The 57,671-nt window shown below is 63.9% G+C and carries 50 protein-coding genes and 3 tRNA genes (2 of these 53 only partly in view); 43 read left to right on the top strand and 10 right to left on the bottom strand.

The features are described from left to right. On the bottom strand, positions 1-902 hold the start of the coding sequence (locus tag B7X65_RS01880) for a M14 family metallopeptidase (RefSeq protein WP_293592287.1). It extends 943 nt beyond the left edge of the window; the window shows 902 of its 1,845 coding nt (coding positions 1-902); it begins with the start codon at positions 900-902; its stop codon lies off the left edge, out of view. Between the two features lie 162 nt (positions 903-1,064). Between B7X65_RS01880 and dusA the strand changes: the two genes are divergently transcribed. Both dusA and B7X65_RS01870 read left to right on the top strand, forming a co-directional pair. Further along, on the top strand, positions 1,065-2,123 hold the full coding sequence (dusA, locus tag B7X65_RS01875) for a tRNA dihydrouridine(20/20a) synthase DusA (RefSeq protein ID WP_293592286.1): 1,059 nt from the start codon (positions 1,065-1,067) through the stop codon (positions 2,121-2,123). Beyond that, a complete protein-coding gene (locus tag B7X65_RS01870; RefSeq protein WP_293592285.1) occupies positions 2,116-3,048 on the top strand; it encodes a DMT family transporter in 933 nt (310 codons plus the stop codon). The genes dusA and B7X65_RS01870 overlap by 8 nt, the downstream gene beginning before the upstream one ends. Here the strand turns inward: B7X65_RS01870 and B7X65_RS01865 are convergent. Then, positions 3,020-3,655, bottom strand: coding sequence for a GntR family transcriptional regulator (locus B7X65_RS01865; RefSeq protein WP_293592284.1), 636 nt, complete (start codon positions 3,653-3,655; stop codon positions 3,020-3,022). The genes B7X65_RS01870 and B7X65_RS01865 overlap by 29 nt on opposite strands. A gap of 141 nt (positions 3,656-3,796) precedes the next feature. On the opposite strand from B7X65_RS01865, the gene scpA reads away from it, so the two are divergent. From scpA to B7X65_RS01815, 10 genes are all read left to right on the top strand, one after another. Next, positions 3,797-5,965: a methylmalonyl-CoA mutase gene (gene scpA / locus B7X65_RS01860; RefSeq protein WP_293592283.1), complete on the top strand. Its 2,169-nt coding sequence runs from the start codon at positions 3,797-3,799 to the stop codon at positions 5,963-5,965. Further along, entirely contained in the window at positions 5,962-6,999 is a 1,038-nt protein-coding gene (meaB, locus tag B7X65_RS01855; RefSeq protein ID WP_293592282.1) for a methylmalonyl Co-A mutase-associated GTPase MeaB, read from the top strand. Before scpA ends, meaB begins: the two co-directional genes overlap by 4 nt. Before the next feature lie 21 nt (positions 7,000-7,020). Beyond that, positions 7,021-8,553, top strand: coding sequence for an acyl-CoA carboxylase subunit beta (locus B7X65_RS01850; protein WP_293592281.1), 1,533 nt, complete (start codon positions 7,021-7,023; stop codon positions 8,551-8,553). A gap of 21 nt (positions 8,554-8,574) precedes the next feature. Beyond that, the gene (locus tag B7X65_RS01845; protein WP_293592280.1) at positions 8,575-10,623 is read left to right on the top strand and encodes an acetyl/propionyl/methylcrotonyl-CoA carboxylase subunit alpha; all 2,049 of its coding nucleotides are present in this window, start codon (positions 8,575-8,577) and stop codon (positions 10,621-10,623) included. 167 nt (positions 10,624-10,790) lie between these two features. Next, positions 10,791-11,264, top strand: a complete 474-nt coding sequence (locus B7X65_RS01840; protein WP_293592279.1) for a VOC family protein — start codon at positions 10,791-10,793, stop codon at positions 11,262-11,264. A gap of 254 nt (positions 11,265-11,518) precedes the next feature. Beyond that, positions 11,519-13,042 carry a methyl-accepting chemotaxis protein gene (locus tag B7X65_RS01835; RefSeq protein WP_293592278.1) on the top strand — a complete coding sequence of 508 codons (1,524 nt, stop codon included), beginning with the start codon at positions 11,519-11,521 and terminating at the stop codon, positions 13,040-13,042. 115 nt (positions 13,043-13,157) lie between these two features. Continuing rightward, a complete protein-coding gene (locus B7X65_RS01830) occupies positions 13,158-14,996 on the top strand; it encodes an FAD-dependent oxidoreductase (protein WP_293592277.1) in 1,839 nt (612 codons plus the stop codon). After that, positions 14,993-16,837: a 2-oxoacid:acceptor oxidoreductase subunit alpha gene (locus tag B7X65_RS01825; RefSeq protein WP_293592276.1), complete on the top strand. Its 1,845-nt coding sequence runs from the start codon at positions 14,993-14,995 to the stop codon at positions 16,835-16,837. The genes B7X65_RS01830 and B7X65_RS01825 overlap by 4 nt, the downstream gene beginning before the upstream one ends. Then, on the top strand, positions 16,834-17,889 hold the full coding sequence (locus B7X65_RS01820) for a 2-oxoacid:ferredoxin oxidoreductase subunit beta (protein WP_293592275.1): 1,056 nt from the start codon (positions 16,834-16,836) through the stop codon (positions 17,887-17,889). The genes B7X65_RS01825 and B7X65_RS01820 overlap by 4 nt, the downstream gene beginning before the upstream one ends. A gap of 27 nt (positions 17,890-17,916) precedes the next feature. After that, positions 17,917-18,357, top strand: a complete 441-nt coding sequence (locus B7X65_RS01815) for a CBS domain-containing protein (protein WP_293592274.1) — start codon at positions 17,917-17,919, stop codon at positions 18,355-18,357. 9 nt (positions 18,358-18,366) lie between these two features. Here the strand turns inward: B7X65_RS01815 and rsxB are convergent, their stop codons facing one another. Both rsxB and phaZ read right to left on the bottom strand, forming a co-directional pair. Then, on the bottom strand, positions 18,367-19,029 hold the full coding sequence (gene rsxB / locus B7X65_RS01810; RefSeq protein WP_293592273.1) for an electron transport complex subunit RsxB: 663 nt from the start codon (positions 19,027-19,029) through the stop codon (positions 18,367-18,369). A gap of 27 nt (positions 19,030-19,056) precedes the next feature. Further along, positions 19,057-20,451, bottom strand: coding sequence for a polyhydroxyalkanoate depolymerase (gene phaZ, locus B7X65_RS01805; protein ID WP_293592272.1), 1,395 nt, complete (start codon positions 20,449-20,451; stop codon positions 19,057-19,059). A 247-nt stretch (positions 20,452-20,698) separates the two neighbouring features. On the opposite strand from phaZ, the gene ygiD reads away from it, so the two are divergent. Both ygiD and B7X65_RS01795 read left to right on the top strand, forming a co-directional pair. Continuing rightward, positions 20,699-21,553, top strand: a complete 855-nt coding sequence (ygiD, locus tag B7X65_RS01800; RefSeq protein ID WP_293592271.1) for a 4,5-DOPA dioxygenase extradiol — start codon at positions 20,699-20,701, stop codon at positions 21,551-21,553. Positions 21,554-21,573: 20 nt separating this feature from the next. Then, positions 21,574-21,939 (top strand): nuclear transport factor 2 family protein, encoded by a 366-nt coding sequence (locus tag B7X65_RS01795; RefSeq protein ID WP_293592270.1) that lies wholly within the window; start codon positions 21,574-21,576, stop codon positions 21,937-21,939. Positions 21,940-22,024: 85 nt separating this feature from the next. Here the strand turns inward: B7X65_RS01795 and B7X65_RS01790 are convergent, their stop codons facing one another. Together B7X65_RS01790 and B7X65_RS01785 are read right to left on the bottom strand one after the other, a co-directional pair. Further along, complete coding sequence (locus tag B7X65_RS01790; RefSeq protein ID WP_293592269.1) at positions 22,025-22,600, bottom strand: nucleotidyltransferase family protein; 576 nt, start codon at positions 22,598-22,600, stop codon at positions 22,025-22,027. A 30-nt stretch (positions 22,601-22,630) separates the two neighbouring features. Further along, a complete protein-coding gene (locus B7X65_RS01785; protein ID WP_293592268.1) occupies positions 22,631-23,827 on the bottom strand; it encodes an amino acid aminotransferase in 1,197 nt (398 codons plus the stop codon). 173 nt (positions 23,828-24,000) lie between these two features. Here B7X65_RS01785 and uvrB point away from each other — a divergent pair, with 173 nt between their 5' ends. The 10 genes from uvrB to B7X65_RS01735 all read left to right on the top strand — a co-directional run bounded on the left by uvrB (position 24,001) and on the right by B7X65_RS01735 (position 32,771). After that, positions 24,001-26,103, top strand: coding sequence for an excinuclease ABC subunit UvrB (uvrB, locus tag B7X65_RS01780; RefSeq protein ID WP_293592267.1), 2,103 nt, complete (start codon positions 24,001-24,003; stop codon positions 26,101-26,103). Between the two features lie 265 nt (positions 26,104-26,368). Next, positions 26,369-26,905 carry a Fe-S cluster assembly transcriptional regulator IscR gene (gene iscR, locus B7X65_RS01775; protein WP_293592266.1) on the top strand — a complete coding sequence of 179 codons (537 nt, stop codon included), beginning with the start codon at positions 26,369-26,371 and terminating at the stop codon, positions 26,903-26,905. A gap of 98 nt (positions 26,906-27,003) precedes the next feature. Then, positions 27,004-28,221: an IscS subfamily cysteine desulfurase gene (locus tag B7X65_RS01770; RefSeq protein WP_293592265.1), complete on the top strand. Its 1,218-nt coding sequence runs from the start codon at positions 27,004-27,006 to the stop codon at positions 28,219-28,221. A 31-nt stretch (positions 28,222-28,252) separates the two neighbouring features. Next, positions 28,253-28,639, top strand: a complete 387-nt coding sequence (gene iscU, locus B7X65_RS01765; protein ID WP_293592264.1) for a Fe-S cluster assembly scaffold IscU — start codon at positions 28,253-28,255, stop codon at positions 28,637-28,639. A gap of 25 nt (positions 28,640-28,664) precedes the next feature. After that, entirely contained in the window at positions 28,665-28,988 is a 324-nt protein-coding gene (iscA, locus tag B7X65_RS01760; protein ID WP_096665502.1) for an iron-sulfur cluster assembly protein IscA, read from the top strand. 136 nt (positions 28,989-29,124) lie between these two features. Further along, on the top strand, positions 29,125-29,646 hold the full coding sequence (gene hscB, locus B7X65_RS01755; RefSeq protein ID WP_293592263.1) for a Fe-S protein assembly co-chaperone HscB: 522 nt from the start codon (positions 29,125-29,127) through the stop codon (positions 29,644-29,646). Positions 29,647-29,681: 35 nt separating this feature from the next. Next, positions 29,682-31,556, top strand: coding sequence for a Fe-S protein assembly chaperone HscA (gene hscA, locus B7X65_RS01750; RefSeq protein ID WP_293592262.1), 1,875 nt, complete (start codon positions 29,682-29,684; stop codon positions 31,554-31,556). A gap of 19 nt (positions 31,557-31,575) precedes the next feature. Beyond that, positions 31,576-31,914: an ISC system 2Fe-2S type ferredoxin gene (fdx, locus tag B7X65_RS01745; protein ID WP_293592261.1), complete on the top strand. Its 339-nt coding sequence runs from the start codon at positions 31,576-31,578 to the stop codon at positions 31,912-31,914. A gap of 40 nt (positions 31,915-31,954) precedes the next feature. Beyond that, positions 31,955-32,662 (top strand): DNA polymerase III subunit epsilon, encoded by a 708-nt coding sequence (gene dnaQ, locus B7X65_RS01740; RefSeq protein ID WP_293592260.1) that lies wholly within the window; start codon positions 31,955-31,957, stop codon positions 32,660-32,662. 34 nt (positions 32,663-32,696) lie between these two features. Then, a tRNA-Val gene (locus B7X65_RS01735) sits at positions 32,697-32,771 on the top strand. Between the two features lie 248 nt (positions 32,772-33,019). Here B7X65_RS01735 and B7X65_RS01730 read toward each other — a convergent pair. Further along, on the bottom strand, positions 33,020-33,802 hold the full coding sequence (locus tag B7X65_RS01730) for a 3-hydroxybutyrate dehydrogenase (protein ID WP_293592259.1): 783 nt from the start codon (positions 33,800-33,802) through the stop codon (positions 33,020-33,022). A 92-nt stretch (positions 33,803-33,894) separates the two neighbouring features. On the opposite strand from B7X65_RS01730, the gene B7X65_RS01725 reads away from it, so the two are divergent. From B7X65_RS01725 to rimO, 5 genes are all read left to right on the top strand, one after another. After that, on the top strand, positions 33,895-34,794 hold the full coding sequence (locus B7X65_RS01725; RefSeq protein WP_293592258.1) for an alpha/beta hydrolase: 900 nt from the start codon (positions 33,895-33,897) through the stop codon (positions 34,792-34,794). 98 nt (positions 34,795-34,892) lie between these two features. Continuing rightward, positions 34,893-37,127 (top strand): bifunctional (p)ppGpp synthetase/guanosine-3',5'-bis(diphosphate) 3'-pyrophosphohydrolase, encoded by a 2,235-nt coding sequence (locus B7X65_RS01720; RefSeq protein WP_293592448.1) that lies wholly within the window; start codon positions 34,893-34,895, stop codon positions 37,125-37,127. A 76-nt stretch (positions 37,128-37,203) separates the two neighbouring features. Beyond that, positions 37,204-37,280: transfer RNA gene (locus tag B7X65_RS01715), tRNA-Val, on the top strand. Positions 37,281-37,504: 224 nt separating this feature from the next. Next, positions 37,505-38,041 (top strand): polyhydroxyalkanoate synthesis repressor PhaR, encoded by a 537-nt coding sequence (gene phaR, locus B7X65_RS01710; protein ID WP_293592447.1) that lies wholly within the window; start codon positions 37,505-37,507, stop codon positions 38,039-38,041. Between the two features lie 63 nt (positions 38,042-38,104). Continuing rightward, on the top strand, positions 38,105-39,514 hold the full coding sequence (rimO, locus tag B7X65_RS01705) for a 30S ribosomal protein S12 methylthiotransferase RimO (protein WP_293592257.1): 1,410 nt from the start codon (positions 38,105-38,107) through the stop codon (positions 39,512-39,514). 112 nt (positions 39,515-39,626) lie between these two features. Here the strand turns inward: rimO and B7X65_RS01700 are convergent. Further along, positions 39,627-39,711: transfer RNA gene (locus B7X65_RS01700), tRNA-Leu, on the bottom strand. A gap of 275 nt (positions 39,712-39,986) precedes the next feature. On the opposite strand from B7X65_RS01700, the gene rnr reads away from it, so the two are divergent. Together rnr and B7X65_RS01690 are read left to right on the top strand one after the other, a co-directional pair. Continuing rightward, the gene (rnr, locus tag B7X65_RS01695; protein ID WP_293592446.1) at positions 39,987-42,287 is read left to right on the top strand and encodes a ribonuclease R; all 2,301 of its coding nucleotides are present in this window, start codon (positions 39,987-39,989) and stop codon (positions 42,285-42,287) included. Between the two features lie 51 nt (positions 42,288-42,338). Beyond that, a complete protein-coding gene (locus B7X65_RS01690) occupies positions 42,339-42,887 on the top strand; it encodes a YggT family protein (protein WP_293592256.1) in 549 nt (182 codons plus the stop codon). Here B7X65_RS01690 and B7X65_RS01685 read toward each other — a convergent pair. Beyond that, positions 42,858-44,405 (bottom strand): NAD(P)H-hydrate dehydratase, encoded by a 1,548-nt coding sequence (locus tag B7X65_RS01685; RefSeq protein WP_293592255.1) that lies wholly within the window; start codon positions 44,403-44,405, stop codon positions 42,858-42,860. The two genes, B7X65_RS01690 and B7X65_RS01685, sit on opposite strands and share 30 nt — an antisense overlap. An 18-nt stretch (positions 44,406-44,423) precedes the next feature. Continuing rightward, positions 44,424-45,695, bottom strand: a complete 1,272-nt coding sequence (locus B7X65_RS01680) for a D-amino acid dehydrogenase (RefSeq protein WP_293592254.1) — start codon at positions 45,693-45,695, stop codon at positions 44,424-44,426. 359 nt (positions 45,696-46,054) lie between these two features. On the opposite strand from B7X65_RS01680, the gene rpsB reads away from it, so the two are divergent. The 12 genes from rpsB to fabZ all read left to right on the top strand — a co-directional run. After that, positions 46,055-46,807 carry a 30S ribosomal protein S2 gene (gene rpsB / locus B7X65_RS01675; RefSeq protein WP_293592253.1) on the top strand — a complete coding sequence of 251 codons (753 nt, stop codon included), beginning with the start codon at positions 46,055-46,057 and terminating at the stop codon, positions 46,805-46,807. 116 nt (positions 46,808-46,923) lie between these two features. Next, positions 46,924-47,838, top strand: coding sequence for a translation elongation factor Ts (tsf, locus tag B7X65_RS01670; protein WP_293592252.1), 915 nt, complete (start codon positions 46,924-46,926; stop codon positions 47,836-47,838). Positions 47,839-47,901: 63 nt separating this feature from the next. Beyond that, positions 47,902-48,612, top strand: a complete 711-nt coding sequence (pyrH, locus tag B7X65_RS01665; protein WP_293592251.1) for a UMP kinase — start codon at positions 47,902-47,904, stop codon at positions 48,610-48,612. Positions 48,613-48,671: 59 nt separating this feature from the next. Beyond that, positions 48,672-49,232 carry a ribosome recycling factor gene (gene frr, locus B7X65_RS01660; RefSeq protein WP_293592250.1) on the top strand — a complete coding sequence of 187 codons (561 nt, stop codon included), beginning with the start codon at positions 48,672-48,674 and terminating at the stop codon, positions 49,230-49,232. Positions 49,233-49,383: 151 nt separating this feature from the next. Then, positions 49,384-50,127 (top strand): polyprenyl diphosphate synthase, encoded by a 744-nt coding sequence (gene uppS, locus B7X65_RS01655; protein ID WP_293592249.1) that lies wholly within the window; start codon positions 49,384-49,386, stop codon positions 50,125-50,127. Continuing rightward, entirely contained in the window at positions 50,127-50,963 is an 837-nt protein-coding gene (locus tag B7X65_RS01650; protein WP_293592248.1) for a CDP-archaeol synthase, read from the top strand. Before uppS ends, B7X65_RS01650 begins: the two co-directional genes overlap by 1 nt. A gap of 10 nt (positions 50,964-50,973) precedes the next feature. After that, positions 50,974-52,161 carry a 1-deoxy-D-xylulose-5-phosphate reductoisomerase gene (ispC, locus tag B7X65_RS01645; protein ID WP_293592247.1) on the top strand — a complete coding sequence of 396 codons (1,188 nt, stop codon included), beginning with the start codon at positions 50,974-50,976 and terminating at the stop codon, positions 52,159-52,161. A gap of 13 nt (positions 52,162-52,174) precedes the next feature. Next, on the top strand, positions 52,175-53,689 hold the full coding sequence (gene rseP / locus B7X65_RS01640; protein ID WP_293592246.1) for an RIP metalloprotease RseP: 1,515 nt from the start codon (positions 52,175-52,177) through the stop codon (positions 53,687-53,689). A 12-nt stretch (positions 53,690-53,701) separates the two neighbouring features. Next, positions 53,702-56,008 (top strand): outer membrane protein assembly factor BamA, encoded by a 2,307-nt coding sequence (gene bamA, locus B7X65_RS01635; RefSeq protein WP_293592245.1) that lies wholly within the window; start codon positions 53,702-53,704, stop codon positions 56,006-56,008. Next, positions 56,008-56,514: an OmpH family outer membrane protein gene (locus tag B7X65_RS01630; protein ID WP_293592244.1), complete on the top strand. Its 507-nt coding sequence runs from the start codon at positions 56,008-56,010 to the stop codon at positions 56,512-56,514. The genes bamA and B7X65_RS01630 overlap by 1 nt, the downstream gene beginning before the upstream one ends. Positions 56,515-56,539: 25 nt before the next feature. Next, positions 56,540-57,616 carry a UDP-3-O-(3-hydroxymyristoyl)glucosamine N-acyltransferase gene (gene lpxD, locus B7X65_RS01625; RefSeq protein ID WP_293592243.1) on the top strand — a complete coding sequence of 359 codons (1,077 nt, stop codon included), beginning with the start codon at positions 56,540-56,542 and terminating at the stop codon, positions 57,614-57,616. Continuing rightward, a protein-coding gene (fabZ, locus tag B7X65_RS01620; protein ID WP_096665436.1) for a 3-hydroxyacyl-ACP dehydratase FabZ crosses the window boundary here: on the top strand, positions 57,613-57,671 show its 5' end (the start). Its footprint extends 382 nt past the window's final position; only the first 59 of its 441 coding nucleotides appear in the window; it begins with the start codon at positions 57,613-57,615; its stop codon lies off the right edge, out of view. Before lpxD ends, fabZ begins: the two co-directional genes overlap by 4 nt.

Below are 57,671 nucleotides of genomic sequence, written 5' to 3'. Positions count from 1 at the left end.
ACCGTGCCGAATTTCTGCAGAAAACGGCCAACCACGGTGTATTCGTGGGCATCAACCACGACCGTCGGGTGGTAGTCGCGCGCGAGCCGGGCCAGGGCCTGTGCTTCCGGTGTGTTGAGCAGCAGGTGATCGCGGTTCATGTCCAGGCCGCCGGTGGTCACGCGTTTGTTGTCCATCGAGCCATCGGGGTTGGCGCGCGGCACGATGATGACGTTGACACGATCGAGCACCGGCCGCAGCAGGCCTTGCGTGAGCTCGCGGGCCACGACCAGCAAGGCTTCGGTGCCGGCGGGTTCGTCGCCATGCTGCTGGCCGATCAGCAGCACGGTGGGGCGGGCCGAGGCCGCGATGGCGGCGGCATCCGTGCCGGCGGCACGCGTCAGCACCAGGGCTTCCAGGGTCTCGCCGCGTTGTGACTGGCCAATGGGCAGCACGGCGGCTTTCAGGCCTGGCGAGCGCGAGGCCACGGTGCTGAGCTCACGCAGCCAGGTCTGGATTTCCGCATTCGAGGTGAAGCTGCCGCGTCCTTCCTGCAGGCCGGGCGTGTTGTAAATGACGGAAGGCACCGGGAAACGGGCGGCGACGGCGGCGCTGTAGGGGGCGGCGCTGGCAGGCGAGGGGCCCATCGCCGGTCGGTCGGGGACGGGCTGGACGACAACGCCGGGAATGGGGGCGGGCGCCGGCGCCACCACCACCCGCGGCGGGGCCGTGACCGTGCCGGTGGGCGAAGGCCAGGGCGGCAGCGGTACCGAGCTACAGGCCGCCAGCGCCAGCAGCAGCGGCAGCAGAACGACGGCGCGTGGGCCGGTCCCGCGAGGGCGCAGGACAAGGGGCGATGGGCGCGATGGTTCCGGGGGACTGAGGGAACGGGTCATCCGCAGGGGCAGGTCGGTCTTGGTCATGGCTTGGTGTTGGGAAGGCAGGCACAGGTGCGGCCCGGACTGCCATTATCCGGCTTGCGCGCCTCTGCCGGTGTTGGTGCCTACCCTCTGTGCGCTCTGGTTCGGCATTTTTGCCACCCGTTCGCGGCGTCGGGCGGGCCCGCATGAGAAACTACGGCTTCCATGCTCTCCGAATCCGCTCCTTCCACCATGAATCCCGGTTCTTTCCCCGCACATCGCCTCAGCGTGGCCCCGATGATGGACTGGACCGACCGGCATTGCCGCTATTTTCACCGCCTGCTGTCACGCCATGCCCTGCTCTACACCGAGATGGTGACCACCGGGGCGCTGGTGCATGGCGACGTGGCGCGGCATCTGCGCTTCAACGCCGAAGAACACCCGGTGGCGCTGCAGCTGGGCGGCAGCGAGCCGGCCGATCTGGCGCACTGCGCCCGGCTGGGCGAGTTATGGGGCTACGACGAAATCAACCTCAACTGCGGCTGCCCCAGCGAACGCGTGCAGCGCGGCGCCTTTGGCGCCTGCCTGATGGCCGAGCCGCAACTGGTGGCCGACTGCGTCAAGGCCATGGTCGATGTGGTGCACGTGCCCGTCACTGTCAAGCACCGCATCGGCATCGACAAGGGGGAGAGTTACGGCTTCGTGCGCGACTTTGTCGGTGCGGTCAGCGAAGCCGGCTGCACGACCTTCATCGTGCATGCGCGCAATGCCTGGCTCAAGGGCCTGAGCCCGAAGGAAAACCGCGAGGTGCCGCCGCTGCGTTATGAGATGGTGCACCGGCTCAAGCGCGAGTTTCCGGCGCTCACCATCGTCATCAACGGCGGCATCACCACCGGTGAACAGGTGGCGGCGCAATTGCGTGAACTCGACGGCGTGATGATCGGCCGCGAGGCCTACCACAACCCCTGGTGGCTGGCCTCCTGGGATGAGGCCTTTTTCGGCGCGGCGCACAGCGAGGCGACGCGCGAATCCGTCGAGGCGCAGATGGCCGACTACATGGCCAGGGAGTTTGCGGAACACGACACGCCCTGGCCAACCATCGCCCGTCACATGCTGGGCCTGCGCCACGGCCTGCCCGGTTCGCGGCGCTGGCGCCAGGTCTGGAGCGACCACAAGCTCAAGAGCTTGCACCCGCGCGAGGTGATGGCACTGGCCCATGCGCCAGGCGCTGCGGGCGAAAGCGCTGAATCTTCATGGCAGGTTGCGGTGCCGGCGCATGCTTGACGCCGCGCAGCGCGAGACGCGCCGGGCGCTGCTGCTCCTGTGGCTGGTGCCGGCGCTCTGGGCCGTCAACTACATCGTGGCGCGCAAGGCGCCCGGCGTCATCGGGCCCTACATGCTGGCCCTGGGCCGCTGGGGCCTGGCCGCCCTGATCCTGATGGTGATCACGCGGGCTGAACTGTGGGAGCAACGGGCCGCAATCACGCGGGCCTGGCGGCAATACCTGGTGCTCGGCACCCTGGGTATGCTGATTTGCGGTGCCTGGGTGTATGAAGGGGCGCGCTCCACCGGGGCCATGAATATCGCGCTGATTTATTCGGCCTCGCCGGTGCTGATCGCCCTGGGGGCCATGTGGTGGCTGGGCGAGGGTTTCGGCGCGCGGCAGGCGGCCGGTGTGCTGCTGGCGCTGACGGGCGTGGTTCACGTGGTCGTCAAGGGGCGCTGGACGGCCCTGGCCGACGTGCAGTTTGTGGCAGGAGATGCGTGGATTCTGGCGGCCACGGTGTCCTGGGCGGCCTATGCGCTGCTGCAGAAAAGGTGGCCCAGTTCCCTGAGTGCAACGGCGCGGCTGGCTGCGATCTGCATAGGCGGCACCCTGGTGCTGCTGCCTCCGGCGGTGTGGGAGGCGACACGGCCCGGCGCAGACACCCTGGGCAGCCAGGCCTTGCTGCTGGTGGTGGTGGCCTCGCTGATTCCGGGCGTGGGTGCCTACTGGATCTACGGCTGGGCGCAGAAAATCCTCGGGGCCAGCCGGGTGGCCGTGGCGCTGTACCTGGGCCCGCTCTACGCGGCGGGGGCTGCCTGGCTGCTCGGCGAACCACCGGGCTGGCACCATGCGGTGGGTGCGCTGCTGATCCTGCCGGGGGTGTTTCTGGTCACCCGGCCGATCAAACAGCCTGTCAAGCCGCAGCTTCCAGCCCGTTCCTGAAATGCTCGCGCATGCGCTGCACGGTGGCATCGGCATCGCGTGCGGCCAACGCCGCCATGATGGCGCGGTGTTCGGCCAATGACTCTTCGATGCGGCCGCTTTTGAGCAGTGAGTTGTGGCGGTTGAGCTTCATGACCTTGCGCAGATCCGCCACCATCTGGTCGCGCCAGCGGTTGTTGGCGATTTCCAGCAGGCGCATGTGGAAGGTTTCGTTGATCTGGAAAAACCGCTCGCGGTTGGCCACGGCTTTTTCGAGCTCGCGGTGCAGGGTTTTCAGCTCCTGCAGCTGGGCTTCGGTGGCCTGGGCCGCCACCACGCCCGCGGCGTCGCTTTCCAGCAGCGAGAGCAGGTGGTAGACATCGGCGAGGTCGCGTTCGGACACCTCGGTCACGTAGGCCCCGCGCCGCACCTTCATGGTCACCAGGCCTTCGGTGGCCAGCACCTTGAGGGCTTCGCGCAGCGGCGTGCGGCTGATGCCATATTCCTCGGCCAGCTTGAGCTCGTCGATCCAGCTGCCGGGCGCCAGTTCGCGGCTGAAAATGCGCTGGCGCAAAAGCTCCGCCACCTCTTCGTAAAGTGCGCGGGGGGTCAGTGAAACAGCGGCCATGGTCTTGGTAGGGTGTCGGTTGCAGCCGGAGGGCTGGACAGCGCGATCTTATCCGAAACTAAATTTTGCATCAATAATTATAAATAATGTAAACTCGCCAAATCGACAGCTTGCCTGCCCAACTCCATCGAAGCACGCGCCATGAGCACCCCAAAACCTTCCCCCAGCCCTGAATTCGCCTCTGCCAGTCTGGAGGCCTGGGCCAAGGCAGCCGCCAAATCGGCGCCCGGCGGCGACCTCAGCGCGCTGGCTTGGCAGACCCCCGACGGCATCAGCGTCAAGCCGCTGTACACCGCGGAAGACGTCAAGGACCTGCCTTACACCAACACCCTGCCGGGTTTTGAGCCCTTCATTCGCGGCCCGCAGGCCACCATGTATGCGGTGCGGCCCTGGACCATCCGCCAGTACGCGGGTTTTTCCACGGCGGAAGAGTCCAACGCGTTTTACCGCAAGGCGCTGGCCGCCGGCGGGCAGGGTGTCTCGGTCGCGTTCGATCTGGCGACGCACCGCGGCTACGACAGCGACCACCCGCGCGTCACCGGTGACGTCGGCAAGGCCGGCGTGGCAATTGACTCGGTCGAGGACATGAAAATCCTGTTCGACCAGATCCCGCTGGACAAGGTGTCGGTGTCCATGACCATGAACGGCGCGGTGTTGCCGGTGCTGGCCGGTTATGTGGTGGCGGCCGAAGAGCAGGGTGTGGCACAGGACCAGCTCAGCGGCACCATCCAGAACGACATCCTCAAAGAGTTCATGGTGCGCAACACCTACATCTACCCGCCGGCGCCCAGCATACGCATCATCGGCGACATCATCGAGTACACGGCAGAGCACATGCCGAAGTTCAACTCGATCAGCATCTCCGGTTACCACATGCAGGAAGCCGGCGCGAACCAGGCGCTCGAACTGGCCTTCACCCTGGCCGACGGCAAGGAGTATGTGAAGACGGCGATTGCCAAGGGCCTGGACGTCGACGGTTTTGCCGGGCGCCTGAGCTTTTTCTGGGCCATCGGCATGAACTTCTACCTTGAAGTGGCCAAGATGCGCGCGGCGCGCCTGCTCTGGTGCCGCATCATGAAGGAGTTCAACGCCAAAAGCGCCAAGAGCCTGATGCTGCGCACGCATTGCCAGACCAGCGGCTGGAGTCTGACCGAGCAGGACCCCTACAACAACGTGGTGCGCACCACCATCGAGGCCATGGCCGCGGTCTTCGGTGGAACGCAAAGCCTGCATACCAACAGTTTTGACGAAGCGATTGCCTTGCCGACGGAGTTCTCGTCGCGCATCGCCCGCAACACCCAGCTCATCATCCAGGAAGAAACCCACATCCCGAACGTGATCGACCCCTGGGCCGGCAGCTACATGATGGAAAAACTGACCCAGGACATGGCCGACGCCGCCTGGGCCATCATCGAGGAGGTCGACGCCATGGGCGGCATGACCAAGGCCGTGGACAGCGGCTGGGCCAAGCTCAAGATCGAGGCCGCCGCCGCCGAAAAGCAGGCGCGCATCGACAGCGGCAAGGACGTCATCGTCGGCGTCAACAAGTACAAGCTCAAGACGGAAGATGCGATTGAAACCCGCGACATCGACAACGTGGCCGTGCGCGACGGGCAGATCACGCGCCTGAAGGCGATCCGCGCCAAACGCGACGGCGCAGCGGTGCAGGCCGCGCTGGACGCCCTGACGGCCGCCGCTGAAAAGGGCGATGGCAACCTGCTCGATTTATGCATCCAGGCCATGCGCCTGCGCGCCACCGTGGGTGAGGTTAGCGATGCGCTCGAAAAAGTTTACGGGCGCCACCGCGCCGATACACAAAAGGTGACCGGTGTGTACGCAGCAGCTTATGACTCGGCCGAAGGCTGGGAAAACCTCAAGTCTGAAATCAATGCCTTTGCCGAGGCCCAGGGCCGACGCCCGCGCGTGATGATTTCCAAGCTGGGCCAGGACGGCCACGACCGTGGCGCCAAGGTGGTGGCCACGGCCTTTGCCGACCTCGGCTTCGACGTGGACATGGGGCCGCTGTTCCAGACGCCCGAGGAGTGCGCGCGCCAGGCGATTGAAAACGATGTGCATGCGGTGGGCGTATCAACGCTGGCCGCCGGCCACAAGACGCTGGTGCCCGCCATCATCGCCGAGCTCAAGAAGCAGGGCGCCGACGACATCATCGTGTTTGTCGGCGGCGTGATTCCGAGGCAGGACTACGAGATGCTTTATGAAGCCGGCGTGAAAGGCATTTACGGCCCCGGCACACCGATCCCGGCCAGTGCCAAGGACGTGCTGGAGCAGATCAAGGCTGCGCTGAAGTGACTTCCGGCGAACTGGTGGATGCAGTGCTGCATGGCGACGCCGCAGCGCAGCGCCGTGCCATCGCCAAAGCGATCACCTTGCTGGAATCTACCCGCGCCGATCACCGCGCGCTGGGTGACGAGCTGCTGACCGCCTTGCTGCCGCACACCGGCAAGGCCTTCCGCTTGGGCATCAGCGGCGTGCCTGGCGTCGGCAAATCCACCTTCATTGAAGTGCTGGGCCTTTATTTGATTGCGCAAGGTCACCGCGTGGCCGTGTTGACCATCGACCCCTCGTCAAGCGTCTCGGGAGGCTCCATCCTCGGCGACAAGACGCGTATGGAACATCTCTCGGTGCACGAACGCGCCTACATCCGGCCCAGCCCGTCCAGCGGCACCCTGGGCGGCGTCGCCGAGAAAACGCGCGAGGCCATGCTGGTCTGCGAAGCGGCCGGTTACGACGTGGTGATTGTCGAAACCGTGGGTGTCGGCCAGTCTGAGACCGCGGTGGCCAACATGACCGACATGTTTGTGCTGATGCAACTGCCCAATGCCGGCGACGACCTGCAGGCGATCAAGAAGGGGGTGATGGAGCTGGCCGACCTGGTCGTCATCAACAAGGCCGATATCGACGCCGATGCCGCGATGCGCGCGCAGGCGCAGATCGCCTCCGCCATGCGCCTGTTCGGGCTGGTCAACAACGCGATGGGCCAGGCGCAGGCCGCGGCCTACGACACCTTCTGGCACCCGCAGGTGATCCAGCTCAGCGCGCTGCACAACAAGGGGGTCGATGGCTTCTGGGTCGCGGTGACGCAGTTCAGGGACATCCAGACCGCCAACGGCCGGCTGGCCGAGCGCCGCCGGCACCAGTCCCTGTCGTGGATGTGGGAACGCATCGACGCCGGGCTCAAGCAGGCCTTCCGGCAGGACCCGGCGGTCAGCGCCTTGCTGCCCACCCTGGTGGCCGATGTCGAAAGCGGCCGCATTCCGGCCTCCACCGCAGCAAGAAATCTGCTTGCATCCCAATCGGGGCGGGCGCCAGCAGCTATCAAATAAAGAGCATATAGAAAGCAAACCATGCAAGACATTCTTGAGCAACTCGAAACAAAACGCGCCGCTGCCCGTCTGGGCGGAGGGCAGAAACGCATAGACGCCCAGCACGGCAAGGGCAAACTCACGGCGCGCGAGCGGCTGGAACTGCTGCTCGACGAAGGCACGTTTGAAGAATGGGACATGTTTGTCGAGCACCGCTGCACCGACTTCGGCATGGCCGACAACAAGATTCCCGGCGACGGCGTGGTGACCGGTTACGGCATGATCAATGGCCGCCTGGTGTTTGTTTTCAGCCAGGACTTCACCGTGTTCGGCGGCGCGCTGTCCGAAGCGCACGCCGAGAAAATCTGCAAGGTGATGGACCAGGCCATGAAGGTCGGCGCGCCGGTGATTGGCCTCAACGACTCTGGCGGCGCGCGCATCCAGGAAGGGGTGGCCTCGCTGGGCGGTTATGCCGACGTGTTCCAGCGCAACGTGATGGCCTCGGGCGTGATTCCGCAGATCAGCATGATCATGGGCCCCAGCGCGGGCGGCGCGGTGTATTCACCGGCCATGACCGACTTCATCTTCATGGTGAAAGACAGCTCCTACATGTTTGTCACCGGCCCCGAGGTGGTGAAAACCGTGACACATGAAGAAGTGACCGCCGAGGAACTGGGCGGCGCGACCACCCACACGACACGCAGCGGCGTGGCCGACCTGGCGTTTGAAAACGACGTGGAAGCGCTCCTGATGCTGCGCCGGCTCTACAACTACCTGCCGCTGAACAACCGCGAAAAAGCGCCGGTGCGCCCCAGTGCCGACCCGGCCGGCCGCATGGACCTGAGCCTGGACACGCTGGTGCCCGAGAACCCGAACAAGCCCTACGACATGAAGGAGCTGATCACCAAGACGGTGGACGACGGCGATTTTTTCGAGATCCAGCCCGAGTACGCCAAAAACATCATCATCGGTTTTGCGCGCATGGAGGGTCAGTCGGTCGGCATCGTGGCGAACCAGCCGCTGGTGCTGGCCGGTTGCCTGGACATCAAGAGCAGCATCAAGGCGGCGCGTTTTGTGCGCTTCTGCGATGCCTTCAACATCCCGGTGATCACCTTTGTCGATGTGCCCGGCTTCATGCCCGGCACCAGCCAGGAGTACGGCGGCATCATCAAACACGGCGCCAAACTGCTGTACGCGTATGCCGAATGCACGGTGCCGAAAATCACCGTGATCACGCGCAAGGCCTATGGCGGCGCCTACGACGTGATGAGCTCCAAACATTTGCGCGGTGACGTCAACTTCGCCTGGCCGAATGCCGAGATCGCCGTCATGGGCGCCAAAGGCGCGGTGGAAATCATCTTCCGCGAAGACCGCAAGGACCCGGCCAAGCTGGCCGCGAAAGAGGCCGAATACAAGGCGCGTTTCGCCAATCCCTTTGTGGCCGGCGCACGCGGCTTCATCGACGACGTGATCCTGCCGCATGAAACCCGCAAGCGCATCTGCCGTTCACTGGTGATGCTCAAGGACAAGAAGATCGAAAACCCGTGGCGCAAGCACGGCAACATTCCGCTCTAAGTGATTGAGGAAAGAGACACCATGTTTACCAAAATTCTCATTGCCAATCGGGGTGAAATCGCCTGCCGCGTCATCCAGACCGCCCGCAAGATGGGCATCAAAACGGTGGCGGTGTATTCCGACGCCGACAAGGACGCGCGCCATGTCGAACTGGCCGACGAGGCCGTCCACATCGGGCCGGCGCCCAGCCGGGACAGCTACCTGCAGGGCGACAAGATCATTGCAGCGGCCAAACAGACGGGCGCGCAGGCGATTCACCCGGGTTATGGTTTCCTCAGTGAAAACGCCGGTTTTGCCAAGCGGGTGGAAGAAGAGGGCCTGGTGTTTATCGGCCCCAAGCATTATTCGATCGCCGCCATGGGCGACAAGATCGAGTCGAAAAAACTCGCCGGTGCGGCGGGTGTCAACTGCATCCCCGGCGTCAATGACGCGATTGAAACCGCCGAGAAGGCCGTCGAGATTGCCCAAGGCATTGGTTACCCGGTGATGATCAAGGCCAGTGCCGGCGGTGGCGGCAAGGGCCTGCGTGTGGCCTTCAACGACAAGGAAGCGCTCGAAGGCTTTACCTCCTGCCGCAACGAAGCACGCAACAGTTTTGGCGACGACCGTGTCTTCATCGAAAAGTTTGTCGAGGAGCCGCGCCACATCGAGATCCAGCTGATCGGCGACAGCCACGGCAATGTGATTTACCTCAATGAGCGGGAATGCTCGATCCAGCGCCGCCACCAGAAGGTGATCGAGGAGGCGCCGTCGCCTTTCATCAGCGAAGCGACGCGAAAAGCCATGGGCGAGCAGGCCGTGGCGCTGGCCAAGGCCGTCAAGTACGAGAGCGCCGGCACGGTGGAGTTTGTGGTCGGCAAGGACCAGAGTTTTTACTTCCTTGAAATGAACACCCGCCTGCAGGTGGAGCATCCGGTGACCGAATGCATCACCGGCCTGGACCTGGTCGAGCTGATGATTCGCGTGGCGGCTGGCGAGAAGCTGCCGCTGGCGCAGAAGGACGTCAAACGCGAGGGCTGGGCCATCGAGTGCCGGATCAATGCCGAAGACCCGTTCCGCAACTTCCTGCCGTCCACCGGCCGGCTGGTGCGTTTCCAGCCGCCCCGGCAGGACATGTTTGCGGCGGAGACCGCGCAGCTGTTCGGCGTGCGGGTCGATACCGGCGTGCAGGACGGCGGCGAGATTCCGATGTTTTACGACTCGATGATTGCCAAGCTCATTGTTCACGGCACCGACCGCCTTGACGCGATTGCCAAGATGCGCGAGGCCCTGAACAGCTTTGTGATTCGCGGCGTTTCCAGCAACATCCCGTTCCAGGCGGCGCTGCTGGCGCACCCGAAGTTTGTCGCCGGCGACTTTAACACCGGCTTCATCGCCGAAAACTATGCCCAGGGTTTCCGCGCCGAAGATGTACCGCATGACGACGCCGGTTTTCTGGTGGCGCTGGCTGCCTATGTGAACCGCCGCCTGCTGGGCCGCGCCGCGGGCATCAGCGGCCAGTTGCCGGGTCACGGGGTGACGGTGGCTGAAGAGTTCGTGGTGGTTGGCCTGGGGGAGGCTGGAAAGAACATCCACGAAGCCGTGACCGTGCGGGACTTTCAAGCCGAATCGGGCTCCAGCGCCATAGAAGCGGGCGGGAAGCGCTACGAAATATGTAGCAGATGGCATCTGGGCGGTGCGCGCATCCGCGGCACGGTCAATGGCCAGCCTTTTGCCGCCCAGGTCGAACGCGGTGTCGGCCGCAATCCCCTGGCCATTCGCATTGCCCACAACGGCACGCGGCTGGACACGCTGGTGCTGTCGCCGCGTGCCGCCCAGCTGCACGCGCTGATGCCTTACAAGGCGCCGCCGGACATGAGCCGCTTTGTGCTCTCGCCCATGCCCGGCCTGCTGGTCGAGGTGGCGGTGCAGCCCGGCCAGAAGGTGCAGGCCGGCGAACGCGTGGCGGTGATCGAGGCCATGAAGATGGAAAACGTGCTGTTTGCCACCGCCGACGGTGTGGTCGGCAAGGTGCTGGCCGCCAAAGGCGAGTCTTTGTCCGTCGACCAGCCGATTGTGGAGTTTGTCTAGACGTGGCCCCCACGGTCGCTCGCTTCGCGTAGCTTCCTGCCCCCCCGAGGGGGCCGCTGCGCCTGCGGCCCGGCGAAGCCGGTTCCGCGGCCCCGGCTTGAAGAAGACCGTGCGTCTTGTGATGTCGGGTGGCCCGACGGTAGTGATTGTTCGTTGAGGAAAATTAAATGATACGTCCCTTCAAAGTCCTTGGCATCCAGCAGATCGCCATTGGCGGCACCGACAAGCAGCGCCTGCAAAAACTCTGGGTTGATATGCTGGGTTTGGAAGTCACCGGAACCTTCCGCAGTGAGCGCGAGAACGTCGATGAAGACATCTGCGCCATCGGCAGCGGGCCGTTCAAGGTCGAGGTGGACCTGATGCAGCCGCTGGATCCGGACAAAAAGCCCGCGGTTCACACCACGCCGCTGAACCACGTCGGCCTGTGGATCGACGACCTGCCGAAGGCTGTGGAGTGGCTGACCGCCAAAGGGGTGCGGTTTGCCCCGGGCGGCATTCGCCAGGGCGCGGCGGGTTTCGACATCTGCTTCCTGCATCCCAAGGCCAGTGAGGAGTTTCCGGTGGCCGGGGAGGGTGTGCTGATCGAGCTGGTGCAGGCACCGCCCGAGGTGGTCCAGGCCTTCGCCAGGCTGGCTGGCTGAAAAGAAACGCACCTTGCGGGATAACCCTGCTTCAGGTTCCCGTCTCCGCAGCCGTTAAGTGAGAGCACCCTGAACCGTTGGTGCAGCACTGTACCCGGGCTGGAGCTGGCTGGCTGCCGGGCAATGCTTCCCACCGGTTCTCTGTGTACGCACGGCCGTGCGGGTGTGTGCCACGCGGGTCCCTGACGACAGTCACCGGACCGGTGCAGCGGCACCCCACGCCGGTTCTCAAGCCGCGACTCCGGAGAATCCTCATGATGTTTGGCAAGCTGCTTCATCCCGCCACCTGCTTGCTGCGCCGGCTGCGTCTGGCCGGCAAGCTGGCCCTGCTCGGGTTTGTGGCGGCGCTGCCGCTGCTGGTGCTGGCGCTGCAGCTCCTGCTGGGCAGCGGCAGCTTCAGCAGCCCGGGCAGCATGCTTGCTACCGGCAGCGTGGGGCTGCTGGTGCTGCTTTATTTTCTGCTTGCCTTTCACCGCAGCCTTGCGCAGGATCTGCAGCAGGTGATTCTTGCGACCCGGCAACTGGTGGCCGGCGACTTGCGCCTGGACCTGACGCGCCGTGGCGAGGACGAGGCCGGCCAGCTGGCCCAGGCCATGGGCGAGCTGGGCCGCACGTTGTCCGGCATGGTGGCCAATGTACGCAGCAACGCCGCTTTTGTGGCCCATTCCGGCCAGAGCATGGCGATCGGCAACCGGGACCTGTCGGACCGCACCGAGCAGCAGGCGGCCAGCCTGGAAGAAACGGCGGCCAGCGTGGAGCAGCTGTCGTCCACGGTTCAGGCCAATGCCGGCATGGCTGGCCAAGCCAGCGCCCGGGCCGCCCAGGTGCGGGACGTGGCCGACCAGGGCGCGACAGCCATGGCCCAGGCCATCGAGTCGGTGGAGGCCGTGCAGGGCAGCGCCAAACGCATGGGCGACATCGTGGGGGTGATCGACGGGTTGGCGTTCCAGACCAACATCCTGGCGCTCAATGCAGCGGTGGAGGCGGCGCGTGCCGGTGAGTCCGGCCGCGGCTTTGCGGTGGTGGCCGGCGAAGTCCGTTCGCTGGCGCAACGTTCGGCCGACTCGGCCAGGGAAATCCGCCAGCTGATCGGCGTGTCGTCGGGCCAGGTGGCGGCGAGTGCGGAAAAAATCCGTGCGGCGGGTTCGAACATGAACCAGATCGTCTCGGGCATCCGCGACGTGGCGGCCAACATGGCGCAGATCTCGGCCTCCAGTGCCGAGCAGAGCACCGGGCTGACCGAAATCACCTCGGCCGTGCACCAGCTCGACGAGATCACCCAGAGCAATGCCCGGATGGTGGGGCGCGCAGTCACCCAGGCGGGCAACCTGGAGGCGCGGGCCGGCACGCTGGTGCAGTCGGTGGCGTCTTTCAAGCTGCAGCAGGGGTCGGCCGAAGAGGCGGTGGCGCTTGTGGCGCGCGCCGTGGCGCATCGCCGGCACACCTCGCGAGACGCCTTCCTGCGCGACCTGACCCTGCCCGCCAGGGGGTTCCACGATCGCGACATGTATGTTTTTGCGCTCGACAGCCAGGGCACCTACCTGGCCTTCGGCGGCAACCCGTCCAAGATTGGCACACGGGTGCAGGACATCCCCGGCATCGATGGCGGGCAATTGCTCCAGTCCATCATCGACCAGGCCAGCCATGAGCCGGGCTGGGTGGAGTACGGCATCACCAACCCGACCACGGGCAAGGTGCAGGCCAAGATGTCCTTTGTCCAGCAGGTGGACGATGTGTTCGTGGGCTGCGGCGTCTATAAAAACCTGGTGGCGAGCTGATAACGACAAAACGGAACTGAGGGATTCACCCGAGGGCGCTGTGCGCCGGGCCGGGCGTAAACTGGTCCGGCCTCCTGACCCGGTGGTGTTGCAGCGGGGCGAAGGAGACAGCGTTTTGCAGCCAACCAACGTAGCCCATCCGTCCTACTTCCACAAGGTCGTCGATTGCCAATGGGCCTGTCCCGCCCACACCCCCGTTCCTGAATACATACGCCTGATCGGCCAGGGTCGTTACACCGACGCCTACATGGTCAACTGGGTGTCCAACGTCTTCCCCGGCATTCTGGGCCGCACCTGCGACCGGCCCTGCGAGCCGGCTTGCCGCAGGGGCCGCGTCGAGGAGAACAACGGTGAGCAGCCGGAGCCGGTGGCCATCTGCCGCCTCAAACGGGTGGCCGCCGACATGAAAAACGATGTCCGCCAGCGCATGCCCCCGCTGGCGCCCAAAAATGGCAAGCGCATCGCCTGCATCGGTGCCGGCCCGGCCTCGCTGACGGTGGCGCGTGATCTGGCGCCCCTCGGTTATGAGGTTACGGTGTTTGACGGCGAGGCCAAGGCCGGTGGGTTCATCCGCACGCAGATCCCGCGTTTTCGCCTGCCCGAATCGGTGATCGACGAAGAAACCGGCTACATCCTGGACCTGGGCGTGAACTTCAAAAGCGGCCAGCGCATCGAGTCCATGAAAGGCCTGCTGGCCCAGGGCTACGACGCGGTGTTTGTCGGCTGCGGCGCGCCGCGCGGGCGCGACCTGAAGCTGCCGGGCCGTCAGGAGATCACGGAAAACATCCACATCGGCATCGACTGGCTGGCCTCGGTCTCTTTCGGCCACATCACCACGATTGGACAACGCGTGATTGTGCTTGGCGGCGGCAACACGGCCATGGACTGCTGCCGTTCGGCCAGGCGCCTGGGCGGCACCGACGTGAAGGTGATCGTGCGCAGCGGCTTCGACGAAATGAAGGCCTCCCCCTGGGAGAAAGAAGACGCCCAGCACGAGGGCATTCCCATCATCAACTTCCATGTGCCCAGGTCTTTTGAACACCGCCAGGGCAAGCTCACCGGCATGACTTTTGAAGTGGTCCAGGCGGTGTACGACGGCAACGGCAAACGCAGCCTGGTGCCGACAGGCGAGCCCGATGTGCTGGTCGAATGCGACTCGGTGCTGATCGCCGTGGGCCAGGAAAACGCCTTTCCCTGGATAGAGCGCGAGAGCGGCATCACGTTTGACGAGTGGGGCTTGCCGGTCCTGAACAAGGAGACTTTCCAGTCCAGCTTGCCGTCTGTCTTTTTCGGCGGCGATTCCGCCTTCGGTCCCAAAAACATCATCACGGCGGTGGCGCACGGGCATGAGGCTGCGGTGTCGATCGACCGCTTTCTGAACGGCGAGGACATCCGCCGCCGGCCCGACCCGATGACCAATCTGATGTCCACCAAGATGGGCATCCATGAGTGGAGTTACGACAACGACACCTCCAACGATGCCCGTTTCAAGGTGCCCTGGGCCAAGGCGGAAATTGCGCTGGCGAGCATACGGGTCGAGGTGGAGCTCGGTTTCGACGCCGCAACGGCCTTCAAGGAAGCCGGGCGCTGCCTGAACTGTGATGTACAGACGGTGTTCGCTGCGCCGGCCTGCATCGAATGTGACGCCTGTGTCGATATCTGCCCGATGGACTGCATCAGCTTCACCGTCAATGGCGACGAGGCCGATTTGCGCACGCGGCTGAAGGCACCGGCGCTGAACCTGGCGCAGGACCTCTATGTGTCGGGCGAACTCAAGACCGGGCGGGTGATGGTCAAGGACGAGGATGTCTGCCTGCATTGCGGCCTGTGTGCCGAGCGCTGCCCGACCGGGGCCTGGGACATGCAGAAATTTTTGCTGCAGACCACGCAGGCCGGGCCATCCTGTCGCGATGCCAACAAGGCTGCCAGCCGCGCCGCAGGAGTGCCCGCATGAAAAAACGAATTGAAGCCGTCAACGACTTTGTGATCAAGTTCGCCAACGTCAACGGTTCGGGCTCGGCCTCGGCCAACGAGCTGTTTGCCAAGGCCATTTTGCGCATGGGGGTGCCGGTGAGCCCGCGCAATATTTTCCCCAGCAACATCCAGGGCCTGCCGACCTGGTACGAGGCGCGTGTGAGTGACAAGGGCTACCAGGGCCGGCGCGGTGGCGTCGACATGATGGTGGCCATGAACCCGCAGACCTGGGACGCGGATGTGGCCGAGCTGGAACCGGGCGGCTACCTGTTTTACGACAGCACGCGGGCCCTGCCGGCGTCCAGCTTCCGCGACGACATCCATGTCATCGGCATGCCGCTGACCGAGATCTGCAACGCGGTCTACAGCGACCCGCGCCAGCGCCAGCTGTTCAAGAACATCGTGTATGTGGGCGCGCTGTCGGTGCTGCTGGAGATGGAGCCCGAGGTGCTTGAAAAGCTGTTCGGTGAGCAGTACAAGGGCAAGGAAAAGCTGCTCGCCTCCAACGTGCAGGCCCTGCACCTGGGCCGGGACTTCGCCAGCGAGCACCTGCAGGCGCCGCTGGGCATACGCGTGCAGCGCCGCGACAGGGTCGGCAACAGGATTTTTGTCGATGGCAACAGCGCCGCGGCGCTGGGCTGCGTTTATGGCGGCGCCACCGTGGCCGCCTGGTACCCGATCACACCGTCCTCCTCGGTGGCCGAGGCTTTCCAGTCCTATTGCGCCAAATACCGGGTGGACCCCGAGACCGGCCGACACAACTACGCCGTGGTGCAGGCCGAAGACGAAATTGCCTCCATCGGCATGGTGGTGGGCGCGGGCTGGAACGGCGCGCGCGCCTTCACCGCCACCTCGGGGCCCGGCGTGTCGCTGATGACCGAGTTCCTCGGGCTGGCCTATTTTGCCGAGATCCCTGTCACCATCATCAATGTGCAGCGCGGCGGGCCGTCCACCGGCATGCCGACCCGCACCCAGCAGGCCGACCTGATCTCCTGCGCCTATGCCTCGCACGGCGACACCAAACATGTGCTGCTGCTGCCGGAAGACCCGCACGAGTGTTTTGAACATGCGGCGGCGGCGCTGGACTTGGCCGACCGGCTGCAGACGCCGGTGTTTGTGATGACCGACCTCGACATCGGCATGAACCAGCGCCTGTGCGAACCCTTTGCCTGGGACGACAGCCGCAGCTATGACCGCGGCAAGGTGATGACGGCCGAGGAGCTGGAGGCCGGCAAGGACTTCGGCCGCTACAAGGATGTGGACGGCGACGGCATCCCCTGGCGCACCTTGCCGGGCACGCACCCCAGCAAGGGCAGCTATTTCACGCGCGGCACCACGCGCAATGCCTATGCCCAGTATTCCGAGCGCGGCCCGGACTACATCTACAACGTGCAGCGGCTGCTGAAAAAGTTCGAGACCGCGGCCACGCTGGTGCCGCAGCCGGTGTTGCGGCCCGCGGCGCGCCCGACCCGGCTGGGCGTGATTTATTTCGGATCCACCAGCCCGGCCATGAACGAGGCGCTCGATGTACTGACCGAGGCCGGCATCCACATTGATGCGCTGCGTCTGCGGGCCTTTCCGTTTCCTGCATCTGTGGCGCAGTTCATCGCCGCGCATGACAAGGTGTTTGTGGTCGAGCAGAACCGCGATGCACAGATGCATTGCCTGCTGGTCAACGAACTCGATGTCGATCCGGCGCGCCTGGTGCGGGTGCTGCATTACGACGGCACGCCGATCACCGCGCGTTTCATCACCGGTGCCATCACGCAGCAGGTGCAGGCCGGGGCGGCGGCACAACAAGTATCCAGGGAGCTGTCATGACCTATCTGGCCAAACCGCGGCTGCATCATCCTTCGCTGACCGTCAACAAGGTCGGCTACACCCGGCGGGACTACGAAGGCAAGATTTCCACGCTGTGCGCCGGCTGCGGGCACGACTCGATCTCGGCGGCCATCATCCAGGCCTGTTGGGAACTCGACATTGCACCGCACCGCGTCGCCAAACTTTCGGGCATAGGCTGCAGCTCCAAGACGCCGGACTATTTTCTCGGTGCGTCGCACGGCTTCAACACCGTGCATGGCCGCATGCCCTCAGTGCTGACCGGCGCCAACCTGGCCAACCGCGACCTGCTGTACCTCGGTGTCTCAGGGGACGGTGACTCGGCGTCGATCGGCCTGGGCCAGTTCGCCCACGCGATGCGGCGCGGCGTCAACATGGTGTATCTCGTCGAGAACAACGGCGTGTACGGCCTGACCAAGGGGCAGTTTTCGGCGACGGCGGACCAGGGCTCCAAAAGCAAGAAAGGCGTGGTCAACAGCGACAGCCCGGTGGACCTGGTAGCCCTGGCGCTGCAGTTGGGCGCGACCTACGTGGCGCGCGGGTTTTCGGGTGACAAGGCGCAGCTGGTGCCGCTGATCAAGGGAGCCATCGGTCATGGCGGTGCCGCCTTCATCGACATCATCAGTCCCTGCGTGGCCTTCAACAACCATGCCGGCAGCACCAAGAGTTACGACTACGTGCGCGAACACAACGAAGCCGTCAGCCGCATCGACTTCATCAGCGCGCGCGAGGAAATCACCACCAGCTACGCTCCCGGCGAGGTGATCGACGTGGTGCAGCACGACGGCTCCAGCCTGCGTTTTCGCAAGCTGCACGCCGACTACGATCCCACCGACCGTTATGCGGCCCTGAGTTACATGAACGCGCATCAGGCGCGTGGCGAAGTCGTGACCGGGCTGCTTTATGTCGACCCGCTGGCGACCGACCTGCATGTGGCGCTCAACACCAGCGATACAGCGCTGAACAAGCTGGATGCTCCGGCCCTGTGTCCGGGGGCGCGTGTGCTGGACAAGGTCAATTCATCCCTGCGTTAAACCGACTCGCTGGACAGGAGGACCCTCATGTCTGAACGTACCGTGTTTCAATCCATCCCGCGCCGGCATGTGGTGAGTTGCCCGCCGCAGGCCAGCGTCTGGCAGGCTGCCTGTGTGATGACCAAGGCCAACTGCGGCAGCGTGCTGATCATTGACGCTGCCGGCGTCATGCAGGGCATCCTGACCGAGCGTGACCTGATGACCCGCGTGCTGGCCAAGGCCCTGAATGCCAAAAAAACGCCGGTGTCCGAGGTGATGACACACAACCCGTTGTGTGTGGTGCCCGAGCTGACCGTGTCGGATGCCGTGTTGATCCTGCTGGAGCGCGGATTCCGGCATTTGCCGATTGTTTCGTCGGGCGGAAAAATCCTGGGGGTGTTCTCGATCCGTGATGCCTTGCCGCGCGAGATTGACAGCGCTGTCAGCCTGGCCGAGTTCCGGGACTCGGTCAATGACGCGCTGGGCTGAGAGAGCAGGCTAGCTGTTGCCTGCGTCGCGTCTGGCGCGCGAGCGTGCCAGCGCGGCTTCAATGATGGCGCGTTTCTGGTCCAGCACCACCGGGTCCGTGTGTTGTGAATGCCCGGGCCAGTCTGCCAGCGCGGCCTCGGCCTTTTCTTCAAGCCTTTTACGGTTTTTTCCCTCGTCCAGAATGCGTCGATAGCTATGAATTTCATAGCGTTTGCGGGCCAGCCCGGCGTCGGCTTCCGACCATGCAGCCCAGCCGGTACGCTCCCCCGTGACGTTTTCCAGGCTGATGCAATCCACGGGGCAGACCGGAATGCATAACTCACAACCGGTGCAGCAGGACTCGATCACCGTGTGCATGAGTTTGTTGCTGCCCATGATGGCGTCCACCGGGCAGGCGTCCAGGCACAGGGTGCAGCCTATGCACCAGTCCTCGTCGATGACGGCCATCTGGCGCGGGCCTTCGCTGCCGTTGTCGGGGTTGAGGGGGAGGGCGGGCCGGCCGGTGATCAGGGCCAGGCGCGCAATGCCTTCGGCGCCGCCGGGCGGGCACTGGTTGATCCCGGCCTCGCCATCGGCCAGGGCCTGCGCGTAGGCCGCGCAGTCGGGATAGCCGCAGCGTGTGCACTGCGTTTGCGGCAGTGCGGCATTGAGCCGCTCGGCGAGCAGGTTCACGACACGGCGCTCAGGATCGATGGTCGCTTACTTTTTGGCAGCGCTCTTTTTGGCGACGCTGCGGGTAGCTGGCTTGGGCGCCACCTTGACGGCTGGTTTGGCTACAGGCTTGGCTGCCTTCTTTGGAGTTGCCTTGACCTGTGCGGAAAGGGTGGGCCCCTGGTTGTGCTCAAGAATGAAAGCCTTGACTTGCGGATACACGATGTCGCGCCAGCGGCGGCCGCTGAAAATGCCGTAGTGGCCCGCGCCCTTGACTTCCAGGTGCTTCTGGCGTGCCTTGGGCACGTTGTAGCAAAGGCCGTGGGCCGCTTCGGTCTGGCCGGAGCCGGAAATGTCGTCGAGTTCGCCTTCGACCGTGAAGTGGGCCGTGGTGGTGATGTCCTCGGGGCGCACGCGCTCGAGCTTGCCTTGCCTGGACTTCACGTCCCAGGTGCCGTTGACCAGCTTGAACTCCTGGAACACGGTCTTGATGGTGTCCAGGTAGTAGTCGGCGTCCATGTCCAGCACGGCGTTGTATTCGTCGTAGAACCGGGTGTGGGCTTCGGTGCTGGCGTCGTCGCCCTTGATCAGGTCCTTGAAGTAGTCATAGTGGCTGGTGGCGTGGCGGTCGGGGTTCATTGCGACAAAGCCGGTGTGCTGCAAAAAGCCCGGGTAGACACGGCGACCGGCGCCTGCGAAGTTGCTCGGCACGCGATAGATCACGTTGTTTTCGAACCATTCGTAACTCTTGTTCATGGCCAGGTTGTTGACGGCCGTCGGCGATTTGCGCGCGTCGATGGGCCCGCCCATCATGGTCATGGACAGCGGCGTGGTTTCGCCCCGGCTGGCCATCAGCGAAATGGCGGCCAGCACCGGCACGGTCGGCTGGCACACGCTGATCACGTGGCAGTTGCCGTAGATGCCCTGCACGTGGGTGATGAATTCCTGCACGTAGTTGACGTAGTCGTCGAGCGCGAAGGCACCGTCGGACAGCGGCACGGTGCGGGCGTTTTTCCAGTCGGTGATGTAGACCTTGTGGTCCTTGAGCATGGTCTTGACGGTGTCGCGCAGCAAGGTGGCGTAGTGGCCCGACAGCGGCGCCACGATCAGCACGGCCGGCTGGCCCTTGAGTTTGGTCAGAGTGGCAGGATCATCGGTGAAACGCTTGAAGCGGCGCAGCTCGCAAAAGGGCTTGTCCACCTCGATGCGTTCATGCACGGCCACGCCGACGCCGTCGACATCCACCGTGGTCAGGCCGAAGGCCGGTTTTTCGTAGTCCTTGCCGAGGCGGTAAATCAGGCTGTAACCGGCGGCCGCCCGCTGCGCCAGCGGGCTTTGGCTCAAGGGTGACGTCGGGTTGTTGTAGAGCTTGGCGGCGGCCTGGGCGAAGTCGACAAACGGCTCCATCAGCGAACGCTGGGTTTCATAAACTTGATAAAGCATGGGCTGACCTTTGTACAACGATATGCTGCAGTGCAGCAAATAATAACAGGTGTGCTTACGATTAAATGGAGGGCAAACACCAATACGGAAGGGCCTGAAGACACTTCTTTTTGCCGTTCAATGGAAAATCTCACATGTCTGGCCGCTGGATGCCTGAAGATTGTCCCGGCAGGCCGGCGAAAAAACCTCAACAAAGCCACGCAAAGCGCCAGGGCCGCCGGCCCTGGCTTGTACCTGACGGATGTTTATGACCGAGACCACCAGCGCCCTGGCGCTTGACGACTTCACTTCACTGGAAAAATCGGACCGGATGCCGGTGTTGTTTGTCGGCCATGGCAGCCCCATGAACGCGATTGGCGACAACGAATACCGCCGTAGCTGGCAGGAACTGGGCGCAGCGTTCGGCAGCCAGTACCCGCCGCCGCAACTGGTGTTGTGCATTTCAGCCCATTGGCTGACCGAAGGCTGGTGGGTGACCGGCATGGCGCAACCCAGGACCATCCACGATTTCGGCGGTTTTCCGCAGGAGCTGTTCGATCAGCAGTACCCGGCGCCGGGCGCACCCGCCGCCGCACGCGAGATCAGCCGTTTTGTCAGGCAGCGCGCTTCGGCCCCGCTGGGGGTGGACCTCGACGCCTGGGGGCTGGACCATGGCGCCTGGTCGGTGCTCCAGCCCATGTTTCCGGCAGCGGACATTCCCGTGGTGCAGCTGAGCATGGACTACAGCCGCCCGCCCTCCGACCACTACGCGCTGGCGAAACAGCTCAAGGGCCTGCGCGAGCGTGGTGTGCTGATCGTGGGCAGCGGCAACATCGTGCACAACCTGCGCCAGGCGCAGCGCGGCGCGGCCGGCCACCAGGCCTATGATTGGGCGCTGGAGTTTGACCAGACCACCGGGGGCTACATTCAACAGGGCAACCTGGACGCGCTGCAGAACTTCCAGAAGCTGGGCCAGCTGGCGCTGATGGCGCACCCGACCCATGAACATTACCTGCCGCTGCTGTATGCGGCAGCGGCGGTGGACAGCAGTGAAGCACCGCGTTTTTTCAACACCAGTTTCCAGTTCGGCTCGATCTCCATGCGCTCCGTGATCTGGGGCTGAACCAGGAACCTACCCACACCATGCCAAGCCGCCAAACTGTCCAGGACTTCATCACACTGGTGGAGCAGGGCCAATACGTCGAGGCCATCGAGCAGTTTTATGCGCCCCACGCCAGCATGCAGGAAAACAGCCAGCCGCCCCGGCGCGGCCGCGACGCGCTGGTGACCTACGAGCGGGCCGTCATGGCCGCCTGCAGTGCGATGCGCACCTTGCCGGTGGACTCCTTCCTGGTCGACGGCGACTTCGTCGTGATCCACTGGGTCTTTGAGTTCACGCGTGTCTCAGGCTCGATGCTGCGCATCGACGAGCTGGCGCACCAGCGCTGGGAGGGCGACAAGATTGTGGAAGAGCGCTTTTTCTACGATCCGACAACGGTTGGCGCCTGATACCTGGCTGAAATGGCTGCCACGGCTGTCACTATCAAATAGATAGCTGCTTGCGCTTGTCCCATAAGGGTTACAGGCACTTTTTTCATAAATTATTGAAGGCTGCCGCGAGTGGCGCCGGGTCGGGCCGGCTCAGCCATTGCCAGCGTGCCTGGTAGTCCCGCACCTTGTTTTCATACAGGGGCCCATGGTCCACACGTGGGTTGGGGCTCAAGATGCCCCGGTACATGTCGTCCAGCCCATAGGGCGCGTAAACCTGTATGTAGCCGGCTTCCCGGCGCAAGCCGACGCTGGTGCTGCCCACCAGAAAACGGTCCACGCCTTCGCAGGCGTTTTTCAGCGGCAGGCAGGGCCGCCCGAAATACGCCGGGTACCAGGTGTGCACACGCGCCTGGTTCCTGACGTCGAGCTGGACGTCCAGGCCCGAAAAAAGCGCCTGCGCCTGCCGGTTGACGGCTTGCTCCGCCTCACCGGAAAGGTCCAGCGGGTCGAAGTAGAAAACATCGTAGTCGCGGATACCTGCGCCGGGGGCTCGGCCGTCCAGCAGGTTCCAGACGGTCTGGAACAGGCAACCTCCGACCAGCCAGGCGTCGGGCAACTGCAGCTCGGCCAGGCCGTCCAGCAGGGCCTGGTTGCAGGGGTTGCGCAGGGCATCCTGCACCAACCGCTGCGGCAGGCCTGCTCCGCCGATTTACATCACCTTGGCGATGGACGCGCAGACGTGGGCGATGTTGTGGCTGTTCAGCGCGGCCACACACATGCGGCCGGTGTCGGTGCCGTACACGCCGAATTCATTGCGCAGGCGCACCATCTGGTCTTTCGTCAGGCCGGAGTAGCTGAACATGCCGATCTGCTTGGTGATGAAGCTCATGTCTTCCTTCACGCCAGCAGCTTTCAGCCCGTCCACCAGCTTCTGGCGCATGTCCTTGATGCGCACGCGCATGTCGCCCAGCTCTTTTTCCCAGAGCGCGCGCAGTTCGGGGTTGTTCAGCACGTTGGCGACCACGGTGGCGCCATGGATCTGCGGGTTACTGTAGTTGGTGCGAATCACGATCTTGAGCTGCGACAGCACGCGATCGGCCTCGTCCTTGCTCTCGCACAGCACCGACAGGGCGCCGACGCGTTCGCCGTACAGGCTGAAGCTTTTGGAAAAGGACGTGGAGACAAAGAAGGAGAGGCCGGCGGCGACAAACTTGCCGATGACGGCGCCGTCTTCCTGGATGCCCTGGCCGAAGCCCTGGTAGGCCATGTCCAGGAAGGCCGTCAGCTGACGGGCCTTGACGGCAGCGATCACCTGGTCCCATTGCGCGCTGGTGATGTCGTAGCCGGTCGGGTTGTGGCAGCAGGCGTGCAGAACCACGATGGTGCCGGCGGGAGCGGCGTTCAGGGCCGCGAGCATGCCCTCGAAGTTGACACCGCGTTTAGCGGTGTCGTAGTAGGGGTAACTTTCCACGGTGAAGCCGGCCTGGGCGAACAGGGCGCGGTGGTTTTCCCAGCTCGGGTCGCTGATCAGGACCTTGGCGTTCGGGCTGAGTTTTTTCAGGAAGTCGGCGCCGATTTTCAGGCCGCCGGTCCCGCCTATGCCCTGGGCCGTGGCCACGCGGCCGCTTTTGACGGGCTCGCTCTCTAGACCGAACACCAGGGCCTTGACGGCCGCGTCATACGCGGCCACACCGTCCATGGGCAGGTAGCCGCGCGGCTTGGGCGATGCCATCATGGCCTTTTCAGCGGCCTGCACACACTGCAGCAGGGGCAGCTTGCCGTCATCGTCGTAATAAACGCCGACGCCGAGATTGACCTTGTTCGGGTTGGTGTCGGCATTGAATTGCTCGTTCAGGCCCAATATAGGGTCACGGGGGGCCATTTCGACGGCGGTGAAAAGCGACATGAAAATCCTCTAAAAGGGTGGTTTGTGGTTTTTAAACGGTCCGGCACGTCATCTGGTTTACCGGCTGCGACGCAGACAGCCGGCAGATCGGCGGCCCCAGGTGACGCCCGCCTGCCAAATGTCGTATTCTGTTCGGTTGCCCCAGATTTTAGCGGGCCAGGATTGAGTTTCTTATGCCAGAACTGATTGAAGTCATGCCCGAGTCCAGCGAAGCACCTGCCAACGGCCAATATGTGCGCTTTCCGGACTCGCCGTTCGAGCTTTTCATGCCTTACCCGCCGGCCGGTGACCAGCCGGTGGCCATTGAGCAACTTGTCGAGGGCCTCAACGATGGTGAGGTGTTTCAGACCCTGCTCGGTGTGACCGGCTCGGGCAAAACCTTCACCATGGCCAATGTGATCGCCCGGATGGGGCGGCCGGCCATCGTGTTTGCGCCCAACAAGACGCTGGCGGCGCAGCTGTACAGCGAGTTCCGCGAGTTTTTCCCGAAAAATGCGGTCGAGTATTTCGTCAGTTATTACGACTACTACCAGCCCGAGGCCTATGTGCCCCAGCGCGACCTGTTCATCGAGAAAGATTCGGCGATCAACGAACACATCGAGCAGATGCGCCTGTCGGCGACCAAAAGTGTGCTGGAGCGGCGCGACACCATCATCGTGGCGACGGTCAGCGCGATTTACGGCATTGGCGCGCCCGAGGACTACACCCAGATGCGTTTCATCGCGCGCGCCGGCGACAAGATGAACCAGCGCGACGTGATCTCGCGCCTGATACGCATGCAGTACGCGCGCAACGACCAGGACTTTGCGCGCGGCACCTTCCGCGTGCGTGGCGACGTGATCGACGTTTTTCCGGCGGAGCATTCCGAGCTGGCGATACGCATCGAGTTGTTCGACGACGAGATCGAGTCGTTGCAGCTGTTCGACCCGTTGACCGGGCGCATCCGCCAGAAGGTGCCGCGTTTTGTGGTCTACCCGAAAAGCCACTACGTCACGCCGCGCGACAAGGTCATGGCCGCGGTCGAAACCATCAAGCTCGAACTGTCCGAGCGCGTCAAGCAATTTGTCGGCGACGGCAAGCTGGTCGAGGCGCAACGCATCGAGCAGCGCACGCGCTTCGACCTGGAGATGCTCAGCGAAATCGGCCACTGCAAGGGTATCGAGAACTACACGCGTCACCTGAGCGGTGCGCCGCCGGGCTCGCCGCCCTCGACGCTGTGCGACTACCTGCCCAAAGACGCGATCATGTTTCTCGACGAGAGCCACGTGATGATCGGCCAGCTCAACGCCATGTACAACGGCGACCGCTCGCGCAAGACCACGCTGGTCGAATACGGTTTTCGCCTGCCCAGCGCGCTGGACAACCGGCCGCTGAAGTTCGAGGAGTTCGAGACCAAGATGCGGCAGGCCATTTTTGTGTCGGCCACGCCGGCGGCTTACGAGCAGCAGCATGCCGGCAAGGTGGTGGAGCAGGTGGTGCGGCCCACCGGGCTGGTGGACCCCGAGGTCGAAGTGCGGCCGGCCACCCACCAGGTCGACGACGTGTTGCAGGAAATCCGCATCCGTGTCGACAAGAATGAGCGGGTGCTGATCACCACCCTGACCAAACGCATGGCCGAGCAGCTGACCGACTACCTGACCGACAACGGCGTCAAGGTGCGTTACCTGCACAGCGACGTGGACACCGTCGAACGCGTGGAAATCCTGCGCGATTTGCGCCTGGGCACCTTCGACGTGCTGGTTGGCATCAATTTGCTGCGCGAAGGCCTGGACATTCCCGAGGTCAGCCTGGTCGCCATCCTGGACGCCGACAAGGAAGGGTTCCTGCGTGCCGAGCGCAGCCTGATCCAGACCATAGGCCGGGCAGCGCGCAACCTCAACGGCCAGGCCATCCTGTATGCGGACCGCATCACCGACTCCATGAGAAAGGCGATGGATGAGACCGAACGCCGCCGGAACAAACAGATTGCTTTCAACCTCGAACACGGGATCACGCCGCGCAGCATCGTCAAACGCATCAAGGACCTGATCGACGGCGTCTACAGCGAGAAATCCGGCAAGGAAGCGGAAAAGCTCGAACTGCAGAAGGCCCTTGTGGAGGACATGAGCGAGAAAGACATTGCTCGCGAAATCAAGCGGCTGGAAAAACAGATGATCGAACACGCCAAAAACCTGGAGTTCGAAAGGGCGGCCAGCGTCCGGGACCAGTTGCATGTGCTCAAGGCGCAGGCGTTTGGCGCGCCGGGTGTGGACAATGTGCCGCCGGTGGCGGGTTGAGGGCGAAGCGCGGAAGCAGGACTTTCGTCACGAATTTCGCTCTGTTTGTCTTGGACAAATAGGCTCGAGCGGTACAATGACGAGTGAATCGGTCGGGCTTCTGTGCTATACTTGACGAAAATAGTCAGGAACAAACAGAACAACAAAAGCCCTGCAGCCGATCAGGCCAACAGGCCGGGGCGGGTGGAGAAAAAGTTCCCTGTCAAGCCACAAGCTGACAGGGTGAGCCAAACGACAGTCAAGCCAACTTTTAAGGAGCTTGAAAATGCGCCTCACGACCAAAGGCCGCTTTGCGGTCACCGCGATGATTGACTTGGCCCTGCGCCAGAACAACGGCCCCGTTACCCTGGCCGCCATCAGCCAGCGCCAGCAGATTTCGCTGTCCTACCTTGAGCAGCTGTTCGGTAAACTGCGCCGCCATGAACTCGTCGAGTCCACCCGTGGCCCCGGCGGCGGTTATACGCTGGGCCGCAAGGCGGCTGACATCACCGTGGCCGACATCATTGTGTCGGTGGACGAACCCATCGACTCGACACAGTGTGGCGGCAAGGAAAACTGTCTCGGTGACGGTGGCCGCTGCATGACGCACGAATTGTGGGCCTCGCTGAACAGCCGCATGGTGGAATTTCTCGACTCCGTGACCCTGCAAAAGCTGGTCGACGACCAGCTGGCCAAAGGGGTGGTGGTTGAAAATACACCCATGATGAAGAAAGCCATCTTCACCGCGCCCGTGGCCAAGCCGATGCGCGTCAATGCGCCCAATTCGGTGTTTGCCCTGGGCAACGCGTTTTCGAAGTCCTGAGCGGTCCTGGTCTTGCTGGCCTGCGAGGGCCCGATTGCCGGAGACTGCCGTCCATTTTTTGATGCTGCCAGCCAGCCCTGAAATAAAAAGCTAGCCACATGGAAACCCCACACTTCCCCATTTACATGGACTACAGCGCCACGAACCCGTGTGACCCGCGGGTGGTGGACGCCATGATTCCCTGGTTGCGCGAGCATTTCGGCAATCCCGCTTCGCGCAGCCATGCCTGGGGCTGGGAGGCCGAAGCCGCCGTGGAAAAAGCCCGCGAGCAGGTGGCCGAGCTGATCGGTGCCGACCCGCGCGAGATCGTCTGGACCAGCGGTGCGACCGAGTCCAACAACCTGGCGCTCAAGGGCGCCGCGCATTTCTACAAGTCCAAAGGCAAACACCTGATCACGGTCAAGACCGAGCACAAGGCCGTGCTCGACACCTGCCGCGAGCTGGAGCGCCAGGGGTTTGAGGTGACCTACCTCGACGTGCAGGCCGATGGCCTGCTCGACCTGGAGGTGCTGAAGGCGGCGATCCGCCCCGACACCATCATTGTCAGCGTCATGTTCGTCAACAACGAGATTGGCGTCATCCAGGACATCCCCGAGATTGGCGCCCTGTGCCGCGAAAAAGGCATCATTTTCCATGTGGACGCGGCGCAGGCCACCGGCCGGGTGGATATCGATCTTGCGACCTTGCCGGTCGACCTGATGAGCCTGACCTCGCACAAGACCTACGGTCCCAAAGGCATAGGCGCGCTGTATGTGCGGCGCAAGCCGCGCGTGCGGCTGGAGGCACAGATGCACGGTGGCGGCCACGAGCGCGGCATGCGGTCCGGCACCTTGCCGACGCACCAGTGTGTGGGCATGGGCGAGGCCTACCGCATTGCCAGGGCGGAAATGCACGACGAAAACCAGCGTATCCGTGCCCTGCATGAGCGCATGCTGGCGGGTCTGAAAGACGTGGAAGAGGTCTTCCTTAATGGCCATGCCGACAAGCGTGTGCCGCACAACCTCAACATGAGTTTCAACTATGTCGAGGGTGAGTCCCTGATCATGGGCATCAAGGGCCTGGCAGTGTCCAGTGGTTCGGCCTGTACTTCGGCCAGCCTCGAGCCCAGCTATGTGCTGCGCGCCCTGGGCCGCAGCGACGAACTGGCCCACAGCAGCCTGCGCATGACCATAGGCCGCTGGACCACCGAAGAAGAGATTGATTACGCCGTCGCGACGATCAAGGAAAATGTCGCCAAACTGCGTGACCTGTCGCCACTCTGGGAAATGTTCAAGGATGGCGTGGATCTGTCCACCATCCAGTGGGCTGCTCACTAAGCAGCGCAAACAGCTTGAAGAGGTAAACAAAATGGCATACAGCGAAAAAGTGGTGGACCACTATGAAAACCCCCGCAACGTCGGCTCGTTTGAAAAGGGCGACGACACGGTAGGCACCGGCATGGTCGGTGCACCGGCCTGCGGCGACGTCATGAAGCTGCAGATCAAGGTCAACCCGCTGACGGGCGTGATTGAAGACGCGCGTTTCAAGACCTACGGCTGCGGCTCGGCGATTGCGTCGAGTTCACTCGTGACCGAGTGGGTCAAGGGCAAGACCCTGGACGAAGCGGCAAGCATCAAGAACAGCGCCATTGCCGAAGAACTGGCCCTGCCGCCGGTGAAAATCCATTGCTCCATCCTCGCCGAAGACGCCATCAAGGCGGCCGTCAGCGACTACAAGCTGAAGCACGCCCATTAACCTTTATTGACCTGCGAAGCTTTCCATGTCCGTTACCCTCACCGACGCCGCAGCACGTCACGTCACCCGCTACATGGCCAAACGCGGCAAGGGCGTGGGTGTTCGCCTGGGCGTCAGAACCACCGGCTGCTCCGGCCTGGCTTACAAACTCGAATATGCCGACGAGATAGCGCCTGAAGACGTGGTGTTTGAAGACAACGGTGTGAAGGTGCTGGTGGACCCGAAAAGCATGGCTTACATCGACGGCACCCAGCTCGACTTCGTGCGTGAAGGCCTCAATGAGGGTTTCAAGTTCATCAATCCCAATGAGCGTGACCGCTGTGGGTGCGGCGAATCTTTTCGGGTGTGAAGCTACTGCGCAGGCGTGATCGAGGCGCGGGCAGTGCTCGCCATCCTCACGTACCTGAAGTACGTTCCGGTTGCTGCGCTCCGTGCGCCTAGCCTGACGCCCGCTACGCTTTTCATCACGAAACCAGATTCTTCCAGTGGCGACTCTTCAATCCACCGATTTCGAACTTTTTGACGTGCCTGTGCAGTTTGCGCAGGACAGTGCCGTTCTCGACGCGCGCTGGAAAGAGCTGCAGCGCGAGGCGCATCCCGACCGGTTTGCGGCGCAGGGCGCTGCCGCCCAGCGCCTGGCCATGCAGTGGTCGGTGCGCATCAACGAGGCCTACCAGCGGCTGAAGAACCCGCTCAAACGTGCGATGTACCTCTGCGAGCTGCACGGCGCGCCCATCCAGGCCGAGAGCAACACGGCCATGCCCCCGGATTTCCTGATCCAGCAGATGCAGTGGCGTGAAGCGCTGGAAGAGGCCGAGGGCCTTGACAGTCTGGAAGAAATCGCCGCCCAGACCCTGGACAGCAAGCGCGAGCAGCTATCAAAAATAGAGCATTCGCTGGACCGGGAGAAAGACTTTCCGGCCGCCGCCCGGCAGGTGAGAAGCCTTATGTTTATTGAGCGCTTTGGCAGCGAGATTGATGCGCGCATCGACTCGCTGGGACAATAGCCTGTCACAGACCTCCAGCGCGACCCCACACATTCATGGCCTTACTGCAAATTTCCGAACCCGGACAGACTCCCGATCCGCACCAGCGGCGCATCGCCATCGGCATTGACCTGGGCACCACCCATTCGCTGGTGGCCAGCGTGCGCAGCGGCGTGGCCGAATGCCTTCCCGATGCACTGGGCCGCGTGTTGCTGCCCAGTGTGGTGCGTTACCTGGTGGACGACAAGGGCGTCACCAGCCGCCAGATCGGTTTCGACGCGCTGGCCGCGCAGGTGCAGGATCCGCAAAACACCATCGCCTCGGTCAAGCGCCTGATGGGCCGCGGCATGGAGGACATCGTCAACCGCGCGCAATTGCCTTACCAGCTGATCGACCAGCCCGGCATGGTCACGCTGCAAACCGTGGCCGGTGAAAAAAGCCCGGTCGAAGTCAGTGCCGAGATCCTGGCGACGCTGCGTTACCGGGCGGAAGACAGCTTTGACGACGAGATTTTCGGCGCGGTCATCACGGTGCCGGCGTATTTTGACGACGCCCAGCGGCAGGCCACCAAGGATGCCGCGCAACTGGCCGGGCTCAACGTGCTGCGCCTGATCAACGAGCCGACCGCGGCGGCCATCGCCTACGGTCTGGACAACGCCAGCGAAGGGGTTTACGCGATTTATGACCTCGGCGGCGGCACCTTCGACATTTCCATTCTGCGCCTGACGCAGGGCGTGTTTGAAGTCGTGGCCACCGGCGGTGACTCGGCGCTGGGCGGCGACGACTATGACCGCGCGCTGGTCGAGTGGGTGCTGGTCAAGGCAGGCCTGGCCGCCGACACGCTCACGCCGGGCGACAAAGCCGCCTTGCTGCAGGCTGCCCGGGCCTGCAAGGAGGCCTTGTCTGCTACCGATTCGGTAGCATTCTCCGCCCGCCTGGCAAGGGCTAACGTGCAATTTGACATGAAGGCCGCGGACTTTGAAGCCGCCACGGCCGGGCTGACCCAGCGCACACTGACGGTGGCGCGCAAGGCCTTGCGCGACGCCGGGCTGGGCAAGGATGAGGTCCAGGGCGTGGTGCTGGTGGGCGGGTCCACGCGTATGCCCCAGGTGCGCCGTGCCGTTGCCGGCCTGTTTGGCCGCGAGCCCCTGACCAACCTCAACCCTGATGAAGTGGTCGCTTTGGGCGCCGCCATTTCGGCCAACCAGCTGGCCGGCAACAGCACCGGCAGCGACCTGCTGCTGCTCGACGTGATCCCGCTGTCGCTGGGCATCGAAACCATGGGTGGCCTGGTCGAACGCATTGTGCCGCGCAACCAGACCATCCCGACCGCGATGGCGCAGGACTTCACCACCTACCAGGACGGCCAGACCGCGCTGGCCCTGCATGTGGTGCAGGGTGAGCGCGACCTGGTGGCCGACTGCCGCAGCCTCGCGCGGTTCGAGCTGCGCGGCATTCCGCCGATGGCCGCGGGCGCGGCGCGCATCCGTGTGACCTTCACCGTGGACGCCGATGGCCTGCTCAGCGTCAGCGCCAGAGAGCAGGGCAGCGGCGTGGAGGCGCGGATCGATGTGAAACCATCGTATGGCCTGTCCGACGCCGACATAGCCCGCATGCTGCAGGAGAGTTTTTCGACGGCCCAGCAGGACATGCAGGCGCGCGCGCTGGCCGAGGCGCAGGTCGATGCCGACCGCATGATCCTGGCGACCCGCAGTGCGCTCGATGCCGATGCCGACTTGTTGCCTCCAGAGGAAAAAGCGGAGATCGACCGCCTGATGGCCGAGCTGGCGGCCATCCGGCAGCAGGGCGACGCCGCCCAGATCGAAGCCGCCATCAAGGCCCTGGCTGCCGGGACTGAAAACTTTGCGGCCCAGCGCATGAACCGGGGCATCCGCCAGGCCCTGGCCGGAAAAAACATAGCGACGGTCTGAACCACGGACCGAACACACCATGCCCATCATCAAAATACTGCCCCATCCTGAATACTGTCCCAACGGTGCCGAAGTGTCCGCGCCTGCCGGCACGTCCATCTGCGAGGCGCTGCTCGACAACAACATCAACATCGAACACGCCTGCGACATGAGCTGCGCCTGCACCACCTGTCACGTCATCGTGCGCGAAGGGATGCGCTCGCTCAACGAGATGGATGAGAGCGAGGAAGACCTGCTGGACCGAGCCTGGGGCCTGGAGCCCAACTCGCGCCTGAGCTGCCAGGCCATCGTGGCGCAAGCCGACCTGACAGTCGAGATTCCCAAATACTCCATCAACCACGCCAAGGAAGTGCACTGAGCTGCACCCTGGCGCAAGTGTTGGAGGGATAATCCACGACATGCGCCAAATCGTTCTAGACACTGAAACCACCGGTCTGTCCGCTGAAAACGGCGACCGCATCATCGAAATCGGCTGCGTTGAGCTGATTGGCCGCAAGCTCACCGGCAACAACAAGCACTTCTACCTGAACCCCGAGCGCGACAGCCACGAGGACGCGCTCAAGGTGCACGGCATCAGCAACGAGTTCCTGCAGGACAAGCCCAAATTTCCGGCCATCGCCGACGAGTTGCTGGCTTATCTGGAGGGGGCCGAGGTCATCATCCACAACGCGCCTTTCGACATCAGTTTCCTGGACAAGGAGCTGGAGCTGATGGGGCGTGCGTCGATCCGCAACTGCGTGGCCAAGGTCACCGACAGCCTGATGATGGCCAAGGAGCTGTATCCCGGCAAACGCAATTCGCTCGACGCGCTGTGCGATCGCCTGGACGTCGACAACTCGGGCCGCACACTGCACGGCGCTTTGCTCGACGCCGAGCTGCTGGCCGACGTTTACATCAACCTGACGCGCGGTCAGAATTCGCTGGTGATGGACCTGGGCGGCAGCACGCAGGAGGGAGGCGTCGCCGTAGCGATGGACCTCAGCGGTTTTGATTTGCCGCTGCTGCTGGCCAACGATCAGGAGATCGCCGCCCACGAAAGCCTGCTGGCGGACATCGATAAAAGCAGCAAAGGCAAAACTGTCTGGCGCGAACTGGCCGATGCGTGACAAAAACCCCTTATAATCTGAGGCTGACCAAACAGGGCGGTTAGCTCAGGGGTAGAGCACTGCATTCACACTGCAGGGGTCGCAAGTTCGAAACTTGCACCGCCCACCAGAATTGAAGCCCCAAGTCGCTTGCGACTTGGGGCTTTTTCTATGGCCGGCGCTATCAGGCATGCCTCCGATTGACCAGCAGAAACCAGCTGTGCAGGCATGGCGCGAGCAGATTGAATTCGCTATGAAATGAATAGCTGTTGGCGCAATACCATCAAGGGCTGGGTGGCGATTTGGCTTTATTTCTTGACGCATGCAGGGCTGGCGGAATCCTGCCGCCAGCCTGGCGCGTCTTGGGGTTGCGGCGTTTTACTGCGCTGCCCACCCGCCGTCCATGTTCCACGCCACGCCGCGCACATTGTTGCCGGCCGGCGAGCAGAAAAACACCGCCAGCGCGCCCAGTTCCTCCGGCGTGGTGAACTGCATCGAGGGTTCTTTTTCGCCCAGCAGTTGCTGTGTGGCCTGTTCGTTGGAGATGCCGCCGGCGGCGGCTTTGGCGTCCACCTGTTTTTGCACCAGCGGCGTCAGCACCCAGCCCGGGCAGATCGCGTTGCAGGTAACGCCGGTGGTGGCGCTTTCGAGGGCCGTGACCTTGGTCAGGCCGACGATGCCGTGTTTGGCGGCAACATACGCGGATTTTTCAGCCGAGCCGACCAGGCCGTGCACCGAAGCGACGTTGATGATGCGGCCCCAGCCCTTGCCGCCATTGGCGGCCAGCATGGCCGGCAGGGCCAGCCGTGTGGCGTGGAAGGCGCTGCTCAGATTGATCGCCAGGACGGCGTCCCAGCGCTCCACGGGAAAGTTCTCGATTCGGGCCACATGCTGGATGCCGGCATTGTTGACCAGGATGTCCACCTGGCCGAATTGCGTCGCGGCAAACGTCATCATGGCTTCGATCTCGGAGGGCTTGCTCATGTCGGCACCGTGGTAGGCCACTTTCACGCCCAGCGCGGCAATTTCCGCCTTGGGGCCTTCGGCGTCGCCGAAACCGTTGAGCACGATGTTGGCCCCCTGCGCCGCCAGCGCCTTGGCGATCCCCAGGCCGATGCCGCTGGTGGAGCCGGTCACGAGTGCAGTTTTACCTTTGAGCATGAAGTTTTCTCCGGATGATTTACGATGCCTGTCAGACGCTGAAAAACAGCGGCTCGGGCAATTATCAAGCCTGCAACCCGGATTCCCTGGCCATGACTGAACCTACGCTGAACTACGTATCCTGCCCCGACGTTTCGGGAGGGCACCGCATGGCGTACTGGGAGTGGGGCGATCCGGCCAACCCGCATGTGGTGCTGTGTGTTCATGGCCTGTCGCGCCAGGGCCGGGATTTCGATGTGCTGGCAGAGTACCTGTCGGACGAGGTCCGCGTTGTCTGCCCCGACGTGGCCGGCCGCGGCCGCAGCGACTGGCTCCAGGACCCCATGGGCTACCAGATTCCGCAGTACGCCGCCGACATGATGGCACTGCTGGCGCACCTCCATCAGCAAGCGCCGGTCACGACGCTGGACTGGGTTGGCACCAGCATGGGTGGCCTGATCGGCATGGCCATTGCCGGCCAGCCCGAGCTGCCCCTGCCGGCGCCGGTGCGCAAGCTGGTCCTCAACGACGTGGGGCCGGCCATCGAGTGGCAGGCCATCACGCGGATTGCGGCCTACCTCGGCAAAGCCGGCCACTTCGCCTCGCTGCAGCACGCGGCCGACGCGATGTGGGCGATCTCGACCAGCTTTGGCCCGCACACGCCCGAGCAATGGCTGGCGCTGTCGCGCCACATGGTCAAGCCTGTGCCCGGTGCCACCGATGGCAGCGTGATGCTGCATTACGACCCGGCGATTGCGGTGCCGGTCCGGGCGACGACCGAAGCTTCGGCGCGCGACGGTGAAGCCTTGTTGTGGCAACTTTTTGACAACATTCGGGCGCCGACACTGGTCGTGCGCGGCGCACAATCGGATCTGCTCAGCCGCGTCACGGCGCAGGCCATGATGCAGCGCGGTCCCCGGGCCCGCCTGGTGGAGTTTGAAGGGGTCGGGCATGCACCGACCCTGGTGGCGATGGATCAGGTCAGCACGGTGGGCGATTTTCTTCTTGTCTGAAATTTTTTATTGAAAAGCTGCCTGTGACGAAACATGCCGGGGCCGGGCCGGGCGCCCCGCCCAAATCGCCGTTGAAGCCCCAGACGGCCGCGGCGCCCATGACGCCCATGACACCGCTACCCAATGCGTCCATCGTGACGGCCACGGCGGACAGCCTGCCGGACCAGCCGCATGCGCTGGCCCGCGCCAGGGCCTTTGCCGAGCCGCTGATCGCCAGTGAAACGCTGGACACCGGTGAAAACATCCTGGCCCATGCGGATGCTGTCGCAGCCATTCTCAAGGCCATTGGCGGCTCCGAGGCCATGCAGGCCGCCACCTACCTCGTTCACGCCTGCGCGCACCTGAACAAGCCGCAGGAGGTGATTGCCAAGGCTTTCGGCGTCAACTTCGCCGCCCTGGCCATGGAGACCACCAAGCTCGTCCATGTGCAGAAGCAGGCCCGCGCCGCCGATGCCAGGGCGCAGCTGGAAGACCCGGCAGCGCAGACTGAAAACGTGCGCAAGATGCTGCTGGCGTTCTCGCGCGATCTGCGGGTGGTCATGCTGCGCCTCGCGTCCCGGCTGCAGACGCTGCGTCACTTTGCGGCCATACGGCAACCATGCCCGCTGGCCGTGGCGCGCGAGTCGCTCAACGTTTTTGCACCGCTGGCCAACCGGCTGGGCATCTGGCAGATCAAGTGGGAAATGGAAGACCTGGCCTTCCGCTTTCTGGAGCCGGACACTTACAAAAGCATTGCCCGCCTGCTCGATGAAAAACGCGCCGGGCGCGAGGTGTTCATGGAGGCGCTGCGCGCCCAGCTGGAACGCGACCTGAACAGCAACGGCATTGCCGCGCTGGTGCAGGGCCGGCCCAAACACATCTACAGCATCGTCAAGAAGATGCGCGGCAAGGGTCTCGATTTTGACCAGGTCTTCGACATCCGCGCCCTGCGTGTGATCGCCGCCGACGTCAAGGGCTGCTACGCGGCACTCGGGTTTGTGCACTCGCATTTCACGCCGGTGGAGGGTGAATTCGACGATTACATCGCCAAGCCCAAATCCAACGGCTACCAGTCGCTGCACACGGTGGTGCGCGATGCGCAGCAACGGGCGGTAGAGATCCAGATCCGCACGCAGGCCATGCACGACCATGCCGAGCATGGCGTGGCCGCCCACTGGGCCTACAAGGAGGCCGGCGCCAAGGGTTACAGCGGCGTGTCGGCCAGCAGCGAGTACGACGCAAAAATTGCCGTGTTGCGGCAGTTGCTGGCCTGGGAGCGTGACCTGTCGGGGCCGGTGGCGGCCAGGGCGCGCGACGCCAACCAGGGCCTGTTCGAAGACCGCATCTATGTCCTGACGCCGGACGCGGCCGTTGTCGAACTGCCGCAGGGCGCGACGGCGCTCGACTTTGCCTACAGCGTGCACACCAGCCTGGGCCACCGCTGCCGCGGCGCACGCATCGACGGCGCCATGGTGCCGCTGAACACGCCGCTGCAGAACGGGCAGACGGTGGAGGTCGTCACCACGAAGGAGGGCGGCCCGTCGCGCGACTGGCTCAACCCCGAACTCGGCTTTCTGGCCAGCCACCGCGCGCGGTCGAAAGTGCGTGCCTGGTTCAATGCCCAGGCCATGGCCCAGACGGTGGCGCGCGGACGCGAGGCGGTGGAAAAGCTGCTGCAGCGCGAGGGCAAGACCGCGATGAAACTCGAGGATGTCGCGACGCAGCTGGGCTTCAAAAGCGCCGAGGATCTGTTTGAAGTGGTGGGCAAGGACGAGCTGTCGCTGCGCACCATCGAGAACATGCTCAAGCCGCCCGAGCCGCCACCCACGCAGGACGACTACGTGCTGGCCAAAAAAGCCCGCCAGCATGACAAGTCGTCCGAGCGCGCACGCAAGGGCGGAGTGCTGGTGGTCGGCATCGACTCGCTGCTCACGCAGCTGGCCAGGTGCTGCAAGCCGGCACCGCCCGATGCGATTCTCGGTTTTGTGACCAAGGGCAAGGGCGTGAGCATCCACCGCAGCGATTGCAGCAACTTCAGGAACATGGCCAGCGGCAGCCCCGACCGCGTGATCGAAGTGCAATGGAGCCAGCCCAAAAGCAGCGAGGGCTCGGTGTACCCGGTGGATGTGGCCGTGGAAGCGGCGGACCGGCAGGGCCTGCTGCGCGATATTTCGGAAGTGTTTGCGCGGGAAAAAATGAACGTCATCGGCGTGCAGACCACCTCGGTCAAGGACAACCGCGGCGGCACGGCCTGGATGACTTTCACGGTGGAGGTGGCCAACTCGGGCCGGCTCAACCAGGTGCTGGCCATCGTCGCCGAGGTCAACGGCGTGCGTTCGGCGCGCAGGCGCTGATTTGTCGGCAAAAAAATCGGCGAGGGCGCAAAAGGCCGGGTTTGCCCTGCTACAATGACGAGGTCGAACAGTCCTTAGGCGCGTAGCTCAGCTGGTTAGAGCACCACCTTGACATGGTGGGGGTCGTTGGTTCGAGTCCAATCGCGCCTACCAATTTCCTGAAGTTGTTTTCCTGTCAGCCGTGCATCCCACGGTTCACACAGGGTAAACCAAGGGGATTGCAGGTAGGCATACTTCCTAGAATGTGATGACCCTGTGCATTGGTACAGGCCGTCATTCACAGAGGAGTTCGCACAGTGCCCAAGAGCAAGCCCACCAGTCAGTCCAGGAGCCAGTCAGCCGACTCGCCCCCCCCCGTCGGTAGCACGCCGGGAAAAATGCCGGGCACCAAGGGCGGTAACGGCAAGGCGGCGTCGCCGCGTGTCATCAAGAAATACCCGAATCGCCGTCTTTACGACACCGATACCTCGGCCTACATCACGCTGGCCGAAGTCAAGAACCTCGTCATGGACAGCACCGATTTCGTGGTGCGCGACGCCAAGACCAACGAGGACCTGACACGCAGCATCCTGCTGCAGATCATCCTGGAAGAAGAAGCCGGCGGCGCGCCCATGTTTACCGAGGCGGTGCTGGCCAACATCATCCGGTTCTACGGCAATGCGATGCAGAGCTTCATGGGTTCCTACCTCGAGAAAAACGTCCAGTCCTTCATGGACCTGCAGCTCAAGATGTCCGAGCAGTCCAAGGGCCTGACGCCGGAAGCCTGGGCGCAGTTTGTCAATGCCCAGTCGCCGGCCATGCAGGGCATGATGGGCAGCTATGTCGAGCAGTCGAAAACCGTGTTCACGCAAATGCAGGAGCAGATGCAAAAACAAAGCGAGCAGATGCTGGCCGCCCTGGGCCTGAAGCGCTGACCGCGTCCAGGCCATTTCGGGCGCACGCTGCCGCAGCGGGCCGGCTCTGAGACAATAGAGGGCATGAGCCAAGCCCTTGCGACCCCACCATCCCCCACCTTGAACACGGCGCCCCGCGTCGGTTTTGTCAGCCTCGGCTGCCCCAAGGCCCTGACCGACTCTGAACTGATCCTGACGCAACTCAGTGCCGAGGGTTACCAGACCTCCAAAACCTTTGAAGGTGCCGACCTGGTGATCGTCAACACCTGCGGGTTTATCGACGACGCTGTCCGGGAAAGCCTGGACACCATCGGCGAGGCGCTGGCCGAAAACGGCCGGGTCATCGTGACCGGCTGCCTGGGCGCCAAGGCGGGCGAGGGCGGCGGCAACCTGGTGCGCCAGATGCACCCGAGTGTGCTGGCCGTGACCGGCCCGCACGCAACGCAGGAAGTGATGGACGCGGTGCACCTGAACCTGCCCAAGCCGCACGACCCGTTTGTGGACCTGGTTCCCAACGCCTTTGGCATCGCCGGCATCAAGCTCACACCGCGGCACTATGCCTACCTGAAGATCAGTGAAGGCTGCAACCACCGCTGCACCTTCTGCATCATCCCGTCGATGCGGGGCGACCTGGTGTCGCGGCCGATCGGCGATGTGCTGGGCGAGGCGCGGGCGCTGTTTGAAGGTGGCGTCCGGGAGCTGCTCGTCATCAGCCAGGACACCTCGGCCTACGGCGTGGATGTGAAGTACCGCACCGGCTTCTGGGACGGCAAACCGGTCAAGACCCGCATGCTGGAGCTGGTGCAGGCGCTCGGCGATATTGCCGAGCCCTACGGCGCCTGGGTGCGCTTGCATTACGTCTACCCGTACCCAAGTGTGGATGAGATCCTGCCGCTGATGGCCACCGGCAAGGTATTGCCTTATCTCGACGTGCCCCTGCAGCACAGCCACCCCGATGTGCTCAAGCGCATGAAGCGCCCGGCCAGCGGCGAGAAAAATCTGGAGCGGATTTCGCGCTGGCGCGAGATCTGTCCCGAGATCGTGATTCGCAGCACCTTCATTGCCGGTTTCCCCGGTGAAACTGAAGCCGAGTTCGAGCACCTGCTGGACTTCATGCGCGAAGCGCAGATTGACCGCGCGGGCTGCTTTGCCTACAGCGCGGTGGAAGGCGCCACCGCCAACGATATTCCGGGCATGCTGCCCCTCGAGGTTCGCGAAGAGCGCCGTGCACGTTTCATGGCGGTGGCCGAAGCGGTCTCGGCTGCGAAGCTGCAGCAACGGGTGGGGGCCACCATGCAGGTGCTGGTGGATTCGGCCCCCGGCATGGGTAAAAAGGGCGGCGTGGGCCGCAGTTATGCCGACGCGCCGGAGATCGACGGTGTCGTGAAATTGCTGCCGCCAGAAAAAATCAGCAAGACGCTCAAGGTCGGGGAATTCACCAAGGCCCGGATTGTCGGCACACAGGGCCACGATCTGGTGGCGGTGCCGGTCTGAGGACGTCCCGGATGGGGCTGGCACAAGTGCTGAAAAAGCGCCTGGAAAGCAAAAAGGCCACTGGGTTGGCAGTGGCCTTTTTTGTACCAGCTTTCGCTGGATTTGATGTATCTGGTGCCCGGGAGAGAACTCGAATCTCCACATCTTGCGATACACGGACCTGAACCGTGCGCGTCTACCAATTCCGCCACCCGGGCACAGCCAGCAGTGTACCATTACAGAATCGGTTTTCCGGTCCGGATTCCAAAAAATTTCAATCGAGGTGCGGGCCATGAGGTGCATCACATGCCAACCTCGCAACTTCACGCCACGGTCCGGCAAACCGCCGGCTTTTGACATGCAGAAAAATACAGACAAGACGGATTTCCCGCCGGCAGCAAGCCGGCACCGGAATTCTTTCCCCCATTAATAATCTCAAGAAGAGAGACCCCTTATCAAAACAACTACACACAGCAACGGCCCAGGCGCCGGACTGCTTGCCGAATTTGAAGGCACTGTTTCAGGCCACCGCGATGGCCATGGTTTCGTGCTGCGCGATGACGGCGAAGCCGACATCTACCTGCCGCCCAACGAAATGCGTGCCGTGCTGCACAAGGACCGCGTCAAGGCGCGCATCGTGCGGCATGACCGCAAGAACCGGCCCGAAGGTCGTGTCACGGAAATCATCGAACGCTCACCCAACCCCATCATTGGCCGCCTGCTGCAGGAAAGCGGTGTCTGGCTGGTGGCGCCCGAGGACAAGCGTTACGGCCAGGATGTGCTGATCCCCAAGGGCGCGATCGGCACGGCCAAGCCCGGACAGATCGTGGTGGTCCAGCTGACCGAGCCGCCGGCGCTGTTTGGCCAGCCGGTCGGCCGCGTCAAGGAAGTGCTCGGGGAAATCGACGACCCGGGCATGGAAATTGAAATTGCGGTGCGCAAATACGGCGTGCCGCATGAGTTCAGCGATGCCGCGCTGGCCCTGGCGCGCACCCTGCCCGACGCCGTGCGCCCCGCCGACAAAAAAGGCCGCGTGGACCTGACCGACATTCCGCTGGTGACCATCGACGGTGAAGACGCCCGTGACTTTGACGATGCGGTTTATTGCGAGCCGGCCAAGGTCGGCCGCGGCAAGGGCTGGCGTCTGCTGGTGGCGATTGCCGACGTGAGCCACTATGTGGAAACCGGCAGTGCGATCGATATCGACGCCTATGACCGTGCGACCAGCGTTTATTTTCCGCGCCGCGTGATTCCCATGCTGCCCGAGAAGCTCTCCAACGGCCTGTGTTCGCTGAACCCGAACGTCGAGCGCCTGTGCATGGTCTGCGACATGCTGGTCAACGCCAAGGGCGAAGTCCACGCCTACCAGTTTTACCCGGCGGTGATGTTCAGCCACGCGCGTTTCACCTATACCGAAGTCGCCGCCATCCTGGCCAACACGCGCGGCCCGGAAGCGGCCCAGCGCAAGGCGCTGGTGCCGCACCTGCTGGACCTGCATGACGTCTACCAGGCGCTGCTCAAGGAGCGTGGCGTTCGAGGCGCGGTGGACTTTGAGACCACTGAGACCCAGATCGTCTGCGACGAGGCCGGACGCATCGAGAAAATCGTGCCGCGCACCCGCAATGTCGCCCACCGCGTGATTGAAGAGGCCATGCTGGCGGCCAACGTCTGTTCTGCCGATTTCATTTCCGGAAGCAAACACGAAGGGCTGTTCCGCGTGCACGAGGGCCCGACGCCCGAGAAGAAGGACATCCTGCGTACCTACCTGAAGGCCCTGGGCATTGGCATGACGATCACGGAAAACCCCGCGCCGGGCGAGTTCCAGCAGATCGCCATGGCCACCAAGGACCGGCCTGATGCGATGCAGATCCATTCCATGCTGCTGCGCTCCATGCAGCAGGCGATCTACACCCCCATGAACGCCGGCCACTTCGGCCTGGCCTACGAGGCCTACACGCACTTCACCAGCCCGATCCGCCGCTACCCGGACCTGCTGGTGCACCGCGTCATCAAGGCCGTGCTGACCAAGTCCAGGTACCAGCTGCCGGTGCTGCCCACTCCTGGCGAGGCCGAGGCCAAGCTGTCGAAACGGCTGGCCTCGCGCGTCACCGAGCCGGACCAGAAACCGAAAAAACCGACCGCCGACCAGCTCGCCTGGCAGGCGGCCGGCCTGCATTGCAGCGCCAACGAACGCCGTGCCGACGAGGCCAGCCGCGACGTGGAAGCCTGGCTCAAGTGCAAATACATGCGCGAGCATCTGGGCGAGGAGTTCGGCGGCGTCGTCACGGCGGCCACCAGCTTTGGCATTTTCGTCACGCTCGATGCCATGTATGTCGAGGGCCTGGTGCACATCACCGAACTGGGCGGCGAGTATTTTCGCTTTGACGAGGCGCGTCAGGAGCTGCGCGGCGAACGCACCGGCATCCGCTACGCCATCGGCACCCGGGTGCGCGTCCAGGTCAGCCGGGTCGATCTCGACGGCCGCAAGATCGACTTCCGCCTGGTGCGCGAGGGGGAGGAACTGATCGCCCGCGCCATGAAGGACAAGGCCGGCGGCCGCACCCCCGACCTGCCCGAACAGGAGCGCGCATTGCCGCGCAAGGCCAGTGAGCAGCGCGGTGGCAAGCGCGACGACAAGCGCGCGGGCAAGGGTACCGAACAGCGCGCCGGCGCGCGCGAGGGCAGTGCGGCGGGCAGCCGGACGGCCAAGTCGCCGATCCAGGCGCTCAAGGCGGCAGTCAAGAAATCTGCTTCCAGCGCCGGGCGCAAGCAGAGCAAGAAACCCCGGCGGTAAACACATGAACACCCCTGATTCCTTGCCCGCCATGCCCGGGAACCAACAACCATGCTGATCCGCATCCTGTCCTTTCTGGTGGAAAGCCTTTTCTTCGTGCTGATAGGCGCGGCGTTGATGCGTGCCTGGATGAACCGCCTGCGCATCAACATGAGCGCGCAGCCCGGCACCTTTGTGATGGCCGTGACAGACTGGCTGGTCAAGCCCCTGCGGCGCGTGTTGCCCAAGGCGATTGCGCAGTCGCGTGTGGACTGGGCCAGTCTGCTGGCCGCCTTCCTGCTGGCACTGGTGTATGCGCTGGTGTGGGCGGCCCTGTTCGGCGCCTTGCTGAACCTGACCGCGGCCATGTTGCCGGCTTTGTTGTTGATGAGTCTGAAGATGCTGCTGCGTGTCGCGCTGCAGCTGGCCTTCATGGTGGTGCTGGTTTACGCCATCATTTCCTGGCTGCAGCCAGGCTCGCCCATGTACGGCCTGCTGGGCCGGCTGGCCGAGCCGCTGCTGGCGCCACTGCGGCGCATCATCCCGGCGATCGGCGGGGTCGACCTGTCGGCGCTGGTGCTGCTCCTGCTGCTACAGATCGGCCTGATGGTTCTCGGCTAAGGCGGAGGCGGTCAGCGTCTGCCCCGGATGGCAGGCTGGCCAGTCATCGGCCAGCTGGCCATGCTGGAAAACGGCGCTGCAGGCGGCGTCAAAGGCCGTCTGTCCGCCGGCCAGCCGGGCACCCACCATGCCCGCCAGCACATCGCCGGTACCTGCCGTGGCCAGGCGCGCGTTGCCGGTGGGGTTGATGGCGCTGATCTGGTCCGGCGCGGCAATCACCGTGCCCGAGCCCTTGAGTACCACCACACAGCCGAATTGTTCCGCCAGCTGCCGCGCCGCCTGCAGGCGGTCGGCCTGCACCGCGGCCGCGCTGCTGCCGAGCAGGCGCGCGGCCTCCAGCGGATGCGGCGTCAGGACTGTGCGGTAAGCGCGGCCCTGGCGGGCCCGCAGCAGGGTTTGCAGCTGGGTGTCGGCGGCGATGGCATTGAGCGCATCGGCGTCCAGCACGGCCGCCTGTGCGCCCGACAGGACGCGCGGCAGCACGCCGGCCACGGCGTCGCCGCCGCCACATCCGCAGACCAGCACCTGGGCCTTGAGGTCCAGCGCCTCGGGGCTGCGGAACATCAGCTCGGGCTGCTGCGGGTCCACCGTGAGGCCGGCGCCGCCAAGCAGGGCCACAAACACCCGGCCGGCGCCCGCATGCAGGGCAGCACGCCCGGCCAGCAGCGCGGCGCCGCTCATGTGGGTGGCGGCTTTCGGGCTGGATTGCCCGCCGAGGATGGCGACATCACCAAAACTGCCTTTGTGGCTGGCGTGCGTTGCTTGCGCCCGGCTGTGCGACGCGGCACGGTCCCGGCCCAGCAGCCAGGCGTCAGGCGCCAGCGCCGATGCGGGAGTGACGCCGAGGTCGTCCCACCAGACCTGTCCGGCCAGGTCGCGGCCGAAGGCCGTGAACAAGCCCGGCTTCAGCGTCAAAAGACTCAAGGTAAATCGGGCGCCAGCCCTTGTTGGTAAAGCGCAGGTAGCTATCGATTCAGGAGCAAGCAAAGCGCCCGTGTCGGCGTCCAGCCCGCTCGGGATATCGATCGCCAGGACCGGCTGCGGGCTGGACCGCAGCAGCGCCAGCCACTGGCCGAGCAGATCGCTCTGGTCCATGGCAGCCGCAGCGCGGGGTGCCGCCCCTATGCCCAGCAGGGCGTCGATGGCGAAGTCAAAGCCGGCCGGCGGCACTTGGGCAAAGGGCACGCCGGCCGCACGGACGCGTACCAGCGAGGCCAGCGCATCGGCGGGCACCCTGGCTTCGTTGTGTGCGCCCAGCCAGGTCACCACCACGGTTTTGCCCCACTGGTGCAGGTGCATGGCCGCCTCCAGGCCGTCGCCGCCGTTGTTGCCCGGCCCGCAGGCGATCCAGAGGCGCTGCGCGTGTGGCGCCAGCGCCAGGGCCAGGCGCGCGGTGGCCAGCCCCGCGCGCTGCATCAGGGTATGGGGGGGCAGCTGGGCTGCCGCCTGCCGCTCCAGCAGGCGCGTGGCGGCCACCCCGTGGAGCGGCAGGCTGAGGGCAGGGGAGACGGCTAACATGGGCCGATTGTGCCGCCTTCAGGCGGCCGGGGATATGAGCCGGCTCAGGTCCAGCCCTTCGAGGTCGATCTCCGGCGTCTGTCCGGCGACCAGGTCGGCAACGGCCCGTGCGCTGCCGCAGCTCAGCGCCCAGCCGCTGGAACCGTGGCCGAGGTTGAGCCACAGGCCGGGCAGGCCGCTGGCACCGAGGATGGGCGGGCCGTCCGGCAGCATGGGCCGCACGCCTTTCCATTCCTGCACATGGGCGGTGGTGTTCGAGGTGTGGGCGGCGCCCGGGAACCAGTCCTGCAGCACCTTGTACAGCGTCTGGATGGCCGCGGCGCTTTTTTTGTCGGGCCGGCCGCCAATTTCGGCGCTGCCGGCCACGCGCACGCGGTTGCCCAGGCGCGAGATCGCGACCTTGTAACGTTCGTCCATCAGGGCGCTGCGCGGTGCGTTCAGCGGCTCGCGAATTGGTGCGCTCAGGGAGTAGCCATACACCGCCGCCAGCGGAACCCGGATGCCCAGCGGCCGCAGCAGCGAGGCCGAGTCCAGGCCGGCGCACAGCACCACCGCGTCAAAGTTTCGCGGCGTCGTTTCGCCTGCTATCAAAAAAGTAGCTGGCTGCGCCCGGTCCATTTGGGCCACAGTCGTATTGAACTCAAAAGTCACGCCCAGGCGCTGGGCCTCGGCCTTGAGCAGCAGGGCGAACTGGCGGCAGTTGGCCACTTCGTCGTCGGGCAGGTGAATGGCGCCCAGCAAAGGCGTGTCCGGATTCAGCGCCGGCTCGATCCGGCGCGCCTCGTCGGAGCCGATCTGCCGGAAGCTGACCCCTGCATCACGCAGCACCTGCAGGCCGGGTTCGACCATCTGGCCGTCCTGTTCGGCGCGCAGCAGCACCATGTAGCCGGGACTGCGGTCGTACTCGAGCTGGTGCTCGGCGGTGATCTGGTGCAGGCGCGCGCGGCTGTAAAAAGCCAGGCGCTGCAGGCGGGCCCGGTTGGCCAGGTAGGTTTCCAGCCGGCAGGCGCGCCACCATCGCCACATCCAGGTCAGCTCGCGGCCGGACAGCGGCAGGCTGAGCCTGACCGGTGCGTGGCGACCCAGCAGGTGGCCCAGCACCTTTCCCGGCATGCCGGGCGCTGCCCAGGGCGTCACGTAGCCGGGGGCCACCACGCCGGCATTGGCGAAACTGCTTTCTTCGGCAGCCGCGCCGCGGCGCTCGAAAACGGTGACCTCGTGGCCGTCCCGGGCGAGCTCCCAGGCGGTGGTGATGCCGATGATGCCGGCGCCGATCACGGCGACCCTCATGGTGCCGTCCCTGCAGAGCGGAGACAGGGGCTTGAGCGGAAAGTCGGTGGGTTCATGTTGATGGGTTCAATCGGACGGAAGCCGGCGCGGGGAAGGCGCGTGCTGCTATTGTTTTTGAAGTGCCGCCGGGGCCGGTCACCCTGGCCGGCGCGCGGCCGGCAACAGCGGAGGGGACGTGGCAGGACTTGGGCGGGTACGTTGGCACAGGCAGGGATGTTATACTCAGCAGGCTGTACGAAAGGCAATTTTGCCGTCGTGCAGCAAATCGCAAATCAGCCATTCAAGGTGTTGCCCGGGAGCTCTTAACCATGCTTTCAGGTGATAAGCGCTGATTTTAGACACAACCTTTGGAGTTACTTATGTCAATTAGCATGCGTGAAATGCTGGAAGCCGGCGTCCATTTCGGTCACCAAACCCGCTTCTGGAACCCCAAGATGGCCCCGTACATCTTCGGCCACCGCAACCGTATCCACATCATCAACCTCGAAAAATCGCTGCCGATGTTCGAGGACGCGATGAAGTTCGCCAAGCAGCTGTCCGCCAACCGCGGCACCATCCTGATGGTGGGCACCAAGCGCCAGGCCCGCGAACTGGTTTCCGCCGAAGCCAAACGCGCCGGCGTGCCTTTTGTCGACCAGCGCTGGCTGGGCGGCATGCTGACCAACTTCAAGACGGTCAAGACCTCGATCAAGCGCCTCAAGGAAATGAAGGCCCAGCAGGAAGTCGGTCTCGACACCCTGAGCAAGAAAGAGCAGCTCACGTTCAAGCGTGAAATGGAAAAACTGGAAAAAGACATCGGCGGCATCCAGGACATGAATGCCCTCCCCGACGCGATCTTCGTGATCGACGTGGGTTTCCACAAGATTGCCATCCTCGAAGCCAAGAAGCTGGGCATTCCGCTGATCGGCGTGGTTGACTCCAACCACTCGCCCATCGGCATCGATTACGTGATCCCCGGCAACGACGACTCGTCCAAGGCCGTGGCGCTGTATGCCCGCGGCATCGCCGACGCGATCATCGAAGGCCGCGCTGCCGCCGGCAATGAAGTCGTCAAGATGGTCTCGGCCGAAAGCAGCGACGAATTCGTCGAAGTGGAAAACGCCGCAGCCTGATCGTCGCGGCCCTGCGCCTGACGCGAAAAAGGGGCTCGCGTAGCCCCTTTTTCACAGCCTTGTCCAAAGGCACCCCCATTTAATTTGAAGTCAACACGACACACGGAGAACTGAAGATGGCAATCACAGCAAGCATGGTCGCAGAGTTGCGCGCAAAAACCGACGCACCGATGATGGAGTGCAAAAAGGCACTGACCGAGGCCGATGGCAACTTCGAAAAAGCCGAAGAAATCCTGCGCGTCAAGCTCGGCAACAAGGCCGGCAAGGCCGCTTCCCGCATTACCGCTGAAGGCGTGATTGCCTTCCACAGCGAAGGTGCCGTGGGCGCGCTGGTCGAGATCAACTGCGAAACCGACTTCGTCACCAAGAACGACAGCTTCCTGGCTTTCACCGACGCGGTGGTCAAGGGCATCGTGAAGAACAACCCGGCCGACGTGGCCGCGATCGGCGCCATGCCTTTGAGCCTGGACGGTTTCGGCCCGACGGTGGAAGACGTGCGCAAGGGCCTGATCGGCAAGATCGGCGAAAACATGAGCGTGCGCCGCTTCAAGCGTTTTGAAGGCGGCAAGCTGGCCTCCTACCTGCACGGCACGCGTATCGGCGTGGTCGTCGAGTACGAAGGCGACGAAGTGCCCGCCAAGGACGTCGCCATGCACGTTGCCGCGATGAAGCCGGTGTCGCTGTCGAGCGACCAGGTGCCTGCCGAGCTCGTCGCGCGCGAGCGTTCGGTCGCTGCGGCCAAGGCTGCCGAGGATGCCGCTGTGGCCACCGCTGCCGGCAAGCCTGTGCAATCCCCTGAAATTGTTGCCAAACGTATTGACGGCGGCGTGCAGAAATACCTCAAGGAAGTGTCCCTGTTCAACCAGCCTTTCGTGAAAAACGACAAGCAGACGGTCGAGCAGATGCTCAAGGAAAAAGGCACGACCGTGAAGGCGTTCACGCTGTATGTTGTCGGTGAAGGCATCGAGAAGAAGGTCGACGATTTTGCGGCTGAAGTGGCCGCCCAGGTGGCTGCTGCCAAAGCGGCCTGATTGCACCCGCTGACCCGAAAGGCCGCTAAACTTACGCCCATAAAAACGACAGGAACTCCCCTCATGCCAGCCTACAAGCGAATCTTGTTGAAACTTTCAGGTGAAGCCTTGATGGGAGACGATGCCTTCGGCATCAACCGTGCGACGATTGTGCGCATGGTCGAGGAGATTGCCGAAGTCACCCGCATGGGCGTGGAAGTGGCTGTCGTGATCGGCGGCGGCAATATTTTCCGCGGCGTTGCCGGCGGCTCGGTCGGCATGGACCGTGCCACCGCCGACTACATGGGCATGCTGGCCACCGTGATGAACGCGCTGGCACTCGGCGACACCATGGACAAGGCAGGCCTGACGCCGCGTGTCATGTCGGCCATCGGTATCGAGCGCGTTGTCGAGCCCTATGTGCGTCCCAAGGCCCTGCAATACCTCGAAGAGGGCAAGGTCGTCATCTTCGCGGCGGGCACCGGCAATCCTTTCTTCACGACCGACACCGCGGCCGCCCTGCGCGGCGCGGAAATCGGGGCCGAGATTGTGCTCAAGGCCACCAAGGTGGACGGCGTGTACAGCGCGGACCCGAAGAAAGACCCGACGGCCACGCGTTACACCAACATCACCTTCGACGAGGCCATGGGCAAAAACCTCGAAGTCATGGACGCCACCGCCTTTGCGCTGTGCCGCGACCAGAAACTGCCGATCAAGATTTTCAGCATCTTCAAGCACGGCGCGCTCAAGCGCGTGGTGCAGGGCGAAGACGAAGGAACGCTGGTCCACGTCTGACGCCTGCCGGTGTGCATGCCATCCCTTTGCAGAACAAGAATCCTCCGGAGATTTCAATCATGAGCATTCCCGATATCAAGAGCCAGGCCGAGCAGAAAATGCAGCAGTCGCTGGAGTCCTTCAAGCATGCCTTGACCAAGATCCGTACCGGCCGTGCCAACCCCGGACTGCTGGACACGGTGCATGTGGACTACTACGGCGCCATGGTGCCGATCAGCCAGGTCGCCAATGTGGCGCTGCTCGATGCGCGCACCATCAGTGTTGCGCCCTGGGAAAAAGGCATGGGCGCCAAGATTGAAAAAGCCATCCGTGACTCCGACCTCGGACTCAACCCCGCTTCCCAGGGCGACCTGATTCGCGTGCCCATGCCGGCCATGACCGAAGAGCGGCGCAAGGAGCTGACCAAGGTGGTCCGCGCCGAAGGTGAACACGCCAAGGTCGCCATCCGCAATCTGCGCCGTGATGCGAACGACGGTGTCAAGAAACTCGTCAAGGACAAGCTGGCGTCGGAAGACGACGAGCGCCGCGCCCACGACGAAGTGCAGAAGTTCACCGACCGTTTCATTGCCGAAGTCGACAAGCTGGTCGCAGGCAAGGAACAAGACATCATGGCGGTCTAGATTGCCCCCACGTTCGCTCGCTTTGCGTAGCTCTCTGCCCCCCGAGGGGGCCGCTGCGCCTGCGGCCCGGCGAAGCCGGTTCCGCGGCCCCTGCTTGAAAAAGTCAATTGCCCCCGTGCACGTGCACTGTGCGTAGTAACTGACTGCCGACATGGCTCAAACAAGCTCCACCGCCGTTCCGCACCATGTCGCCATCGTGATGGACGGCAACGGCCGCTGGGCCACGCGGCGTTTCCTGCCGCGCATCGCCGGCCACAAGCAGGGGGTTGGCGCGCTGAACCGCTGCGTGCAGGCCTGCATGGCCCGCGGCATCGGTGTGCTGACCGTGTTTGCCTTTTCTTCCGAGAACTGGAACCGGCCGCCGGACGAAGTCTCCGGCCTCATGGAGCTGCTGGCGCTGTCGCTGGCCAGGGAAGTGCCCGCGCTCAAGGCCAACGGCGTGCAACTGCATTTTGTCGGCGACCGGCAGCGCCTGTCCGACAAGTTCAAGGCCGGGCTGGCTCAGGCCGAGCAGGCCACCGCAGACAACCAGCGGCTGATCCTCAATGTGTGTTTCAACTACGGTGGCCGCTGGGACATCGCCCAGGCGGCACGCAGGCTGGCAGCCGAGGGCCGGGAGATCACCGAAATGGCGCTGGACCGTGCGCTGGCGCTGGCCCATGTGCCGGACCCGGACCTCCTGATCCGCACCGGCGGCGAGTTGCGCATCAGCAACTTCCTGCTCTGGCAGGCGGCGTATTCCGAACTGCATTTTTCCGACAAGCTCTGGCCCGACTTCGACGAGGCGGCGCTCGACGAAGCGATCGCGGTCTATCGCAGCCGCGAGCGGCGTTTTGGCCAGACCTCCGCGCAAGTCGTTTCGCCAAACCCCAACCCCGACATGAAGGCTGCCTGATGCTCAAGCAACGCGTGATCACGGCGCTGGTGATGCTGGCCATTCTGCTACCTGCGCTTTTTTACCGCACCCCGGTGCCGTTTGCCGTGGTCGCCCTGGTGCTGATCGCCGCGGGTGCCTGGGAGTGGGCCCGCCTGAACGGATATGGCCAACTCAGCGCGCTGGTGGCCGGTTTTGCCTGCGTGGTGCTGTGTGGCATGTCCTGGGACCTGGGCTGGCTCGATGAACCGCAGCCCTTGCTGTGGCGGCTGGCCGGCGCGGGTTGGGTGCTGGCGGGTGCCTGGCTGCTGCGCGGTGGCGTGGCCGGCTGGTCGCGCATTCCGCGCACCGTGCGCCTGGTGGTCGGGGTGCTGGCGCTCTGGCTGGCCTGGCTGGCCGTGGCGCAGGCGCGTTTCATCGGCATCGAGTTCCTGCTGTCGGTACTTCTGCTGGTCTGGGTTGCCGACATCGGCGCCTATTTCGCCGGCAAGGCGCTGGGCGGGCGCTTCAGCAAGGGCAAGCTGGCCCCGTCGATCAGCCCCGGCAAAAGCTGGGAGGGTGTCTGGGGCGGCATGGCGGGGGTGCTGGTGCTGTGTATCACCTGGCTGCTGCTCGACGCCACCGGTGAGAGTCTGTATGCGCGCCTGGCTGCACAGCACGGCCTCGCCGTGACGCTGCTGGCCATGGTGTTCCTGGCGGCCCTCAGCGTGGTGGGTGATCTGGTCGAGTCCCTGATCAAGCGTAGCGCCGGCGCCAAGGATTCGAGTGGTTTGTTGCCGGGCCACGGCGGTGTGCTGGATCGGGTCGATGCACTGTTGCCGGTGCTGCCGCTGGCCATGATGCTGGTGACAGTCTGAACGCACGCCGATGACAATGCAGAAACAACGTGTCACGGTGCTGGGTTCAACCGGCTCGGTCGGGGTCAACACACTGGACGTGATTGCCGGCCATCCCGACCGCTTCGAGGTGTTTGCACTCAGTGCGGCCACGCAGACCGAGCTGATGCTGGCGCAGTGCCTGAGGTTCAAACCGTCCTACGCCGTCATGGCAAGCGCCCCGCACGCCCGCATCCTGGCTCAAAGTTTGAAGGAAAACGGGCTCTCAACCGAGGTCCTGCTTGCGCCGGATGCTCTTGAAATGATAGCGTCGGATGAGCGGGTGGACACCGTGATGGCGGCCATCGTGGGCGCAGCCGGGCTGGCGCCCTGCATGGCGGCCGCACGCGCCGGCAAGCGCCTGCTGCTGGCCAACAAGGAGGCGCTGGTGGTCGGCGGCGAGGTGTTCATGCAGGCCGTGCGCGAGGGTGGGGCGCAGTTGCTGCCCATCGACAGCGAACACTCGGCGATTTTTCAGTCCCTGCCGGAAGACCCGGCGGCCTGGATGGAGCGCATCGACAAGATCATCCTCACGGCCTCCGGCGGGCCGTTTCGCACCCGGGCGCCAGCCACGCTGCGCGATGTCACCCCCGACGAGGCCTGCGCCCACCCGAACTGGGTGATGGGCCGCAAGATTTCGGTGGACTCGGCCACCATGATGAACAAGGCGCTCGAAGTGATAGAGGCGCGTTATCTGTTCGGTCTGGCGCCGGCGCAGATCGAGGTGGTGATTCATCCGCAAAGCATCATCCATTCGATGGTTCAGTACCGCGACACCTCGGTGGTGGCGCAGCTCGGCACGCCCGACATGCGGGTGCCCATCGCCTACGGCCTGGCCTGGCCGGGGCGGATTTCCTCGGGTGCGCAGGCGCTCGATTTCCGGGCGCTGGCCACCATGACGTTCGCAGTTCCGGACAACGAACATTTCCCCGGCTTGCCGCTGGCCTGGGAGGTGCTCGATGCGCCTGTCGGCACCACGGCGGTGCTGAACGCCGCCAACGAGGTGGCAGTGGCCGCTTTCCTTGAAAAACGGATACGTTTTGACCAGATTCACGCCGTGAACCGTGGAACTCTGGACACCGTGAGCGCCTCTGAAATCCGGGGCATCGGGGATTTGCTGGCGCTGGATGTGCAGGCACGCGCCGCGGCGACCCGCATTGCCGGAAATCTGACGACTTGACAGGAGTTTTTCCATGTTGACCTTGGTCGCCTTTGTTGTTGCCCTGGGGATTCTGATCGCCGTCCACGAGTACGGGCACTACCGCGTGGCCGTGGCCTGCGGCATCAAGGTCCTGAAGTTCTCCGTCGGATTTGGCAAGCCGATCTACACCTGGCGGCTCAAAAACAGCCCCACCGAATTTTCCATTGGCATGTTGCCGCTGGGCGGCTACGTCAAGATGCTGGACGAGCGGGAAGGGCCGGTCGATCCGGCAGAACGCCATCTGGCCTTCAACACCCAACCTCTGCGCTCGCGTGCCGCCGTGGTGGCGGCTGGACCGGCGGCCAACCTGCTGCTGGCCATCGTGCTGTATGCGATCGTCAACTGGAGCGGCCTGCAGGAGCCCGAGCCCGTGCTGGCCAGCCCCGTGGCGGGGTCCATCGCAGAGCGCGCCGGCCTGCGCGGTGGCGAGCGGGTGCAGCAGGCGGCCTTTGACGGAGAGCCCCTGGAGGACACGCGTTCTTTCGAGGATCTGCGCTGGCTCTTGACCCAGGGTGCGCTCAACGGCCGCGACGTACGGCTGGCGATAGGCGGGCCCGACGCGGCTGCAGCCGCGTCGCGAGAACTGGTGTTGCCGCTGGGCCAGCTCCAGGCCGCCGACGCCGATGCGCAGCTGTTTCGCAAAATCGGCATTACCGGGCCCTGGACCCAGCCGGTGATCGGCGAGTTGATGGCCGGTGGTGCTGCCGAGAAATCGGGCCTTCGCAGCGGCGACCTGGTGCTGCGCATCGGCAGCCTGGCCATTGTCGACGGCCCGCAACTGCGTGAAACCATCCGGGCTTCCAGCGGCACCCAGACCTGGCGCATTGTGCGGGCCGGGCAGGCCATGGATTTGCCGGTCACGCCCGAGATCAGACAGGAGGCCGGCCGGTCGATTGCCCGCATTGGCGCCTATGTCGGCGCACCGCCCGCCATGGTCACGGTGCGCTACGGCCCGCTCGATGGCCTGTGGCAGGGCGCGGTCCGTACCTGGCAGGTCTCGGCGCTGACGCTGAAAATGATGGGCAAGATGGTCATCGGCGAGGCCTCCCTGAAAAACCTCAGTGGCCCGCTGACGATTGCCGACTACGCCGGCAAGTCGGCCAGCATAGGCTGGACGGCCTATCTGCTGTTTCTGGCACTGATCAGCGTCAGTCTGGGCGTGCTCAATTTACTGCCGCTGCCGGTTTTGGACGGGGGGCACCTGATGTATTATCTTTGGGAGGCGATTACCGGCAAAAGCGTGTCTGACGCGTGGATGGACCGGTTGCAGCGCGGTGGCGTTGCAATCCTGCGCGAGGCGCAAAATGCAGCCGGGCTGGAGCCCGGCAAGGCTTTGCAACGCTGCGCATGGCCTTTTTGGCCGCAACCCGGAGGGAACGGGGTGAAAACAACGCCACTCTGCGTTGCACTCCTAACCCAGACACCCGGTCTGGGTGTCGTCGCGCGCCTTGATTGGCGCTGTTTTCACCACGTTCGCACTCGCATAAATAGTGTGAACAGGCCCTAATCCATACTTTTCATGCAAAAACAAATCAAACGATTCAAGGTCCGCAGCGTTTCTGCAGTGGTGGCCAGCTTTCTCATCGCGCATGCAGCCTGGGCAGTGGATCCTTTCACCGTGCGTGATATCCGCGTGGAAGGCCTGCAGCGCGTCGAGCCGGGAACCATTTTTGCTTCGCTGCCTTTCCGTGTCGGCGAGACCTACAACGACGACAAGGGCGCCGGTGCGATCCGCGCGCTGTTCGGGCTGGGCCTGTTCAAGGACGTGCGGCTTGAAGTCAGCGGTGATGTGCTGGTCGTGATCGTCGAGGAGCGTCCGACCGTGGCTGACGTGGACTTCGTCGGGGCCAAGGAGTTTGACAAGGAAGTGCTCAAGAAGGCGCTGCGCGAAATCGGGCTCACCGATGGCCGGCCTTTCGACAAGGCGCTGGCAGACCGCGCCGAGCAGGAGCTCAAGCGGCAGTACATCAACCGCAGCCTTTACGGCGCCGAGGTGGTGACCACCGTCACGCCGATCGAGCGCAACCGGGTTAACGTGACCTTCAGCGTGACCGAAGGTGATGTCGCGAAAATCAAGGAAATCCGCATTGTCGGCAACAAGGTGTTCAGCGAGTCCACATTGCGCGGCCTGTTCGACCTCGACACCGGCGGCTGGCTGAGCTGGTACACCAAGTCGGACCGTTATTCGCGGGCCAAGCTCAATGCAGATATCGAAACCCTGCGCTCCTACTACCTGACGCGCGGCTACCTGGAGTTCAAGGTCGACTCCACCCAGGTCGCCATTTCCCCGAACAAGCAGGATATTTCGGTGACCATCAACGTCACCGAGGGTGAACGTTTCACGGTGTCCGGTGTCAAGCTCGAAGGCAATTTCCTTGAACGCGAGGACGAATTCAAGTCGCTGGTCACCATCAAGCCCGGCGAGCCCTACAACGCCGACCAGGTGGCGCAGACGGTCAAGGCCTTCGTCGAGTATTACGGCAGTTTCGGTTTTGCCTTTGCCAAGGTCGACGCCCAGCCCGAAATCGACCGGACCAACAACCGCGTGGCTTTTGTCCTGCAAGGTGAGCCCTCGCGCCGCGCCTATGTGCGACGCATCAACATCAGCGGCAACAACCGCACGCGCGATGAAGTGGTGCGCCGGGAGTTCCGGCAGTTCGAGGCCTCCTGGTACGACGGCGACAAGATCCGCCTGTCGCGTGACCGCGTGGACCGCCTCGGGTTTTTCACCGAAGTCAATATCGACACGCAGGAAGTGCCGGGCACACCCGACCAGGTGGACCTGAACCTGGCGGTGGTGGAAAAACCCACAGGCAACCTGCAGCTCGGCGCCGGCTTTTCCAGCGCCGACCGCTTGTCTCTGGTGTTCGGTTTCAAGCAGGAAAATGCCTTTGGCACCGGCAACTATCTGGGCCTGGAGGTCAACACCGGCAAGTACAACCGGCAGCTGGTGTTGAGCACCGTAGACCCTTATTTCACGAACGACGGCATTTCCCGGACCATCGACGTGTACACCCGCACTTCGCGGCCCTACAGCAGCCAGATCGGCGTGGTGAACACCGACTACGAACTCAAAACCACCGGCGCCAGCGTGCGTTTCGGTGTGCCGTTCAGTGAAGTCGATACGGTTTATTTCGGCGGCGGCCTGGAGCAGATCGATATTTCCGGAACCAACCTCCCGGCGGTCTACCAGACTTATGTCAATACCTTTGGCGCCAAGAGCAACTCCGTGCCCTTGACCATCGGCTGGTCGCGCGATGAGCGCGACAGCGCCATCGTCCCGACCAAGGGGCGTTTCCAGCGCGTCTACGGCGACTGGGGCGTTGCCGGTGATGCCCGCTTCCTGCGCACCAACTACCAGTTCCAGCAGTACATTCCGCTGAACAAGCAGTTCACCATTGCGCTGAACACCGAACTGGGCTGGGGCAAGGGCCTGAACGGACAACCTTTCCCGGTGTTCAAGAATTTCTATTCCGGCGGCCTGGGTTCGGTGCGCGGCTATGAACCGGGCACCCTCGGTCCCCGTGATAGCCAGGACAACTCCATTGGCGGTCCGAAAAAGATTACCCTGAATGCCGAAATCTTGGCGCCGTTCCCCGGCGCGGGCAACGACAGGACCCTGCGGCTCTTCGGCTTTGTCGACGCGGGCAATGTGTTTGGCGAGAACGAAAAATATGATCTCGGTGAGCTGCGCTCATCGGTGGGTTTCGGCGTGAGCTGGATTTCACCGCTCGGCCCCCTGCGCCTGGCGTTTGCCCATCCCATGAACAAGAAGCCGACGGATAAAATCCAGAGACTGCAATTCCAGATTGGTACATCCTTCTAATGAAATCTTTTTCATCCAAGTTCTTCCTCGCTGCCGTGATGGCGCTGGCCGCGTTTGCGGCAGGCGCGCAGGATTTCAAGATCGGCATCGTCAACATTGACCGCATCTTTCGCGAAGCCAACAGCGCCAAGGCGGCCCAGGCCAAGCTGGAGCAGGAATTCGGCAAGCGCGAGAAAGATCTTACCGACGTCGGGACACAGCTCAAGGCCATGGCCGACAAGTTCGACCGCGAGGCACCCACCCTGGCGGAGAGCCAGCGCGTGGCCCGCCAGAAGCAGCTCGTGGAACAGGACCGGGATTTCCAGCGCAAGCGCCGCGAATTCCAGGAAGACCTCAACGCGCGCAAAAACGAAGAGCTGCAGCAGGTCATCGAGCGCGCCAACAAGGTCGTCAAGACCGTTGCCGAGGCCGAGAAGTACGACCTCATCCTGCAGGAAGCGGTTTACGCCAACCCCAAGCATGACATCACCGACAAGGTGATCAGGGCGCTCAACGCCGCCAGATAAGCCCGCATTCAGGGACACGCCAGGTGTGACGCTCAGACTCGGGGACATTGTTGCAGCGCTGGCGGGCGAATTTGACGCCCGGCTGGTGGGAGACCCGGATGTCCTGGTCGAGCGGCTCGCCCCGCTCGAATCGGCCAGCGCGGCCGAGCTGACTTTTCTCAGCCACCCCAAATACCAGGGCAAGCTCGCCCGGTCCGCCGCCGCCTGTGTGGTGGTAGGGCCTGGCGCCGCGGCGGCGGCCATGCAGCGCGGCGCCTGCATCATCGTCGATGACCCGTATTTCTACTTTGCCCGCATCACCCAGCTCTGGAAGCGCGAGCATGCACCGTCCAGCGCATCCGGTGGGACTGCTCTCCACCCCAGCGCCTTCATCGACCCCCAGGCCCGTCTGGCAGCCGGTGTGGTGGTGGGCGCCTTTGCCTGCATTGGCGCCCGTGCGGTGCTGGACGCCGGTGTCCAGGTGGGCGCGCACAGCGTGATCGGCAACGATGCCCACATCGGTGCCGAAACGCGCCTGTCGGCCCGCGTGACGGTGGCAGACGGCTGCTCCCTCGGCGAGCGCTGCATTGTGCACCCGGGGGCCGTGATCGGCGCCGACGGTTTCGGTTTCGCGCCGCATGCCGGCCGCTGGGAAAAAATCGAACAGCTGGGCGCCGTGCGCATCGGCAACGACGTTGAGATAGGCGCCAATACCTGCATAGACCGCGGCGCGCTGCAGGACACCGTGATCGAAGACGGGGTCAAGCTGGACAACCTGGTGCAGATCGGCCACAACGTGCGTGTGGGCGCCCACACGGCCATGGCCGGCTGTGCCGGGGTGGCGGGCAGCGCCACCATCGGTGCGCATTGCACCGTGGGCGGTGGCGCGGTGGTGCTGGGCCATCTGAGCCTGGCCGACCATGTGCATATTTCCGCCGCTTCGGTGGTCACCCGTTCGATTCACAAGCCGGGGCATTACACCGGGCTGTTTCCCATCGACGACAATGCGCAGTGGGAAAAAAATGCGGCCACACTCAAGCAGCTTCACGCCTTGCGTGAACGCCTCAAGATGCTTGAGCAAACGACTGACAAAGCCTCTGGAAAAACCGAAGAAAAATCATGATGGACATTCACCAAATTCTCAAGCAGCTCCCGCACCGCTTCCCCTTCCTGCTGGT

Origin of the sequence: Polaromonas sp. 39-63-25 (assembly GCF_002278925.1) — a bacterium.
Taxonomy (GTDB): domain Bacteria; phylum Pseudomonadota; class Gammaproteobacteria; order Burkholderiales; family Burkholderiaceae_C; genus Polaromonas.
Note: the sequence above shows the minus strand (reverse complement) of the source record. Positions and strands in the feature narration are given on the sequence as shown.

Bases quoted from the DNA above. Each gene is read 5' to 3' on its own strand.
- dusA (WP_293592286.1), top strand. From the start codon at position 1,065: ATGCTCTCCGAATCCGCTCCTTCCACCATGAATCCCGGTTCTTTCCCC.
- B7X65_RS01870 (WP_293592285.1), top strand. From the start codon at position 2,116: ATGCTTGACGCCGCGCAGCGCGAGACGCGCCGGGCGCTGCTGCTCCTG.
- B7X65_RS01865 (WP_293592284.1), bottom strand. From the start codon at position 3,655: ATGGCCGCTGTTTCACTGACCCCCCGCGCACTTTACGAAGAGGTGGCG.
- scpA (WP_293592283.1), top strand. From the start codon at position 3,797: ATGAGCACCCCAAAACCTTCCCCCAGCCCTGAATTCGCCTCTGCCAGT.
- B7X65_RS01850 (WP_293592281.1), top strand. From the start codon at position 7,021: ATGCAAGACATTCTTGAGCAACTCGAAACAAAACGCGCCGCTGCCCGT.
- B7X65_RS01845 (WP_293592280.1), top strand. From the start codon at position 8,575: ATGTTTACCAAAATTCTCATTGCCAATCGGGGTGAAATCGCCTGCCGC.
- B7X65_RS01840 (WP_293592279.1), top strand. From the start codon at position 10,791: ATGATACGTCCCTTCAAAGTCCTTGGCATCCAGCAGATCGCCATTGGC.
- B7X65_RS01835 (WP_293592278.1), top strand. From the start codon at position 11,519: ATGATGTTTGGCAAGCTGCTTCATCCCGCCACCTGCTTGCTGCGCCGG.
- B7X65_RS01825 (WP_293592276.1), top strand. From the start codon at position 14,993: ATGAAAAAACGAATTGAAGCCGTCAACGACTTTGTGATCAAGTTCGCC.
- B7X65_RS01820 (WP_293592275.1), top strand. From the start codon at position 16,834: ATGACCTATCTGGCCAAACCGCGGCTGCATCATCCTTCGCTGACCGTC.
- B7X65_RS01815 (WP_293592274.1), top strand. From the start codon at position 17,917: ATGTCTGAACGTACCGTGTTTCAATCCATCCCGCGCCGGCATGTGGTG.
- phaZ (WP_293592272.1), bottom strand. From the start codon at position 20,451: ATGCTTTATCAAGTTTATGAAACCCAGCGTTCGCTGATGGAGCCGTTT.
- ygiD (WP_293592271.1), top strand. From the start codon at position 20,699: ATGACCGAGACCACCAGCGCCCTGGCGCTTGACGACTTCACTTCACTG.
- B7X65_RS01795 (WP_293592270.1), top strand. From the start codon at position 21,574: ATGCCAAGCCGCCAAACTGTCCAGGACTTCATCACACTGGTGGAGCAG.
- B7X65_RS01785 (WP_293592268.1), bottom strand. From the start codon at position 23,827: ATGTCGCTTTTCACCGCCGTCGAAATGGCCCCCCGTGACCCTATATTG.
- uvrB (WP_293592267.1), top strand. From the start codon at position 24,001: ATGCCAGAACTGATTGAAGTCATGCCCGAGTCCAGCGAAGCACCTGCC.
- iscR (WP_293592266.1), top strand. From the start codon at position 26,369: ATGCGCCTCACGACCAAAGGCCGCTTTGCGGTCACCGCGATGATTGAC.
- B7X65_RS01770 (WP_293592265.1), top strand. From the start codon at position 27,004: ATGGAAACCCCACACTTCCCCATTTACATGGACTACAGCGCCACGAAC.
- iscU (WP_293592264.1), top strand. From the start codon at position 28,253: ATGGCATACAGCGAAAAAGTGGTGGACCACTATGAAAACCCCCGCAAC.
- iscA (WP_096665502.1), top strand. From the start codon at position 28,665: ATGTCCGTTACCCTCACCGACGCCGCAGCACGTCACGTCACCCGCTAC.
- hscA (WP_293592262.1), top strand. From the start codon at position 29,682: ATGGCCTTACTGCAAATTTCCGAACCCGGACAGACTCCCGATCCGCAC.
- fdx (WP_293592261.1), top strand. From the start codon at position 31,576: ATGCCCATCATCAAAATACTGCCCCATCCTGAATACTGTCCCAACGGT.
- dnaQ (WP_293592260.1), top strand. From the start codon at position 31,955: ATGCGCCAAATCGTTCTAGACACTGAAACCACCGGTCTGTCCGCTGAA.
- B7X65_RS01730 (WP_293592259.1), bottom strand. From the start codon at position 33,802: ATGCTCAAAGGTAAAACTGCACTCGTGACCGGCTCCACCAGCGGCATC.
- B7X65_RS01725 (WP_293592258.1), top strand. From the start codon at position 33,895: ATGACTGAACCTACGCTGAACTACGTATCCTGCCCCGACGTTTCGGGA.
- B7X65_RS01720 (WP_293592448.1), top strand. From the start codon at position 34,893: ATGACGCCCATGACACCGCTACCCAATGCGTCCATCGTGACGGCCACG.
- phaR (WP_293592447.1), top strand. From the start codon at position 37,505: ATGCCGGGCACCAAGGGCGGTAACGGCAAGGCGGCGTCGCCGCGTGTC.
- rimO (WP_293592257.1), top strand. From the start codon at position 38,105: ATGAGCCAAGCCCTTGCGACCCCACCATCCCCCACCTTGAACACGGCG.
- B7X65_RS01690 (WP_293592256.1), top strand. From the start codon at position 42,339: ATGCTGATCCGCATCCTGTCCTTTCTGGTGGAAAGCCTTTTCTTCGTG.
- B7X65_RS01685 (WP_293592255.1), bottom strand. From the start codon at position 44,405: ATGTTAGCCGTCTCCCCTGCCCTCAGCCTGCCGCTCCACGGGGTGGCC.
- B7X65_RS01680 (WP_293592254.1), bottom strand. From the start codon at position 45,695: ATGAGGGTCGCCGTGATCGGCGCCGGCATCATCGGCATCACCACCGCC.
- rpsB (WP_293592253.1), top strand. From the start codon at position 46,055: ATGTCAATTAGCATGCGTGAAATGCTGGAAGCCGGCGTCCATTTCGGT.
- tsf (WP_293592252.1), top strand. From the start codon at position 46,924: ATGGCAATCACAGCAAGCATGGTCGCAGAGTTGCGCGCAAAAACCGAC.
- pyrH (WP_293592251.1), top strand. From the start codon at position 47,902: ATGCCAGCCTACAAGCGAATCTTGTTGAAACTTTCAGGTGAAGCCTTG.
- frr (WP_293592250.1), top strand. From the start codon at position 48,672: ATGAGCATTCCCGATATCAAGAGCCAGGCCGAGCAGAAAATGCAGCAG.
- uppS (WP_293592249.1), top strand. From the start codon at position 49,384: ATGGCTCAAACAAGCTCCACCGCCGTTCCGCACCATGTCGCCATCGTG.
- B7X65_RS01650 (WP_293592248.1), top strand. From the start codon at position 50,127: ATGCTCAAGCAACGCGTGATCACGGCGCTGGTGATGCTGGCCATTCTG.
- ispC (WP_293592247.1), top strand. From the start codon at position 50,974: ATGACAATGCAGAAACAACGTGTCACGGTGCTGGGTTCAACCGGCTCG.
- rseP (WP_293592246.1), top strand. From the start codon at position 52,175: ATGTTGACCTTGGTCGCCTTTGTTGTTGCCCTGGGGATTCTGATCGCC.
- bamA (WP_293592245.1), top strand. From the start codon at position 53,702: ATGCAAAAACAAATCAAACGATTCAAGGTCCGCAGCGTTTCTGCAGTG.
- B7X65_RS01630 (WP_293592244.1), top strand. From the start codon at position 56,008: ATGAAATCTTTTTCATCCAAGTTCTTCCTCGCTGCCGTGATGGCGCTG.